This is a genomic window from Blastocatellia bacterium (assembly GCA_035275065.1).
Lineage (GTDB): Bacteria > Acidobacteriota > Blastocatellia > UBA7656 > UBA7656 > DATENM01.
Window position 1 is genome coordinate 1 of record DATENM010000081.1, and the last position, 57,376, is coordinate 57,376.

Consider the following 57,376-nt stretch of genomic DNA (forward strand, 5'->3'; position numbering starts at 1 on the left):
GCGATTATTGCTACTGCGAGAAAGTTCTTGGGAATCATCTATCGGACGCTGAAGAACGATTGGGTGTTCGAGGACTTCCCCAACTTTGTCCTCGCCGAGGGCTGAATGTTCAACCTTGGAGTAGACAAATCATCATAGGAGTAACAGCATGTCAGTTTTCAAAAGAGGTAAGGTCTACTGGTTCCATTTCATTTGGAACGGTGAACACATCCAGAAGTCAACCAAGCAGACCAACAAGAGAGTAGCTGAACAAATTGAGTCTGCATACAAGACCAAGCTGGCAAAGGGTGAAGTAGGGATAAACGAGCCAAAGCCTTCGCCTTCATTCAATGAGGCGATGAAGAATTTTTTGAAATGGTCTGAGCAAGAGCATAAGGCTCACCCTAATACTTATCACCGCTATGTTGTCAGCAGTAATGCTCTCTTGAAGTTTTTCAAAGATAAGAAGCTCGACAAGATCGCACCAGAGGATGTAGAGAGCTATAAGACTTGGAGAGCAAGCCAGAAAAGTCCAAAAACCAAGCGGGTACTCAGGCCAGCAACAACAAACCGCGAGCTTGCTTGCTTGAAAGCTCTGTTCAATTTTTACATCAAAGGCGATTTGCTGCTCAAGAATCCTGTTAGCAGGGTGAAATTCTTTAACGAAGATAACGAGCAGATGCGGTCTCTCAGCTTTGATGAGCAGCAAAAATACTTGGCTGAAGCCTCGCAACCGTTGCGAGATGCCGCTATTCTGATGCTTGAAACTGGAATGCGGCCAGAAGAGGTTTACCGCATCAGGGTAGAGACTATTAACGTTGACGGCGCATTTATCTTCAATCCCTATGGCAAGACAAAAGCGGCAAAGCGGAGAATCCCTTTGAATAAGACGGCTCTGGAAGTCGTCACACGGCGAATGGATGCCATTGATAGCCCTTACCTTTTCCCTTCCCCTGATGACCCGTCAAAGCCTGTCGTAAAGCTCAACAATGCCCATTACGGCGCGTTGAAGCGTAGCAAGCTAAAACCTTTTCGGCTGTACGATCTTCGCCACACCTGGGCGACGCGGGCGGCAATGTCAGGAATTGATCTTGTTACCCTCGCGGCGATGCTTGGGCATTCGAGAATCCAGATGGTTTTGCGCTACGCACATCCGACAGAACAGCATCAGGCGGAAGCGGCACGCCGCCTTGAAGAGTTCAATGCAGCTAGGGCAATAGCAGAGGTTGAGCAACAGTCAGCCGCTACACTTATCAATTAGGAGATGCCAGATGGTTTGGAGTCGCTACAATTCCCGCTACAGTGGCTTTTTGAGGTTTTCAGGATTAACCGTAAATAGTTAAAAAGAAAGAGGCGGCGATCGGAATCGAACCGATGGATAAAGGTTTTGCAGACCTCTGCCTTACCACTTGGCTACGCCGCCTGAGGGATTCAAACGATAAGGCGAAGGCATTTCTCAAATCTTTCCGCTTCGAGATCGCGCCTTCGCCTTAAAACTTCTGGAGCGGGAGACGGGATTTGAACCCGCGACTTCGACCTTGGCAAGGTCGCACTCTACCGCTGAGTTACTCCCGCTCAGGAATTGTTATATTAGCCAGCCCGCCGCGATTCTGTCAACTACAGCCTGCCAGGTTATGACGCCGATACTGGCAATTCTTTCTTCATCACCAAGGCGTCTTCCGTAGGAAAGCGATAGTAATCGCGGCGCCGCGCCAGAAAGTTAAATCCGAGCTTGCGGTAGAGCGCCTGCGCGGCTTCGTTCGAAGCCCTCACCTCAAGCAACACAAAGGCGATGCCACGCCGCTGCCCTTCCTCAATCGCCGTCTGCATCAGTTGGGCGCCGATGCTGCGCTGCCGGAATTCCGGGTGCGTCGCAATATTATTGACGTGCATCTCGTCTTCGACCGTCCAGCCGGCGAAAAAACCGACCACGCCGGGGCCGAGACCCAGATTGCGTGCCACCAACATGATTGAATTCGGGTTTTTCTGAATCTCGCGCTTGTAGGCGTCATAGCCCCAACGGTTCAGCCCGGTCTTCTCTTCAAGGGCGACGACTTCGTCGAGATCCGTTACCTGCATCCATTCGATGATAAAGGGCAGCCCCCGCGCCGCCGCCTCCTCGCCTTGTCTTTCGCTGACCGACAATGCCTCATCCCCCTTTGTGCGTCGAAGCCGCCATGCAACCTGATTAATCAGCCCGGCGGTTGCGGGCGATCTTCGAGCCGAGCAATCCGAGCGACCGTTTCACTTCAGCCTCAGCCGGTCGCACGTAAAGCGCTTCGACTGTCGCCGCCGTCTCGACCCTTCCTTGTTGCCACTTCAAATAAGCCAACCGCGCTACCGCTTCAGCAACATTCTGATGCGTCTGAGGGGCGCGCCAGCCGCCGCGCTGCTCATTCGCCGCTTCGACAAACCGCGCGCCGGCGATGTTGCGGATGACTTCACGGCTCGCCTCTGCCGCGTCACCGACGAAGACCACATCCGACAAGTCAGCGACCGCCGCGATGGCCCCGGTTGATGTTGACACAACGGGCTCTGACCGAGCAACCGGCAGGCCGCCTTCGTCAAAGGTAAAGAGTTGCCAATACACTTCGCCCTTGTAGGCGCCGACCATCGCGCAGACCATCGCCGCGCCGTGCGCCGCCATCGCCGCTGCTTCGAGCGAAGTCACGCCCGCCACGGGCTTGTCGGTGGCCGACGCCAGGCCCTTGACCGCCGCAAGGCCGACACGCAAGCCCGTAAAGCCGCCCGGTCCGACACAGACGCCGAAAAGCTCTATGGCTTCAACGCCGAGCCCTGCGCCTTCGAGCAACCCGCCGATGTCGAGCCACAACCGCTCAGAGCGCCGCTCGTCGCCATCAACCGCCAGCGATTCAACGATCCGGTCGCCGCGCGCCAGGGCAATGCTCGTGCGCCGCGCAGAGGTGTCGAGCGCGAGGATATTAGGCCGGGTGTGATTTGTGACGGGATCGTTCAACTCGGCAACTTCTCTTGATTCGACGCTCGTCAATTCGTTGCCTGCTGCGGCAACGAATGACTATCGCTCGAAAGCTTGTTTGACCACCTAGACGCCGATTATATAAGCTGAACATGGCGCGCACAACCTGAATGGCTGAGCGAGCGCCGGCCCAAGACCTGCGCGGGCCAAAGGCAGAAAACTGAAAGCGATGGACAACTATCTCGGCATCTTGACTGGCGGCGGCGATTGTCCCGGCCTCAACGCCGTGATCCGCGCCGTCGTGCGGCGCGCTCAGGTTGACCGCATTCCTGTTCTCGGCGTCTATTCCGGCTGGCAGGGCTTGATGGATGGCAATGTAGCGCCGCTTACCAAGCACTCGGTCGCCGGCATCCAGTATCGCGGCGGCACGATCCTCGGCACTTCGCGGGTCAATCCGCTGGCCAGCAGCGACGCGTTAAAGAAGATTTATGACAACTGGGGACGCTTTGGGCTGGGTCGGTTGATCGTCGTCGGCGGCAACGGCACGCTCTCTGGCGCTATGCGGATGTGGCGCGACCACGGCTACCCAATTGTCGGCGTCCCGAAAACGATTGACAACGACATTCCCGGCACCGATTACACCTTCGGCTTTGACACCGCGGTCTCGATTGCCACGGAAGCCATTGACCGCTTGCACACCACCGCAGAGGCGCTGCACCGCGTCATGGTTGTCGAAGTGATGGGCCGGCATTCGGGCTGGATAGCGGCCTACGCGGGGCTGGCCGGCGCTGCCGACTTGATCCTCGTCCCGGAGATTCCGTTTCGCATGTCGGAAATCTGCGACATGCTCACCAAGCGCAAGCAGATGGGTCGCCCATTTTCAATTGTCGTCGTCGCCGAAGACGCCAAGCCGCACCCGGAGGAAGATTTCCTGACCGCCGACGAGCGCGCCCGCGTCTTTCACGAGAGCCGTCTCGGCGGCATCGGCCATCTGGTTGCCGCGCAGATCGAAGAGCTTACACGGCTCGAAGCGCGCGTAAGTGTTCTGGGTTACATTCAGCGCGGCGGCGCGCCGTCCGCCTATGATCGCGTGCTGGCCACACGCCTCGGCGTCTATGCCGTCGAGATGGTCATGCGCGAGGAGTTCGGATCAATGGCCGCGGTACACGGCACAAAGATGGTCAGCGTGCCGCTCGAAGAGATCGCCGACAAGTATCGGCCCCTTGATGAAGATATTTATAAAACGGCGCGAACCTTTTTCGGATGATTCTTATTCGTCCGGCGATTCATTGCCAGTGAGTCAGCAATTCGCTTCCCCATCGTTTCGCAATCACACTGACAAATGATGGAGCGAGAGTCTATGGAACACGCATCACCGATGCTCAAGCAGTACCAGGAGATCAAGCGGGCCAACCCCGGCACTCTGCTCTTCTTCCGCCTGGGCGATTTTTACGAACTATTTTATGACGACGCGGTGATCGGCTCGAAGGAATTAGAGATCACCCTGACGGCGCGCAACCGCGAGCGCGGCAATCCCATACCGATGTGCGGCGTGCCCTATCACGCCGCCAGCGGCCACATCGCCAAGCTGGTGCGCAAAGGTTACCGCGTCGCCATCTGCGAACAGACCGAAGACCCGAAGAAGGCAACCAAGCTGGTCAAGCGCGAAGTCGTGCGCATCATTACTCCCGGCACGGCCATTGACGCGCAACTGCTCGATGCCCGCGACAACACCTATCTCGCCGCCGTCTTCGGCACCGGCACGGGCATGAGCGCCGCCTTCCTCGACCTTTCAACCGGCGAGTTCGTGGTCACGCAATTCACCGGCGAAGGCGCGTGGAATCGCATTCTCGAACAGCTTGACAGTTTCGCGCCGCGTGAGATTCTCTTCCCGAAATCGCTTGAGCCGTTGTTCAAGAACGAAGCCCGGCGCGAAGCCGCAAGTCATGTCATCAGCGATGAAAAGGAGGCCGGGGCGGCGCGATTCGTGGTTGCCGGCGAGCAGCCTTCGCTGAACGCGCTCGATGAATGGGACTTCGCGCATGACCGCGCCGCCGAGTTGATTTGCAATCATTTTGAGGTGAGCTCGCTCGACGGCTTCGGGCTCTCGGGACGCGACCTCGCCGTCACCGCCGCCGGCGCGGTGCTGCATTACGTCCGCGAAACTCAGAAGGACGACGCCGCGCACATCACCGGCCTGTCCTACTTCGAGCCCGCCGAATATCTGATGCTCGACGCGCCGACGGTTCGCAACCTCGAACTGGTCGAAGCCCTCGACGGCTCGCGCCAGCGGACGCTGCTCGGCGTTCTCGACGAATCGGTCACCGGCATGGGCTCGCGCCTGTTGAAGCAATGGCTGTTGCGGCCTTCGATGAAGCTCGGCGAGCTGACGGCGCGGCTCAATGCGGTCGAAGAGCTGAAGAGCGCGGTGATCCTGCGCGACCGTTTGCGGCAAGAGTTGAAACAGGTCGCGGACCTCGAACGCCTGATGGCGCGCATCTCGTTGGGCCGCGCCACGCCGCGTGATCTGGTGGCGCTCAAAAACTCAGCCGACGCCATTCCCGGCATTAAAGAGCTGCTCGGCGACGCGACGGCATCGTTGTTAGAGGTTCTTTCTGAAAACCTCGACGAGCTGGCAGACCTGCGCGACCTGATCGGCGCAAGCATCAGCGACGAACCACCGGTCAACATCAATGACGGCGGCACGATTCGCGCCGGCTATAACCCGCAGCTCGACGAGCTGCGCGAAGTCGCCACGTCGAGCAAGAGCATCATCGCGCGCATCGAATCGCGCGAGCGGGCGCGCACCGGCATCGCTTCGTTGAAGGTCCGCTTCAACAACGTCTTCGGCTACTTCATTGAAATCAGCAAGGCGAACCTCAAGAACGTGCCGACGGATTACGAGCGCCGGCAGACGATTGCCAACGCCGAGCGCTTCACGACGCCGGAGCTGAAAGAGTACGAAGCAAAAGTCCTCGGCGCCGAAGAGCGCATTGCCGAAATCGAGCAGGAGCTGTTCGGCGCCATTCGCCAGGCGGTGGCGATTGAAACCCGCCGCGTGCAAGGCGTTGCGCAAGGCTTAGCGACGCTCGATGTCTTGTGCGCGCTCGGCGAAGTCGCGGCGCGGCGCAACTACTGCCGGCCACAGCTTTCTGAAAGTGATGAGCTTTACATTCGCGGCGGTCGCCATCCGGTGATTGAATCCAGCGGCGAGCGCTTCATCCCGAACGATGTTTACCTGAACAACTCAACCGACCGGTTGTTGATCATCACCGGGCCGAACATGGGCGGCAAATCGGTCTTCCTGAGGCAGACGGCGTTGATCGCGCTGATGGCGCAGATCGGCTCGTTCGTGCCTGCCGACGAAGCGCGCGTCGCTCTGCTCGACCGCATCTTCACGCGCGTCGGCGCGTCGGATAGCCTGGCGCGCGGGCGCTCGACGTTCATGGTAGAGATGACCGAAACGGCGAACATCCTGAACACCGCGACGCCGCGCAGCCTGGTGCTGCTTGATGAAGTCGGACGCGGCACCTCGACCTTCGATGGCTTGTCGCTGGCGTGGGCCATCGCCGAATACCTGCACGACAACCCGCAGCACACCGCCAAGACGTTGTTTGCGACGCACTATCACGAGATGACCGAGTTGGCGAAGCTGCTGCCGGGCGTGCGCAACTATCAAATGGCGGTCAAGGAGTCCGAGGGCACGATTGTTTTCCTGCGGCGGGTTGTCGAAGGCAGCGCCTCGAAATCTTATGGCATCGAGGTCGGCAAGCTCGCCGGGTTGCCGCGTGTGGTTACGGATCGCGCCAGAGAGATACTCTCTAATCTCGAAGCCAACGAGCTGGACGTGATGGGCAAGCCAAAGTTCGCGCGTCACCTGCCGTCACGCAAGCGCGCGCCACAGGCGTCGCTGTTCGAGGCGGCCAACGACGCGGTCATTGACGAGTTGCGCAATCTCGACACCGAATCGCTCACCGCTGAAGAAGCAACGGACGCGCTGCGGCGATTGAAGACGCGCTTACTTTGAATCGCGGCGCGGCCAGCGCGGCGATTGCGCCGAATGAAGGGTCAGGCGGCTGCGGATTCAACCGCCTGTAAATTGCGCCCGTATGGTGGACACCCGGCTTGAACCCTCCTTCGCCTTCATTCGAGCGCCCCAACCTCCTTTCCTTAATACTCGGGAAAAAGGGAAGAGGAGTATGGTTGCGGATTTACACTTACAAATTTCCATCTTTGCGACAGATCATTCTCGTTGTAATCCATCAAAGCAATCGCACCATTTTGGGAGGGCTCTCCGCCCACGACACCGAGCACTTGTGAAGGGTCGGCTGACAGTCGAATCAGGTAGGAGTCTGTATCACTGGCATAGACCAGCTCCCAGCCGGTTGTGCTGCGCCCGACGTTGTCTGCCCATTGCGAGGTCATATTCGGCGATCCATCGGGCAGCTTCAAGGATTGCAGGACAGCCCGGTGAAGTGTGAAGTTATACTGCTCGCTCCCCCCCCATACGACAAGCTGGATTCCATGAGCCGGTGTGTTATATCTCAGATACCAGTTTTTGGTGAACGAAGGATTGGGGTCCGATATGTTCAAGCAGGCGTAGCCAACGGCGTTGAATGGGGATGGCGCAAGGTTGATGTCGTTCCAACACAAGACCAGCGCATACTGGTTGCCGTCTGCACCGGACTTCATGTTGACAATATGGTAGATCGGTGTGTCGTCATACGTCGTGTAAGGATAACCGATCTGCAAACCATTGGTGTTTTGGATCTGACAACCTTTGATCTGCTTTTCGAAGTCGGCGAGGCTGCTTGATGAATTGATCGCTCGAACCAGAGAGGTCAGATAACTGTGGGCTCCTTGAACGCCCTGAAAGAAATCGACATTGATCCAATTCGGCGGCCTCCCGTTGGACGCCCACGCCCGCAGCGTATCCTCCACCAGCAGGTCGCCGACCGTCCAGATATTCAGGGCCTGCGACGATTCTTCATTCACGCCTAGCGGCGAATAGAAAAAATGGTTGAACTTGAAGAGCTTAACGTCCAGATCGATGGTGTAGAGATCGACGCAGGCGGGGCGGATCGTCATGGCGCTGTCCTGGATCAGATTGTCATAAGGGTTCGCACGCATAATCGGAGCCGAGGGTAATATCCACGGATGCGCTAACGAGCCGTCATCATTTTTGACCTTGGGAAACCCGTTCGCCATGATGACGATGATCCGCACGCCGGCCTCGAGCATCTCTTGAAGCGTGGGCCAAAGCCCGTCTTCGAGGTCACTCAACTCCGGCATGCCGTTCACGCCGGGCAGATAGATTCCCGCGGGCGCCGACGGCGTCCCGCCGAGCGAAGCCGCATATTGATCAGCCAAGAATCCTTCGAAGTGCTCGTCGCTGAAGGGAGAACCTGAACTGTCGCCTTCGTCATAGATCGTCAGAATCGCGGTGGGGTCTTGATAGAGAAAGCTCTTGACCAGATCGAGGTAGGTACTAAAGTCTTTCAGCGCGATGGTGTGTTGCAGGATGACCGTCTCGCTACCCGAGGAGGGCAGACCGGTGCTGATGCGCGCCGTGCGTATCCCACCGGCAAGTTGTTGACCGATATCCAGCGTCTGGTCTTCCCACATGGGCGAGCCCGGAAGATTTCTATAAGGCCCATAGGCCGTCTTCTTGTCCGTATGCGAGTCATGCGCCATGGCAAAGGTGATTTCGTTATACGCCTTGCTGAGATCGATCTCCATGCGCACGAACGGCGCCCAAAGTTGATAGTCGCCGATGTTCGGATCGTGCAGGTAGACATTGACACCATTGCCGTCCAGCACCTTGACATTGACACCATTGCCGTCCACCGCCTTGGTGCTGGATTTCAGAGTTAGTTTTCGAAAACCGCCGCCGAAATCTTCAAGCAGCCACTTTTGCGTATCCTGGTTCTGCGTGTCCTGGTTCAGCCACGCACTAAAGCAGAGAACCGAATCCTTCCAACTCAGAGCCAGCATATCCGAGGTGAACCGCTTGTAACATATCCGGTAAGCGCTGTCACCCATATGTTCAAAATAAAAAAACTGTTGATCGGGGTCATCCATCTGCCCCATTGCCAGGCTGTTGTCATCCTGACGAGTCACCATTTTTTCGGTGGCTTTCTGAGCGAGATAGCCCTGAAATGCCACCGACCATTTCTGACTGTCATTGTTTGGATCATAGGCAGATAAGCTAACGGGGTCGCTGCCGTTCGCCGTCAAGAGATCGCCGGATTGCAGATGGATGATCTGCTGGTAACCGCCGCCGGCATCGTCAAACTTCCATTGTTGATCCTCGCCATTGTTCGGGGTATGCATATAGACCCTGGGGCTGTTCCCACCCAGTACCATCCCTGAATTCATGTGCACCAGGCGGCAATAATCATTGTTGGAATCGTCGATCCAAAACACCAGACCGTCTGAGTCGAAGGAATCAGTTAAGCCCACCTGACTTTGCGAACCTACCGGAGTCAGCCATTGGCTGTCGCTTTTGCAAACGATGTATCCCGCCATGTTTTTCACAGAACGCTCCTTTTAGACGTGTTTGGGGTCACGCCTGACGGCCAATTTTGTCTATATTGAAAGTTGTTTAGCCTTACAACCTTATAGCCTGGGGAATAATATATTACTTAATCCATATTTCAAAATGAATTTCCGGTCAGATGGCTTTTCAATGGAGACGATGATTTTCCTGATTGAGAAAATAATATCCCCAATTATGATGGCGACGTTCTTAAACGAGAGTGTCTTATTTCCAACTGAGAAGCTAGCCGGCTGATTTGAGATGGCGGCATGGCTAACAAGTGGGGCTGTTCTTGATTGAGAACGCGCCATTCACATTTGAGATCAGGCTATCTTTCAACCGGCTAATCTCCGCCATCCCTTCGTGACGCATCGGGTTTCATTTTTAATCGCGCCTCAAGCAAATTTCCTACGGACAATCAGCTTTCAGTTCATCCCGGCCACATCTATAATCTCTGTCGAAAGGCGAAGGATGGAAACGCTCGACGAGCTGCTCGAACGCGCTGAACATTCGCACGGTCATATGTGCGCAGGGCAAGTGCTGGGCGTGCGCATGGCGCTGCTCGGCTGTCGCGCCGTTGGCATCATCGAGCCGCGCGGCAAAGACCGCAAGGCCCTGCTCGTCTTTGTCGAGATTGACCGCTGCGCCGCCGACGCCATCAACACGGTGACCGGCTGCCGGCTCGGCAAGCGGACGTTGAAGTTTTATGATTACGGCAAGCTGGCGGCGACATTTCTGAACACGCAGACCAATGAAGCCGTGCGCGTGGTGGCGCTTGACGAAGCGCGCGACGCCGCCGACCGCTGCTTCCCTGAAATCGCCAGCAAGTATGACCGCCAGTTGCGCGCCTACAAGCTGCTGCCCGACGAAGACCTTTTCAAAGTCGAGCGCGTTCAGGTAAGCGTCGCCAAAGAAGACCAGCCGGGCCGCCCCGTGTCACGCGTCCGTTGCGACCGCTGCGGCGAAGGCATCAACGACCGCCGCGAGATCATCAGCGAAGGCCGCACGCTCTGCCGCGCCTGCGCCGGCGAGGCCTATTACACGAAGCTATAAAGGCCAGCGCCGGATTCCCTTGAAGATAACCCGAGGCTAACGAAAGTAGATGTCCACGTAATCCGCCGCCTCATCGCACGGATTATTCATCTGCTGAAGCCGCCAGTAGCGGCGATTGCCGGTGACGCGAAAGACCATCTCGCCGCTGCGCTTGCATGGCTCGCCTTTGTTGATGTGGCTGACACGCGTGATGATGTCGCCTTCGAACGTGAACTCCTTGGCGGCAAGGCGTGTGATGCGGCCTTCCATCGTCACATAATCATCATTGCCGCGCCCGCGCTGTTCGCCTTTGATAAATAGCGCGCCGTTCTTCTCGGTCACAATCGCTTTGCCAAAGTAATCCCAGCTAATCCATTGCAGCGAGAAGCGGTGCGCGCCTAACAGCATGCCTTTCGCTGCCGTGTCGCTGACGACCGTCTTGGCGCCGGCCGTCTTAGAGGTCTGCGCCGCCGCTGTCGCGACAATGCTCAGAGTGATAATCAAAAAGAGAGTGAGTTTTCGCATCTTCTATCCTTACGCCTCATCCGATGATCGAGATCATGCCGAGGGCCGGCAGCGCCAGCCGTTCATCGCCGGTGATGACTGCGCCGGCATGCGCGGCTTCAGGCTTGACGCCTTTCGTGAACAGTCGCCACGCGAGGTCCTCATCGAGTGAGAGGCTGGCGGCGGGCTTCGCGTCGGCATCGAGATAGAGTTGCCACGCGCCGCCTTCTCTCAGCAGGTGCCAGCGATTGCCCGCCGCGCCGGTGATCTCTAAGGTGATTAGCGTGCCCTCGTCGGCCTGCGCGTCGCGATAGGCGCGGGGCAAGGCGCGCACAAAGGCGTCGAGCACAGGGGCCAGATAGCGCGGCTCTTTCAGGCCGGGCCGCCCGGTCGCATCGCGAATCTGCTGTTGATGATGCCAGCGCTCGGTGTATTCGCGCGCCAGATCGAGCCACACCGGCGCAGGCTCAGGCCCGGCCCAGTCGACCGGGTCGCCAAGCGCGTCCGGGTCGAGCGCGGCAAAATATCGATTCGTCTGCTCGCCGGCGAAACGTAATAGATCACACAAAAGCGGCGGGCTCAGCCGGCGCATCACTTTTACCCATGTGTCGTTGAGGTCATTGATCAGCGACACCAGATCATCCCAGGCGATGAAAGGACTGCCCGAATACGCATGGGCGTCGCGCTTGCGTGAGAGAATGCTGAACTCGCCGCCCAGCAGGTGCGCGGCGATGTCTTTCACCGTCCAGCCGGCGCACACCGTCGGGTTCTGCCAGTCGGCGGGCGATAAACTGGTGAGCAGGTCGAGCAGCGCGTCGAGCGTTTCCGGGAACAGGTGCGTGACCTGAATGGCCTTCGGCTTCTTCACAAGCGTGGCTTCCCTTCTGACGAGAATGCTTATCGCGCCACGGCGCGTTCGCGGCGCAGCTTAAAGGATTTCGGGTAGTAAATCCAGCCCATGCCTTCGGGGCGCGCGCCGATCAGGTAGAGCCATTGCAGCAGAACCCAGAGCATCAGCACGTAAGCGGTGCGCCAGCCGCCCCAGCGCCGCGACGAAGTGATGGCCGGGCTCTCGATCACCGCCGTCTTGCCGGCGCGTTCGAGCTTACGGCAGAAGTCATAGTCTTCCATGATTGGTGCGCTAAGGAAACCGCCGAGCCGCTCAAACACCTCGCGCCGCGCGAAGATCGCCGAGTCGCCATAATAGATGCCGAACCGCCGCCGCCAATTGTAGAGGCGCGTGAAGCTGCGGCTCCACAGGTCACGGCCTTCGAAGCTGATTGCGAAGTTGCCGCCAACGACCTCTTGATCGCTGATCGCCCTTTCGATTCGGCTAAGGGCATCGGCGGGAAGCCGCGTGTCGGCGTGCAGGAATAGCAGGGTGTCCCCTCGCGCAGCGCGCGCCCCGGCGTTCATCTGCGGGCCGCGCCCGCGCGCGCTTTCGATGAACTCGCCTTGTGAGAATTGTTGGAGTGCGGTGCGAGCGATGTCGCGGGTGCGGTCATGGCTGCCGCCGTCAACAACAATCACTTCGGGATTGCCTTCCAGGCGGCGCAAGGCAGCGAGCGTGCCGGCCAGCAACGCTTCTTCGTTAAGCACGGGAATGATGATCGAGACGGTCTGCAATCTAGGCCCTCTCAGGTTTGCGGTAACGACGCACGAGATAGATGCCTATGATAGCAGCCGCGAGGCCAATCGTGTTAGTGACGACGAAAACCCACGAGTTGATCGTTAGACTGTAGACTGCGAAACACAAAGATGCGAGCGCCTGCCCGTAATACAACCACGGGTTCACGCCTTTCAGCCGGTGGTCTTTCCAGTTCGTGCGCACCTGCGCGAACATTGTCGTTAGCAGAATCAAAGCCGCCAGCCACCCGAGCCATTGCAAGGTCGTTCCCTCCTCGTCGTACGGGCCTCATGCCGCCCGCCTTTCGCCACTCTGCGCGCCTTGACGCGCCACCTCTGTAATCACCGATGTAATCAGGCGCTCGACGCCGCGGGTCGCCGTCAGATAGAAGACGGCGCGGCCACCCGGTTGCAACCCCTCGACGAGCTGGCCAAGTCCGCCCGTGCCATTAATCGCGCCGGCCAGCACCGCTTCGCGCTCGCTATCGCCGAGCGTCCCGCCCGTCAGTCGCCCACGACGATGTTCGGCGTCGGTGACTTGAAAGTGGTATTCGCTGTTCGCGGTTTCGATTAACAGTTGGTCTTTCGACTGAATCTCTGAAAACTTGATCGCCATGATTCACCCTCCTTGTGCTGGCGCCGCGCGTGCTACTGGCTTCCACGCGCCTCGGCCACTGACCGCTTCACTATGCGCATGATCAGTCCGACCAGCAGGATCACGTAAAACAGTAAGAAGACTGAAAAGAGAATAAAGTGACCGAAGTACATTACGCTGAAACGCGCCATCGCCATAACCCGCCCCCCTCGTTGTTTGTTCGCCCATCCTGCAAAGTGCAACAGAGATGCCAGAGCCCGCCAGATAGGGCAAAGGCCTGAAAAAGCTCGATTTTTCGACATTTTTATCGGCAGCGGCCAGACTCTGCCGCTGAGCGGTTGTATCGCGGCATTACAGAAGCCGAGTGATTGCCTTTGATCCGTACGCTTGACTTCGGCGGGGTCAGCCCATAGAATTCACACGAGCAACCGGGATCAGGGAAACACAATTATCTTTAATTTGTAGCTTCTCACACCAAAGCCCCAATGTGCGAAGGGCGCTACGGCTGCGCCATAAGCGTCCTAAGGTGTAAGTAGACATGGCGACCAGAGACATCCTCCGCGCGCAGAGCTTTGAGGAGGCGTTTGCCGCCGGCAAAGTTTCACTCGAAGAGAGCCGTTTCGAGGAGGCCACCAATTATTTCCGCGCCGCTCTGAAACGTGGCGGCTGGTCGGGCGAAGACGAAGCGCGCGCGCGCTGCGCGCTCGCCGATTCGCTCGAAAAGCGCGGATTGTATACCGAACAGCTCGACGCCGTCGCCAAGTACGAACGCTCGCAGGAGATCGAGCGCCTGCCCGAGCGCACGCGCATGGAGGTGCTGATCCGGCTGGGCTGGGGCTACTCGTTCAACAATGATCTGCCGCGCGCCATCGCGCTGTTCAATCAGGCCATTCATATCGCCCGCCAGCTCGAAGACCCCGCCGGCATGGGCGCATGTTACTTCGGGCTGGGCCGCGCCTATCGCAACATCTCCGAGATTCGCATTGCTCGTGACCATTACACCTCGGCGCTCGAACATTTCCGGCGCACAGGCGACTGGCGGCGACTGGCCGAGTCCTATATCAACATCGGGTACATGCATGCGTACGAGGGCGACTTCCGCAATGCCCTGCACCTGCTCAAGCAGGCGCTAACGATCATCGGCACAAACGAAGAGCAAGACCTTCTGGGCCGCGCCCATATGTACCTGGCGATCACTTATGACAATCTCGGCTCGACGCCAAAGGCTTTACAATATTTCGAAAAAGCGATTGAGCATTTTCGCGCCTCCGGCAACCAGATCAGTTTAGCGATCAACCAGAACAACTATGCCGACAAGCTCATCTGGCTGGGCCGATGGGATGAAGCCCAGGCGCTGCTCGAAGAGGCGCTGGCCACCTTTGCCGCGGTCAATCAGAAGCCGCAATATGCGGGCGTGCTCGACACGCTGGCCTATTTGCACCTCTTGCAAGGCAAGCTGGACGAAGCCGATGAGCTGACCCGCCGCTCGATGGAGGTGATTCAAACCTCAAAGAACACGCTCTGGGTCGAGATTAGCACGCGCCTGACCATGGGCCGCAGCTTGATGTTCAAGAGGCGCTACCAGGAGGCCAAAGAAGTCCTTGAGTTGGGTGCCGAAGTTTGCCAGCGTAGTAACTCGACTCGCTTCTACGCGGATGTTCATCTGCTGCTGGCCGATGCCTTGCTGACGCTCGGCGAAAACGAGCAGGCCGCCTTACAGGTTGATCGGGTGCGAGAATTCCTTTGCGACTCGCCGTCGCTGATGGCCTGGGGGCTGATGATGCGCATGACGGCCAAGGTGCAGGCGGCCTGCGGCCACATCGCCGCCGCCATTCAGTCGCTCGGCCAGAGCACCTCGGTCTACGAGCTGCGCGGCAGTGTGTATGATATCGCGGTCAACCGCGTCGTTCTGGCGCGACTGTACGAACAGCAGGGGCGGCTGGAGGCGGCAATCAACGAAGCGCGGGAGGCGCACGCGACCTTCGTTCGCCTCGGCGCTGCCGCTGACGAAGCCGTGACGAGCGCCTACCTGCAAGCGCTCGAACAAAGCGCCGAGCCGTCAGACGATCTTGAAGTCGGGCGTGAGATGGCGGCGCTCAGTTTTCCGGTCGCCGGCCTGCGCTTTGAATGGAAGGGCAGTGCCCGTAGCGCCACGCTTGATCTGGCATCCGGGCTCGACGGCTTCGTCGCCCACCGGCTGGTGCAGGCCAGCCATGCGCGCGAGCTGTTGCTGCACGAGATCGTCGCCATCGTCCGCGAGCAATCGCGCAGCCGCGCCGCGGTGATCGCCGAGATTGTCGCCGACGACTTCAGCCTGAAGAATCGTTTGACCTTGAAGCCGGCGGCAGCCGTCGGGCTTAGCGACGGTGAGCTGGCTGAAGAACTTGAGTTGATGGCACAGCTCAGGACCGAAGATTATGCGGGCCACTTCGTTTATCGCCTCGGCGGCAATCAGCAGACGAGATACCTGCTGCGCATCGTCTGGCCGACCGCCGAGCGCTTTACCAACCACACCGTCACGCTTGCGCCGTTGCTGCAATTGGCTGAACAGGGACTGGAAGCCATCGCCCTGCGCAGCAAGAACCGGCGCCCGCAGGTCTTCAATCCGTCGCGCTTGCTGGCGCAGGTCGAACTGCCCGGCTTTGTCTGTAACAGCCGCGCCATGAGCCTGGTGCTTGAACAGATTCACAAGATTCGCTCATCGGACGTCACGGTGCTGATCACAGGCGAATCGGGCACCGGCAAAGAATTGATCGCCCGAGCCGTGCATGCCGGCTCGTCGCGCCGCGCCAATCGCTTTCTGCCATTCAACTGCTCCGCCGCTCCCAAGGAGATGATCGAGAGCCAGTTGTTCGGCTACCGCAAGGGCGCGTTTACCGGTGCGCTCGCCGCCAACGAAGGCGTCATCCGCGCCGCCGAGCGCGGCACGCTCTTTCTGGACGAGATCGGCGACCTGCCGCTCGAACTCCAGCCCAAGCTGCTGCGCTTCCTACAGGAAGGCGAAATCCACCCGCTTGGCGATAGCGCGCCGCAAAAGGTGGACGTGCGGGTAGTCGCCGCCACCAACTCGAACCTTGAGCGTGCCGTCGCCGAAGGCCGCTTCCGCGAAGACCTTTTCCACCGCCTGAATGTCATTCGCATACAGGTGCCGGGCCTGCGCCAGCGCCGCGAAGAGATCCCGGCGCTGGTCAATTACTACCTCGACCTTTATCAAAAAGAGGCAGCCAAGTCAGAGATCAAGCTCGCTGAAGAAACCCTGGACTTGCTCGTCGTCTATGACTGGCCGGGCAACGTGCGCCAGCTCTGCAACGAAGTCCGTCGCATCATTGCTTATAACGACTCGGCATCGGTCGTCGGGCCGGAGGGGTTGTCGGTGGAGATCGCCAAGGCGGGCCGCGAGTCGGCCGCGCCGACACCCGCGCCCGCACGCAGAGCAAGCGAAGCCACGATCAGCGCCCCCGAAGGCGTGACGCTCGGCGAAGCCGTCGAAGAGCTAGAGCGGCAGATGATCGCCGAGGCGCTGCGCCGCTCGGCAGGCAACATCGCCCGCGCCGCCAAAGACCTCGGCCTGTCGCGCAAGGGGCTCTACCTGAAGATGGATCGCCTCGATTTCAAAATCTGACTCCCCTGCCCGCCACTTGGTTCCAACCCTTAACCGACCCCCACACGTGTGTAGCCGCTTCACAGGTGTGTAGCTGCTTCACACTCTCGCTAAACCGTTGATAGCTCAGGCGCAAATCTGTTACTCGCGGCAAGTGTGAAGCAGCTACACACTCTGCCCGAAGAATCCCTTTCCGGGCTTTTCGGCTAAGTGATTGATTCTATTTGTCAGTGATTCCCGTTGCGCAGCGGCCATTTCCTGGCACGGCCATTGCAATAGAGAAGAGCGCAACGAGCGGAAGTAATCGCAAGAATCAAAACTAAAGGAGAACGAATATGAACGAGGGTATTTTGTTGACGAACGGATTTCTTCTCACTGGTGGGTGTACGTTTGCTGACGGTTTTCTTCTCACTGGTGGGTGTACGTTTGCTGACGGTTTCCTGATCGGAGAATAAGGCTCGACGAAGCTGTAATCCACGAAACCGGTTCTAACTGCCCAGGGGTCGCCGCTTTCAACGAGGGGCGGTGACTCGTTAACACGAAGATCATTGAGAGGCGCTCTTCCCCTGTTTTACCGCGCCGCCTGTTGACCGGGCTTGGCGCGGGGCGCCAGAAGGAGTAAGCAATGTTAAGGGATGTACGACAGCGAGATGCTGGGGTGATCTTTGACGAGCTGGGCGTCGAAGAGGTAGTCGCTCCGGTATCATGATTTCTGCGGGGCCGGCGTGCTTCAGGGTTTCAGCGAGGCACGCCGGCCCTGTTTCTCTCTCGGGCCGCTGTCCCTACAAGCGCCCGATTTGTGTTCCAGCCCACTCTACTTTTCTCATGTAATCCATGCGCGTGTGAGCTAAGATACCAACGTCAACCCTGTGCTTGACATCCCTGATCGGCCAGAGCCCTGGCCCGCGCCGGCAGCCCGACGACAGTCGCCCAGCATCCTCCAGGCATGTTGAACCCAATCAGACACGGCGACTCAGGGCTTGGCACCTTCATAGTTACTATTGAAAAAGTCTGGCTGCGCCTTTACCCTTTGGGTAAGCCAAGGGTTCACAGTCCGCGCCGCCGCGTATTTCAAGATGAGAGCGACAAACGTTATGCAAAGAGCACAGTCCCGATCCCTCGCCGCAGCGCCGAGTCGAAGGAGGGGCAGGTCGGCTTGAAAATGATCAGGCTCGAACAGATCCGCCGGTTGTCGCTGCTCCAGCCGCTCACGGTGCGCAACTTCCGCTTCCTCTTCCTCGGCCATTGCGGCTCGATTCTCGGCGACCAGTTCTACATCATCGCCCTGCCGTGGCTGGTCTACAGCCTCACTGGCTCCAGCCTGATGCTCGGCACAGTGCTGCTGGTGGCGGGGGCCGTGCGCTCGACCTTCCTGTTAATGGGCGGGGCGCTGTCGGATCGCTTCTCGCCGCGCGTGCTGATGTTGACGGCCTATGGCATCGGCGCGCTGGTGACGAGCTTGACGGCATTGGCGGTTCATCTCAACCTCACCGAGCGCTGGCACCTGTTCCTGCTGGGGGGTTGCTTCGGGCTGGTCGAAGCGACTTTCTATCCGGCCTACCAGTCGGTGACGCCGCTGATCATCAGCCGCAAGCGCCTGGTCGCCGGCAATTCGCTGCTACGCAGCGCCGTGCGCTTGATGGGCATCATTGGCCCGGCGCTGGCCGGCATCGTTATCGGCAAGGATGGTTTCACGGTTGCCTTCGCCTTCGACGCCGCATCGTTCGTCTTCGCCTTTATGATGATCGGCATGATTCGCATCGCACCACACGCCGAAACCAGCGAGTTCGGAGCGATGCCCGCCAGCGCCGCGCCGCGCCAACCCTTGCTGCGCAGCATCGGCGAAGGCTTTCGCTATGCGCGGCGCCACCGCGCCCTGCGTAGCTTGTTTGCCTATATGATCGGCTTCGAGTTCGCCGCCGCCGGCGCCAGCTATGTTGGGATGCCGGCGTTTGCGCGACTGCATTTCGGCGAGGAAGCCGGCGCGCGGGCACTCGGCGCGATGGCCTCGTCGCTGGCCGCTGGTCTGCTGATCGGCATGGTGCTGGCCGGCTCGATGAAGGCCTTTAAGCGCGAAGACCGGGTGACGACGCTGATGACCGTATTGATGGCATGTTCGCTGACTTCGCTGGCCGTCGCTTCGACACTGGTGCCGGCCTGCATCTCGCTATTCGCTTTTGGCGTCGCCGGCGGCGCGGTCAGCATCATCATCCAGGCGCGCATGCAAATGTCTTCAGACAAGCGCATGCTCGGTCGCGTGATGAGCATTCTCATGCTCGGCAGTTCGCTGGCCGAGATGGCCGGCTTTGCGCTCGCCGGGATGCTCGCGGATATGAACCTGCGCCTGGTCTTTCTGGGTAGCGGCGTGGTGATGGCGATCACCTTGCTCGCCTGGGTGAGTACTCGCCGGCGCGCCCCTGAAGAAGTCAATGCCGAAGCATGACTGCCGCCTCTGACTGTCCCTTTGCGAGGGTCGCCACTTCAGGTTGACAGAGATCACCCTCCTAAGCGATAAAACGATTTTGCAATTCACGAATGCAAATCGCCGGTTGCCTGTTGGCCTCCGTTCATCAACCGGCGTCTGAACGAATCGGCAAGCAAACTAATAAACAAGGGTTGGGTGAAGGACATGGAAAACCTTTGGCAGGATCTTCGTTATGGCTTGCGGAGCCTGGGCCGTCAGCCCGGCTTCACCGTCATCGCCATCATTGCGCTAGCGCTCGGCACCGGCGCCAACACCGCCATCTTCAGCGCCGTCAACGCCATCTTGCTGCGCCCGCTTATCTACGCCGCGCCCGAGCAACTCGTCATGGTCTGGGGCACCAATAGCCGCAGTAACGTGACGAAAGACGCCCTGTCGGTGCCGGACCTGATGGACTACCGCGAGCAGACGACGACGCTTGAGCAGGTCGCCGCCTACTCGCAAGCCGACTTCGATCTCACCCGCGGCGGCGAGCCGGTGCACATCCAGGGGGCGTTAGTCACGGCCAACTACTTCACGACGCTCGGCGTCCAGGCGCGCGTCGGGCGCACCTTCAGCGCCGGCGAAGACCAGTCGAGCGCGCCGCGCGTCGTCGTCCTCAGCGACGCGCTGTGGCGAAGACAGTTCGGTGGCGACCTCGGCATCCTCGACCAGCCCATTCCGTTCAACAACGCCAGCTTCACTGTCGTCGGCATCATGCCGAAAGAGTTCCAGCCGATCAATCCCGGCGATGAGCTGTGGGCGCCGATAGCGCTCGATGGCGGCGACATCCTGCGCACGCCGCCGTTCGGCCCGCCGTCGATCATGAAGATGCGCAGACTGCGCTTCGTCCCGGCCTTTGCGCGGCTCAAGCCCGGGGCGACGGTGGCGCAGGCGCAGAGCGAGCTGAGCGGCATCGCCCAGCACAACGAAACGCTCTACCCGAACGAGAACGGCGGCATCGGCGTCAACCTCATTTCGATGCAGGAAGAGGTGGTCGGCAAGATCGGCAAGGCGCTGATCTTGTTGCTGCTGGCGGTCGGTGCGGTGCTGTTGATCGCCTGCGTCAACGTCGCCAATCTCTTGCTGGCCCGCGCCGCCGCACGGCAGAAAGAGATCGCCATACGGACGGCGCTCGGCGCATCGCGGGGGCGCGTTGTCCGCCAGTTATTGACCGAAAGCGTTCTGCTGGGACTGGCGGGCGGTGTGGTCGGCCTGGGGCTGGCGTTCGCCGGCCTCAAGCTGCTGTTGTCGCTCAACCCGCCGAACATCCCGCGCCTGGCCGAGATCAACATTGACCTGCGCGTGCTCGGTTTCACGCTCGCCGTCTCTTTGTTGACCGGCTTGATCTTTGGCCTGGTGCCGGCCCTGCAAGCGTCGAAACCGAATCTCAACGAAACCTTAAAGGAAGGTGCTCGCGGCTCGTCGGCGGGTGGCAACCGCCAGCGCTTGCGCCGCGGTTTGATCGTCGTCGAGATGGTGCTGACGACCATGCTGTTGATCGTCACCGGCTTGATGATTAAGAGCTTCGCGTCGCTGCAAAAGGTTGATCCCGGATTCAACGCCGCAAACGTGTTGACCATGTGGATAGACCTGCCGCTCACCCGTTACGCTGAAGACAAGCAGATCATCGGTTTTTTCAATCAGGCGTTCACGCGCTTGCAATCACTGCCCGGCGTCGAATCGGCGAGCGGCATCAGCAGCCTGCCGCTGACGACGACCTCGATTGCTCGCCTGCGATTTACGGTGGACGGACGCCCGCCAGAATCGGCCAACGAGCGGCTGACGGCGAACTTTCGGGCGATCCAATTCAGTTACTTTAAGACGCTGGGAATCGCCTTGCGCAGCGGCAGAACATTCACCGAAGCCGACGGCGAGCAGTCGCCGCCGGTCGCCATCATCAACGAATCTTTCAAGCGCAGCTTCTGGCCAGACGAAGACGCCATCGGCAAGCACATCACCATGCCGAGCGCCGGCAACGTCTCGCGCGAGATCGTTGGCGTCGTCAGCGACGTTAAGCACGCGGCGCTCGATGCCGATTCCGGCTGGGAGCTGTATCTGCCTTATCAGCAGAAACCCTTGAACGTCATGAACCTGGTGCTGCGCACGGCCGGCGACCCGGCCCGCCTGACCGCGAGCGCGCGGCAAGCGATTCTCGATGTTGATCCCGGCCAGCCCATTTATGACGTGAAGACGATGGACGAAGTGGTTAGCGATTCGCTGTCGCAACCGCGGCTTTACAGCGTGTTGCTCGGAGTCTTTGCGGCGGTGGCGCTCATACTCGCCGCCGTCGGCATCTATGGCGTGATGAGCAGCACCGTCAGCCAGCGCCGCCACGAGATCGGCATTCGCATGGCGCTCGGCGCGCAGCGCGGCGACATCTTGAAGATGATTGTCGGGCAGGGCATGAGCATGGCGCTGATCGGCGTAGCGGTCGGGGTCATCGCCGCCCTGTTGTTGAGTTACAGCGCCGCCTGGTTTGTCTCGGATCTGTTGTTTCAGGTTGGAGCGCGTGACCTGACGATCTTTGTCGTCGCCCCGCTTGTATTGGCCTTCCTGGCCTTTCTATCAATCTACGTCCCGGCGCACCGCGCCACGAAGGTAGACCCGATGGTCGCCTTACGCTACGAATAAGAAGTGACAGGTGACGAGTGAATGTGGGCTTTCCTTTCTTGTCACTCGTCACCTGTCACTCTATGCAGCGATGACCGACTTCGGCACGTAGCCGCGCACATCTATCGGCCAGATGGCTGTAAAGGTCGAGCCTTCGCCCGGCGCGCTCAGCACTTTGATCCTGCCGCCGAGCAATTCCACGAGCCGCCTGCTGATGGGTAATCCAAGACCTGTGCCGCCGCCATGGTGCGGGTTTGAAATGTTCACCTGCTGGAACTCTTCGAAGATGAGCGGGATCTGCTCCTCAGTGATTCCGATACCGGTGTCAGTCACTTCGACGCGCCACATCTCTTCGACATCTCTCGCCGCGCGGATCACCACCGCGCCGCCCGGCGGCGTGAATTTGATCGCATTGGAAGCGAAGTTCGTCACCACCTGCGCGACCTTGGTGGGGTCGCTTAAAATCTTCGGCAGATCGCCGGCGACATCGCAGCGCAGCTCGACGCCTTTGTCACTGGCGGTCTGCCTGAGGCCGGCGGCGATGGCGTCGATCAGCTCGGCGGCGTCGAACTCTTGCAGCTTGATCTGCATGCGCCGCGCTTGCAGCCGCGACAGGTCGAGCAGGTCGTTGACCAGGCGGATCAACATCTGCGTAGACTTCTCGATACGCCCGACGGTCTCGCGCTGGCGCGGCCCGAGCGGCTCGCTCTGGTCGCGGCTTAAAAGCATCAACAGCCCGGTCAGCGCGTTGAGCGGCGTGCGGACTTCGTGGGCGATGGTCGAGATGAAGCGCGATTTCATCTCGTCCACATGGCGCAGCTTTTCGTTTGCCTCTTGCAGGTCGTGATTGGCCCGCTCCAGCTCGTGACGGCTGCGCGTCAGCTCGGCCAGCACCCGCACCAGCTCGCTATTCTGCGCCTGTAGCTCTTCGACCATGCTGGTTTCGCTGGCCGAAAAGAAGCGCTTGCGAATCTCATCTATGGGGCGCATCGCCCGCTGAAAATCGTCGAACCACTTGACGGTTTCGATGCGCGTGCCTTTGCCCGAGGCTGAATGAACCCGGAACTCGTCCATCAAGCGCTGCGAGCCGGCGAGGCCCTTGCCGAGGCCGGTCTTGGATTGAAAACTGCCCGAAAGAATCTGCTCAACGTCATCAATGCCCGGCCCGTTGTCTTCGCAGATCATCTCCATGCCGCGCCGCTCGCCATGCTCGACCAGCGACACGCTGATGCTGCCGGTCTGCGCGTATTCGTAGATGTTGCGCGTCAGCTCGGAAGCGACCGTCGCCAGTTTGATCTGCGTGACGTTATCAAACCCCAGCTCGCGCGCCGTCAAGCGGACACGGTCGCGGACGCGCGGCAGGTCGCTCTCGCGGCGGATGAAGATCGTGCCGATCAATTCGCGCCGCGTTGCACCGGAAGTGCTATCGAATATCTCTGCCGTCACGATTGCAGCCTCCCACAGAGGATCGTCGCGTCGTCGTTGGGGCGCGAAAAATCGCGCATCACCGTCGCGCAAAACAGTTGCGGGTGCAGCCCGAACAGGCCCGGATAGTTGTCCGGCTCCCAGCGCTCGGAAATGCCGTCGGTTGCCATGATCAAGGTCGCCACTTTCGGCATATGCTCTTTAAAGACTTTCACGCGATCCAGCCGCGAGCCGAGCGTGCCGTTGAGCGAGATGAAGCGCAGCCGCTCGCGCCCACCGATCACACGGATGTCGGTGTTGCCGACGCCTGCATACTCAATCGTTCCCGCCGCGCGGTCAATCGCCGCCAATCCCATGACCGCGCCGCGCATCTGGCGTAGGGCTTCGTGCGCTTCCCAGATGATGGCTTCGACGGACCGTTCCAGGTTTCTGTCAATCGCCGTGATGGCGGCGCGCGCCGATTCGCAGGCGGCTTCGCCATGCCCCAGACCATCGATCACCGCCACCAGCAAGCGATTGTCTATCGAGCGCACCACATACGCGTCGCCGTTATCGATGTGGCCTTCGAGGGGCCGCGTCATCGTCCCCCAGATGCCCTGAGCCGCTTGCGGCGCCTGGTCTTCACGATTGACCCGCTTGCGAAAAACAATCGCCGTACCGTGCGTCGTCCGCCCATACATCGGCAGCCGGCGGGTGACACTGTCGAGCGCCGAGTAGATGTAAAACTCATCGCTCATGCGCTTGATCGCGCCGAGCCCCGCGCCCAGCGAGCCGGTCGTCGAATAGCCGTCGCTGATTGCCGTGGCGGTGTCTTCGATGCCCGGCCCTTTGTCGAGGTAGATGATTTCGATGCCGCGCGGCTCAAGGCGCTGGTCGGCGGCGGCGAAATAGATGCGCCCGGTGCCGCGCGCGAACTTCAGCGCGTTCGAGCCTAGCTCTTTGACGACTAATTCAATCTCGGCGAGTTGCAGCTCGCTTAAGCCAATTTCGGCGGCGAGGCGGTTGATGTGGCGACGCGCCAGCCCGACCTGGGCTTCGTGGGTCAGCGGTATCGAATCGAATTGCTTCATCGTGCTAAAGCCATTTGGTAATCGTGACGACGGTGCCACGGCCCACGTCCGATGTGATCTCGAACTCGTCAACCAGACGGCGCGCGCCCGGCAAGCCTTTGCCTAATCCGCGCCCGCTGGTATAGCCGTCTTTCATGGCAAGCTCGATGTCCGGGATGCCCTGCCCCTCGTCTTCAAAGCGCAGGCGCAGGCCGCGCCGGCCTTCGCGGTTGACCGTCGCGATGTTGGCAAAACCGCGCCCGGCATAATGGACGATGTTGCGGCCCAGCTCGCTTGCGGCGGTCACCAGCCTGACCTGGTCGGTATGGCCGAAGCCAAGCGCCGCGGCGCGCTCGCGCACCGCGCGTCGCAGGGTCACCAGGTCATCGCTTGTGGCGACCGCAATGCGCTCAGCCGGCGGCGGCATTTTCCTTCGTGCCGTAGAGGTGCCGCCGCTGCTTGTCGCGCATGCGCTCCTTCAGTATGCGCATGCCATCGTCCACGTCGAGCGCCGTCGAAACGCCTTTCAGTTCAAGCCCCAGCTCGACCAGGGTGATGGCGACCGCCGGCTGCATGCCGACGACAACCGTTTCGGCGTCCATGATCGAAGCCATCGCCGCGACATCGCTCAGCATGCGCCCGGTGAACGAATCAACCATCTCCAGCAGCGAGATATCGATCAACAGGGCGTGCGCGCCTGTGCGTTCGATCTGTTCCAGGGCGCGCTGCTGCATCTCGATAACCGTGCGGTCATCGATGTCGGATTGGATGGAGACGATCAGCACGTCGCCGACTTTAAGAATGGGCACCTTGAACGCGTTCATCGCTATCCCCCTTTTCCGTGCCCGTCTCGGCATCGGCAGTCGAGTTGATGGCGATGACCCGCTGCCGTGTCAGCTCGAACGCCAGCCGTATGCCATCGCTCAACTGGTTGCGCGTGATGATTCCGGAAAGGTCTATGCCGAGGTGAACAATCGTCTGCGCGATGGCCGGGCCGACGCCGGTGATGATGCAGGTCGAGCCGAGCAGGCGCACGGCGGTGACGGTTTTAATCAGATAATTAGCGACCTGCGTGTCCACGGTCGGCACGCCGGTGATGTCGAGAATGGCAATCTCGGCGCGCGACTTGACGATGCGCTCAAGCAGCCGCTCCATCATCAACTGCGTGCGGCGGCTGTCGAGCGTGCCAATCAGCGGCAGACAGATGATGCGATCCCAGATTTGCACGACTGGCGTCGATAGCTCCAGCATATCCTGTTGCTGCTGACGGATGACGCGCTCGCGGTTCTTGATCGTCGAAACGAAGATGAATGAGCCGAGCTTGTCGAGCGCCCTCGATATCTTGCTGACCTCGCTCAACAGCAGCTCCGGGTCGGCCTTGTACTCATCGCTCAGGAAAGGCAGCAAGGTTTCTTTCAGGCTGAAAACATAAAACGCCGTTTCGGATGGGCTGAAAGCCTGAGCGGCGCGCGCTTCCGAGATTTCCAGCAGCAGTCGGCGAATGGCGTTGAACTCTTTGCCGCGCATCTCTTCGACGTTCGAGTTGGCGATGGCGGTGATGAAGGCGCGCAGAAAAGTCTGTGAATCGCTGCGCAGTTCTTCGCCGCTAATCAACGTCTCGCGGAAGTCCGACGATTGCACGCGGTTTTCGACCCAGGCTTCGAGTATTTCGTTCTCGCGTTCGGTGAGCAACTGGATGGTGCGCGGGTCTGGTGTGTTAGCGGAGGTTTGATGGTCAGATGGCAAAGTAGCAACCTCTTCAAATTGAGGATCACGATTCTTTCGCGCTTCGTTCGCGCATCTCGGCGACTCGGCTGCGGCGCCCATAAAGATTAAAACACGACGACGCGCGTCGTGCAAAGCGCGCCTCTATTCGCTCGCCTGCGCGCGGCGCAAGCGATCACCGCACATCGGCTTTTTTCAATACAGGCAGCCTGATCGTCGTAGCGAATCCGAGCCCGCGGACCTGTGAGGGATAAACCCCATGCGCCGCCAATGGCTTGCAAGTAACCGCGATTACGGCCAATCTCCGGCGCGCGCGGTTTTGGCACGGCCCTTGTACAAAAGAATCTTGCGCGGCTGTGGCGCGCTGACTTGTAGAGCAACGCGCCATAAACGCGCAAAAACCAAATGGGAGGAATGTTATGAACCGGGATGAAATGGAAGGCAAATGGGATCAGACCAAGGGCAAGGTGAAAGAAAACGTCGGTCGCGCTCTCGATGACCGCGACATGGAACAGCGCGGTCTCGAAGACCAGACCAAGGGCAATGTGCAGGAAGGCTTCGGCAAAGTCCGCCGCAACGTCGGTGAAGCCATCGAAGACCTCGGCGACAAGATCAGCGATTGATCAAGCCGTCGCGACTGTTGACCGGGCGTGGCGATTGAATGTCAATCGCCACGCCCGACTTTTTTGTCTACAAAGTACCCTCACCTGAGGAACTATTCATTCACGGGGGATAAACCGCCAAGACGCCAAGAGCGCCAAGCCAATGCCAAAGACAAGTGACTTTCTCTTGGTGTGCTTGGCGTCTTGGCGGTTTATCCCTTGTCTCTGAGTCGGGAATGAATAGACCCTGAGCAACTCAATAATGGCCTACAATCGTTCTCCGGTGTTAACATGAGCACTGCTCATGCAACTCATCCGCAAAGTTAACCCGAAGCGATGGGCCGAGCGAATTCGCCTGAATGCGCGGCGCGTCGCCGAACATCGCTCGGCTCCCGCGGTCGTCTTTCTGCTTGAGCTGATCGCCTGCGCCCTCGTGCCGCTGCCCAATGCGCTGATCATGGTGGCGATGGTCACGGCGGCGCCGCGCAAGTGGCTGCGCTTTGCCGCGAGCGCCGCTGCCGGCAGCCTCGTCGCCGGTTTGTTGCTCTACGCCGTCAGCCGCTTACTATTCGAGTCCTGGGGTCAGCGACTGCTCGCCTTTTATGGCGCAACCGGGCGTTGGCAAGAAGTCGTCGCATGGGTACAGAGCGGCTGGGGGTTGGGAATCGTCTTTATCGCCGCGATGACCACCGGCTTCTTTCGTCTGACCAGCCTCGCCGCCGGCTTTACGGCAATCAACCCGCTGGCCTTCGCCGTCGTCCTGGCCGCAAGCCGCGGCGTGCGCTGGACGGCTGAGTGCGCGGCCATCAAATTCGTCGGCGACCGCCTGCGTCTGTGGCCGAGGCAGTACATCAGGTATGCCGCCTTCGGCGCCGGCCTGCTCGCCTTCGCGGTCATCCTCGTCTTTGTCTTCGCCGCCTGAGCGCCATTCTTGCCGCGCCAGTGCCGGGCTCAGAATCCCCGCGAACTCAGGTTGCCAAGCCGCGCCGCTTGCCTGCATAATCATCTGTCACACAGACTTTCCTGGAGATTTACATGGCAGAAAAAGATAAAGTAATTAAGAGCGGACAGTTGACCCTGCCGCGCATCCTGTTTTTGGTCGGCGTCGGCATTGTCGTCGCCGGTATGGTGGCCGTTGGCGGCAAGTTTCTAATCGTCGGCTACTGGGTGTTGACCCTGGCCATCTGTGCCTTGCTGTATCTCATCTCGATTGACTACGGCGTTCATATGGAGAAGGTTGACCTGACCGCCCAGCCGGCGTCGCCCGCCGCGATTGAAGCCATGCCCGCGGGCGAGACGACGCGCGCTGCCGCAACCGCAGAGCCACGCACCAAGCGGCGCACCAGTCGCCCGGTGAAACGCAGAAGATAAATCAGGAGGCAGGAAGCAGGAAGCAGGTGGCAGTCTTTGATTGGAAATTCGAGATGAGTTGAGAATGACGATTTGTGTACTGCCTCCTGCTTCCTGCTTCCTGCTTACTTTCCTATGGTCAAACCTGCCGCCCTCGGGTTACGCACTCTCATCAACCATCCCGGCTTGCTGTGGCTCGATCTCGACGATCCAATGAGCCACTCGCTCGACGAGCTTGCGGCGCAGTATGGCTTTCACGAACTGGCCGTCGAGGATTGCCGCAATCGGCAACAACTGGCGAAGGTTGATTACTACGACGGCTATTCATTCTACATCATCAACTCGACGCACTACTCGCAGGAGCCCTGCGAGGTGCGGCTGCGCGAGATTGATGCCTTCCTGGGGCCGGACTATATCGTCACCGTGCATGATGGCGAGAGCCTGTCGGTCAAAGAGATCGAGCGCCGGCTGGCGGCCAACGGCACGCGCTACGAACGGCCCGACCAGGTGCTGCACGGCATCATTGATGTCGTCGTTGACCGCTTCCTGCCGACGCTCGAATCAATCGGCGACACTATCGATGTGGTCGAAGACGAGCTGTTGATCCACCCCGATGTCAAGCTGCTGGAAATGATCTTCAATCTCAAGCGCGGCATGCTGCAATTTCGCCGCGCGGTTGGCGCTCAGCGCGAATTACTGAACGTCATCGTCCGCGACGAGACGCCGTTGATTCGGCCTGAGATGCGCATCTACTTCCGCGATGTCTACGACCATGCGGTGCGCGCCCTCGATCTGGTCGAAACCTATCGCGACCTGATGAGCGGCACGCTCGACATCTACCTGACGCAGATGGCCAACCGCACCAACGACATCGTCAAGGGCCTGACCATCCTGGCAACGATTATGCTGCCGCTCACGCTGGTGACGGGCTACTTCGGCATGAACTTCGAGTCCATGCCGCTGCTCAAGAACCCGAGCGGCGTCTGGTATACGACTATCGGCATGGCAGTCATTGCCATCATCATGCTCGGCTATTTCAAACTGAAGAAGTGGCTCTGACCGCGCTGAGTCTATACCGTTGAGTGGGGCCGACCTCTATGTCCGCGGAATGCTCAACGGAATGACGATCAGAATGAAGGCAAACACCGCGATGCCCCCGATGAGGCCCCATCGCGGGTGCCAGCGCTTGCCGGTGAATGGGTTCGGGCCGCCATAATTGAAGCGCACCTTCTTGACATCCTTGTAAGCGAAGGTGACCAGTTGTTTCAAATCCACCTCGACCACTTGAAACGTGTCGTTATCGATGCTGGCAATCTCGCCGTAGCGTTCCTTATTGTCTTTGAGGATGATGGTGATTTTGCTGGCGATGCCGTGGTTCTCGATATCGCGTTTGATGCGCGCGGCCTGCTGCGCTTCCTTCGCCGTCTGAGGCGTGGCCGGCTGGTTATTCGTTTGGCCGGGCGGCGCTTGATCAGGGGTTCCGCCCGGCGTCGCAATCGGCTTTTCGGCGGGCGATTGCGCCAATCCGGGCTTAACACAAACGAAGCAGAAGTAGAGGGCGCAGACGAGCGCCATTGACAGAATCCGTTTCAACATAGCGAGCCTCCTGAAGCATATTTATTCCGCCATTCAGGTGGCAACGGACGTGCCAGCGCCCTACTCGACAAGCAATCAGAGACAAGCGACTGGCGCGCAACGGTTTAGCTTTTCGGGGCACGGCGAATGGCGTGCCGGAGAGCGCAGCAATCCGCCGACAGTTGGCGCAGATTCTTGGCCGCGAGAACCAAATAGCGAGGTTGCCGCTGCTTGACAACCCCGGTCTCGCGAGTAGACTAAAGACGGTTTTCAAATAGCTTCAATTTGAAAGCCGCCACCCACGAGATTTGCTATGCGAGTAATCGATACCAACCAGATCACCGCGCCGCCGACCGCCGTCGCCGTCAACGAACTGACCCTTGGCGAAGTCGCCGAGATCATCAACCAGCTCAAAGCGGTGCCGAGGCTTGAAGACGTCGAGGCCTGGTTCTCTGCACTGTTGCTGCGCCAGCGTGATTACGATGCTTACCGTCTCTTCAGCCAGCGCAAGTACGCGCGCAACCTGATCGCCCGCAGCCCGTATGCGGAAATGCTGATGCTCTGCTGGCGCTCGGGCCAGCGCACACCGATTCACGATCACGGCGGCTCGATTGGCGTCGTCATGGTCGCCGAAGGCTGCCTGACCGAGACCATGTACGAGCGCACGGCGGAAGGCCGCGTTCGGCCATACAACACACACCGCTGGAGCCCGGGCGCGATTACCGGCGCTGACGTGCCGGACATTCATTGCTTGATGAATCTGCAACCGAAGGGTCGCGACCTGGTGACGCTGCATTGTTACGCGCCGCCGCTTTCGGTGCTCAATACCTTCAGCCCGCACAGCCTGCGCACGCGCCGCTGGCGCGAAGGCTATTTCAGCGGCGGCGCGGGCATCTGAAGCCGCCGGCCGCCGGTGCCGGTCATTCGCTCAAGGAGCAATCGGTTATGCATGACACAACCCCATTCGCTCGCCGTCGCGTCGTGGCGCTGCTCGTCGGCGCGCTGCTCGTCTTCAACGCCGCCGTCGCTCAGGCACAATCTGGCCGCCGCATTCCCAAACGCCCGACGACCTCGGACCCGATGCCGCAGAAAGAGAGTGAGCCGCCCGTCGTTCAATCCGATGAGAAGAAGAACGATAAGCCGGCGCTTACGATCCTGCTGGCCAAGCACATGGACGCCTTCGTCTCCGGCTCGGACATCTATTTGAATATCGTGATGGACGGGTTTATGTCGCGCGTCGAGAAATATAGAAACATCAGGGTCGAGCCGGCGGGCCGCGACATGAACCGCAAGGAGGCGTATGATGCGGCGAAAGCGGCGCCCGACCGCTACGTCATCTGGTTTCAACTGGTGCCCGATTCAGGCTACACAAGCCAGCAGTCGACCTACAACTCGCAAGCCTATGCCGCCTACCTGTACATCGATTACGTCGTCTTTACGCCGGGCACAGGCAAGACAAAAACATCCGGGCACGTCTACCAGCGAACCAGGGGCGCCGGTCCTGTGAACATGCCGTTGCCGGGACGCACGTCTGCCGAGTACAGCTTGCGCAACGCCGGCATGGAACTGGCAGATCAGGTACTAGGCTCGCTCGACCTCAATTCGCCGACGACCACACCGACGACGCATTGAGCAACGCGAGACCAGAATGAGATATGGCTTTCTGATTGACCACCGCAAGTGCATCGGCTGCCATGCCTGCACGGTCGCCTGCAAGTCTGAACACCAAGTCCCTGTCGGCGCCTTCCGCACCTGGGTGAAGTACATCGAAAAGGGCCAGTACCCCGATACACGGCGCTACTTCTCTGTGATGCGCTGCAACCACTGTGACGACGCGCCGTGCATCACCATCTGCCCGGTGACGGCGCTCTTTCGTCGCGCGAACGGCATCGTGGACTTCGACGGCGACCGCTGCATCGGTTGCAAATCCTGCATGCAGGCCTGCCCTTACGACGCGCTCTACATCAACCCGAACACCAACACCGCCGAGAAATGTAACTACTGCGCGCACCGCGTCGAAGCCCAGCTGGAGCCCGCCTGCGTCATTGTCTGCCCTGTGCAAGCCATCGTCTCTGGGGACATGGACGATCCGACCGCAAAGATTTCACGGCTGATTTCGTCCGAACAGACATTGGTGCGCAAGCCCGAAGCCGGCACGAAACCGAAGCTGCATTACATCGAAGCCGATCAGTCATCGCTGGTGCCGACCGACCAGTCGCATACGGATGGCTACCTGTGGTCTGAAATTCAGATGGACCCGCTGATGCGGAACGAACAGGCGATGGCCGAGATGGACGCAAAGGCGCGAACGACGTATGACATCGCGCATGATCGTCCGTGGGGTTGGAAGGTTTCGGCCTATCTCTGGACGAAATCGATTGCCGCCGGCGCGTTCCTGCTCGCGGCCATCGCGCTCGGGTTTGGCTTCGTCCGCTCGCACTGGGTCTTTGAGGCGGCTGCGCCGCAACTGGCGCTACTCTTCCTGGCGGCGACCGTGGCGCTGCTGGTGCTGGATTTGAAGCGGCCCGAACGGTTCCTGCGCATCTTGTTGATGCCGCAGTGGCGCTCGTGGCTGGTGATCGGCGGTTACATTCTACTGGCCTATGGCGGCGTCATTATGCTCTGGCTGGCGTCGCAAACCTTCGGCTGGTTTTTGCTCGAAGGGCCGGCGATGACGGGTGGCGGTTTGTTAGCGGTGGGTTCAGCCGTCTACTCGGCGTTTCTCTTCAAGCAGGCGCGCGGGCGGGTCTTCTGGCACAGCCAACTGACGCCTGTGCATCTGCTGGTGCAAGCCTTCGTTGCCGGCGCGGCCATGCTACTGCTGGTGCTGGCCGTCGAGTCAATGATCTCGGGCCGGCGGCCTATGGATGATGCGTGGCAGTTTCTCTACTACGAGTTGATGGGCGCGCTGGTCGCCAACGGCGTGCTGATGGCCAGCGAGTTGTTCATGCCGGAAGAGCATGTCGAGCGGCGGCGGGCGGCGCGGCTAATCACGCGCGGCTACTTCAGCAAGCTATTCTGGAGCGGCTCGGTCATCCTGGGCGTCGCGTTGCCTTTGATTCTACTGGCAAGCGGCGTGGCGCAGTTCCCTCCCCTGGCCATCGCCGTGTCGTTGCTGTCGCTGGCCGGCCTCTACATCTGGGAGTACATCTGGGTGCAAGCAGGTCAGGCTATACCGCTCAGTTGAGATGAGTTTGATGTCGTGCGGTTAAGCCACAGGTTAGACAGCGGCACTGGCGCGGCTATCTTCGCTCCCACCGGCTACCATCCGCATAGACGACCTTCGTGATAATCACTTCCTCTATCCACGCTTTGCCGTCTTTTTGCTGCGCCTTCGCGTTGACGATCTGCGGCGGGCTGGCATCCGTGTAAGCGGTTACCTGTTTATCCTTGCCGTGCGCGATTCGCGCGTCAGTGTTAAAGCGATGCGCGACCAGTGGCTTTTGCGTCGCCGGATCACTGAAGACGTAAGTCCATTCAAGGCTGACGATCTCTCTAGCGCCGCGGTTCTTAAACCGAAACTTATACTCATAGTTTTTGGTGGTCGGGTCGGGCCGATCAAGCGGCGTGACTTGATAGCGCCTTTCGTCCCGCAGCCGGTTGATCTCATTATAGTTGGGCTTATCTTTTCGACTCTCTTCCGAGATTTGCGCGTCTATGCGCGCGTTTCTCATAGCCTGAATCCTCTGCCCGGTCAGGTTTTCGTTATGCACTAACTTACGCCAACCGGATTTCAGCACCTCGACCTCCGGCTCACTCTGGGCGAACGAAGAGATCGGCAACAGGGTCGCGAACAACAGTGCGAGTGTCAGCTTCTTCATCAGTTTCTCCTTCTCAGAGGGAATCGCAATGGCGAAAATATATACCGATTATCAGTGCGTATGCAAAGGCTCACTGGTGATGTCCACGAGGCGTTGGTCTGGTGAGCGAATCAAAGTATAATGAGCGTGTCGAAAGGTTTGCATATGCCTGAGCGAAAAGACGCGATTGCCAATCCCGACCCGAATTCCCCAACAACTCAATCCAAAGCTTCCGCCGCAAAGCTCTCCAGCTTTCCGCCCTTTGAAAAGTGGGACGACTGGATGGAATACGACGCGCGCAGCTGGCCGCGCAAAGTCGAGCGGCGCTATTCGCTGGTGCCGACCGTCTGCTTCAACTGTGAAGCCGCCTGCGGCCTGCTCGCTTACGTAGACAAAGAGTCGGGCGAGATTCGCAAGCTCGAAGGCAACCCGCAGCACCCGGGGTCGCGCGGGCGCAACTGCGCCAAAGGGCCGGCGACGATCAATCAACTCACAGACCCTGAGCGCATCCTCTTCCCGCTCAAACGCAAGGGGGCGCGCGGCGAAGGCCACTGGGAGCGCACGACCTGGGACGAGGTGCTGGACACCTTTGCGGCCAAGATTCGCCAGGCGCTCATCGAAAACCGCCGCGACGAGGTAATGTACCACGTCGGGCGGCCCGGCCACGACGGCTACATCGAGCGCGTCTTGCAAGCCTGGGGCGTGGACGGCCACAACTCGCACACCAACATCTGTTCGGCGTCGGCGCGCGTCGGCTATGCGCTGTGGCAAGGCGCCGACCGGCCTTCGCCCGATTACGCCAACGCCAAATTTATCCTGCTGATCAGCTCGCACCTTGAGACCGGCCATTACTTCAACCCGCACGCCCAGCGCATCATCGAAGGCAAGATGAGCGGCGCGAAGATCGCCGTCGTTGATCCGCGATTGTCGAACACCGCTTCGATGGCGACCTACTGGCTGTCGCCTTATCCCGGCACCGAAGCCGCGATGCTGCTGGCCATCGCCAACCTGCTGCTTCAAGCTGGCACCTTCAACCATGACTTCGTTCGCCGCTGGGTCAACTGGGAAGAGTTCATGCGCGAAGAGCGCCCCCAGTCGCCTTGCACGTTCGAGGCTTTCATCGAGGCGTTGAAAGAAATCTACGCCGAGTTCACCCCGGAATTCGCCGCCGACGAATGCGGCATCGAAGCCGATAAGATCATCGCCGTAGCTAACGAAATCGCCCAGGCGGGCTCGGCCTTCGCATCGCACATTTGGCGCGCGGCGGCGGCGGGCAATCTCGGCGGCTGGGCGGCGGCTCGCGCCTTGATGTTCATTAACGTCTTGACCGGCAGCATCGGCGCAGAGGGCGGCGTATCGCCGAACGTCTGGAACAAGTTTGTCGCCGCGTCTTTTTCGAAGCCCGCGCCGCAAAAGGTCTGGAGCGAAATCCTCTTCCCGCGCGAATACCCGTTGGCGCATCACGAGATGAGCTTCCTGCTGCCGCACTTTCTGAAAGAGGGGCGCGGCAAGCTCGCCGCCTACTTCACACGCGTCTACAACCCCGTGTGGACGAACCCCGATGGCTTCACATGGGTCGAAGTGCTGCGCGACGAGAGCAAAGTCGAATTGCACGCGGCGCTGACGCCTGTGTGGAGCGAGACCGCCTGGTTTGCCGATTACATCTTGCCGATGGGCATGGGCGCCGAGCGCCACGACCTGATGAGCCAGGAGACACACGCCGGCCAGTGGGTGTCGTTTCGCCAGCCGGTGCAGCGCGTCTTGAAGGAGCGCGCCGGCGAGAAGGTCAACTTCACCTATGAAGCGAATCCCGGCGAGGTCTGGGAAGAGGACGAATTCTGGATCGAGCTGTCGTGGCGGATAGACCCGACGGGCGAGCTAGGCGTGCGCCGACATTTCGAGTCGCCTTACCGTCCAGGCGAAAAGATCACCATCAACGAATACTATCAATGGATATTTGAAAACAGCGTGCCGGGCTTGCCCGAAAAGGCTCGCGGCGAAGGGCTCAAGCCGCTCGATTATATGCGGCGGCACGGCGCATTTACCGTCAAATCGAACGTCTACAAGCAGCATGAAAGCCGGCTCACGGAGACCGAGCTTGAGGGCACGCAGGTTGACGAGCGCACGCAACAGATCATTAAGCCGCAGGGCGCGGGCCAGCAGGTGGCCGGCGTGATGGTTGACGGCGAACCGCTGCGCGGCTTCAACACGCCATCACGCAAGCTTGAGTTTTATTCAAAGACGATGGCCGATTGGCGCTGGCCTGAGTACAAGCTGCCGGCTTACGTGCGCAGCCATGTCTACTGGCGGCAGATGAGCCAGCAAGCGAGCGAGTACATACTTGTGCCGACCTTCCGCCTGCCGACGCTGATTCACACGCGCAGCGGCAACGCCAAGTGGCTCTATGAAATCTCGCACACCAACCCGCTGTGGATGAACCCCGAAGACGCGCAGCGCATGGGTTTTGCCAACGGCGAGCTGGCGCGTGTCAGCACCGAGATCGGTTATTTCGTCATTCGCGTCTGGGTGACCGAAGGCATACGGCCAGGGGTGGTCGCCTGTTCGCACCACCTGGGGCGCTGGCGCTTGAAGCGAGACGAAGGCACAGACCGCTGGGCCTCGGCGCTCGTGGACATTGAAGAGCTAGGCGAAGGGCGCTGGCGCTTGCGGCAAATCGAGGGCGTCAAACCGTTTGCGAGCGCCGATGCCGATTCCGAGCGCATCTTCTGGAAGGAGGGCGGCGTGCATCAGAACCTGAGCTTCGCGGTGCATCCCGACCCGGTGAGCGGCATGCATTGCTGGCATCAAAAAGTGAAGATCGAGAAGGCGCAGCCAGACGACCGCTATGGCGATGTCATCGTTGACACGAAACGTTCGCACGAGATTTATCATGAATGGTTGAAGCAAGCGCGGCCCGCGCCCGGCCCCGATGGCCTGCGCCGCCCGCTGTGGTTTGCGCGCCCGGCCCGCCCGGACAGCGAGACCTATAAGATCAAGGAGAAGTGACAATTGCAGGTCAAAGCAACTTGTCACTCGTCACTTGTCGCTTGTCACGCCGTTCACAATTGGTTAACGTTAAGGGAGACTAATGAGAATTGTCGTCATCGGATTTGGGAGGGTCGGGTCTCGGACCGTTGCGGCGCTTGCTGAGCGCCAGCACGAGATCACGGTCATTGATAAGGAAGCCAGCCGGCTGGGGCGCGCTTCTCACCTCGAAGGCATCGATCTGGTGCAGGGCAACGGCATAGACGTTGACGTTCAGCGTGAAGCCGGCATGGGCGACGCCGATCTGCTGCTGGCGGTGACCCGCGATGACAATGTTAACCTGATGGCGGCACAGGTGGCGCGGACTCATTTCCATGTGCCGCGCGCTATCGCCCGCGTCTACGAACCTTCACACGCCGAAGCCACACAGGAAGACCCACAACTGATTGTCGTTTGCCCGACCTTGCTGGCGGCGCGCGTCATCGTCGAGCAAGTGGATCAGGCGGCCAAGCAGCCGCCGGTGAGCCACATCCCCGCCGAACCGCCAAAGGCGGCGCAGCGGGCACGCTATAACGCGACGGACGAATCACGCTACATCCTGATTGCCGGCGGCGGCAAAGTTGGCGTCAACCTGGCGCGCGAGCTCTACGAGAGCGGCCACGAAGTTGCCGTCATCGAAGTCGACAGCGCCCGCGCCGCGGCGCTGTCGAACAAGCTGGAATGCCCGGTCTTCATCGGCGACAGCTCGACACATGACGTGCTCGAAGAGGCCACCGCCAATCGCGCCCGCGTCTTCGTCGCCGCCACCGGCAGCGATCAAGACAACCTCATCGCCTGCCAGGTGGCCAAAAAAGTCTTCGGCGTACCCAAGACCATCGCCCGCGCATCCAACCCCAAGAACGAAGAGGTCATGGCGCGGCTCGGCGTTGACTCGACGGTCAGCTCGACAGCCATCATCCAGCAGGTCATCGAGCGCGAGTTGCCGACGGTGCGCATTAAGACATTGTTGAGCTTGCAGGAGGGGGCTTATCAGATACTCGAATACCCTGTGGACATCAATTCCCCGGCGGCGAACCGTCAGCTCAGAGAGGTTGTCCTGCCGCCGGAGAGCAACCTGATTGCTATCCTGCGCGGCACCCTGACGGTCGTGCCGCGCGGCGAGACCAGGCTCCAGGAAGGGGACGTGATCGTCGCCCTAGTAAAATCGGAGCAGGAAGCCCAGTTGCGCACCGCTTTGCTCGGTGCTTAGAATTTATCAGTGGGGATTTAGCGAACAAATGGATATGAGTAAAAAAGTTCTAGTGGTCGAAGATCACCACGATACGTCGTTTATGCTCTGCCGTCTGCTGAAGATGGAAGGCTATGAAGTCGAGCATGCGATTGACGGCGTCGTCGGCTACAGCACGGCGACCGCCGAGCATCCCGATTTGATCATCACCGACATTCAGATGCCGCGCATGAACGGCATCGAGATGATCCGCCGCATCCGCGAAGCCTCGGATATGCAGGAGACGCCCATCATCGTGATGAGCGCCTACGGCAAGCGGGTTATCGATGACGCGCTCGAAGCCGGCGCCGATGATTTTGTCGAAAAGCCTATCGATTTCGACAAGTTTCTCTCGGCAATCAAAGCGAAACTGCCCACCGTTTAACGCCCGGCGGCAGGCGCTTCGGAAAACCGCTCTGCCGGACGTGTGGCGTAGCCGGATGCCCGCCTGCCTCAGAGACTCCCTGGCCCCCTCCTGAGCATCTCGCATTTACAGCCGTTTTCGATAGCGTTTGCCATGTAGCGCAATCTGTTAGATTGCGCGAGTCAAGGCGCAATCTAACAGATTGCGCTACACCCCGGCGATGCCTTTACTGCGCGTCTGCCGGGCCGTAAATGATGGCGGATTCGTCTACGGTCGGGTGGAAAGAATCAGGGCGGTCAATCTCCGGGTCGAAGGCGCAGGTGCGATTGCGGCCGCTCAGCTTGGCGCGGTAGAGCGCCTGGTCGGCTTTCTGCACCAGCTCAAGCGCGGTCTGCCCGTCGTCGGGGAACGCCGCGACGCCCAGGCTGATGGTGACGTTCATGGTTTGCAGCTTGTCGGTTGCCGACGCCTCGAACGCGTGCGCTTCGACCGTCGTGCGAATGCGCTCGGCGATCTCTAATCCTTTGTCGCGCGGGCCGACGACATAAGCCAGGTACTCTTCGCCACCGTAACGCGCCGCGCGGTCGGCGCTCCCGACAACGTCGCGGATGATGTGGCCGCAGTCGCGGATGGTGTGGCTACCGACCAGGTGGCCGCGCCCATCGTTGACGCGCTTGAAAAAATCGAGGTCCATCATCAACACGCTGATGCGCTGCGGATTGGGGCTGCGCGATTCCTGGTTGATGCGGCGGTCAAGCTCGGCAAACAGGCTGCGGCGCGAGCGCAGGCCAGTCAGTTCGTCGCGCTGCGTCATCTGATGCAGCTTCTCCTGGAACTCGGCCTCGAATTCGTCGAGCATGGCGAACTTCATCATGTGGCCGCCCACCTTGATCTTGTCTCCGTCTTCGAGGAGTTGCTGGCCGGTGATCTTCGTGCCATTCAAATACGTGCCGTTGGTCGAGCCGAGATCGTTGACGTAGTATTCGGCAATGGCGCCTTCGACTTCCTGGCGGAGTATTTCGGCGTGCAGACGTGAGGCGATCTCGTCGCGGATGACGAAGTCCGCCTGCGAGCCGCGCCCAATGACGAGTGGCGATTTATCGAGCGGAACGGTCTGACCGATGGCGTGCCCTTGCAAGACGACCAGCACCGGATGCTTCAGTTTTGGGCGCGCCGTCACCTCGCGCACGTTCAGTTTGATTGTCTTTTCAGCGTCGCTCACAGCTTGCACCTTCAGAGCGCTCACTATAACAACAACCGCCGAAGGCGCGCAATCGCCGCGGCGGGCGGCCCACAGGCCGCGCCCGAGCCCGCCCGGTGCTGGAAGACAGCTTACTTGACCATACATGCAGCGGTCACTAGAATTCTTTAAGTGGTTCCGGGTCGGCAAGAATCAATCTTCCGAGGCGATCAGGCAGGCCGCATGAATGAAGCATCCCAGGAATCCGGCGCGATGAGGGTGGCGTAGATGAGAGTGGAATCAGTATGAACAAGCGCAGTGAAACAACCCAGAACGACGGCAACCCCTGCACGGGTGTCGAGCTTATCGCCGAAGCGAAGCTGCCGACCGATTACGGCGAGTTCCGCATCCTCGGGTTCAAGAGTCTTGTCAGCGGCGAAGAATTCCCCGTCCTTGTCAAAGGCGAGCTGAGCGCCGACCGCCCAAGCCCTGTGCGCATCCATTCACAGTGTTTGACGGGCGATGTCTTTCACTCCTTAAAATGTGATTGCGGTCGCCAGCTCGACCATGCAATGCGGCTGATTCAGGCCGAAGACCACGGCGTCATCGTCTATCAGATGCAAGAAGGGCGCGGCATCGGCATCACCAACAAGATTCGCGCTTATGCCTTGCAAGACGCCGGGCAGGATACCGTCGAAGCTAACCTGTCGCTCGGGTTTGAGGCCGACCTGCGCTCTTACGAGTGCTGCGCCGAGATTTTAAAGCAGCTCGGGCTGCGCCAGATTCGCTTGATGTCAAACAACCCGGATAAGATCGCCGCGCTTGAGCGCGCCGGTTTGCAAATCATTGAGCGCCTGAAGATCGAAATCGAGCCGCACGAAGTTACGCGCCATTACCTGAAGACCAAAAAAGAAAAGATGGGCCACCTGCTCGAAAAGGTAGACGGCATCCCTCGCTCATCATGTAAGGCCATTGCCGAGTCGTGAATCGGCCATCGGTTCCCCTTGAGGTTGATTCGCGCCATTCAGGACTCAGCCGCTATCTGCATCGCTTCATCACTTGTGAGCGCCACACACGCGCCGCTCGCCGGCGCAAGCAGCAAAAGAAAATCGTCCGCGCGCTTTATCCTCAGCGGGCCGGCGCTTTCGCCGCCCGGTGCCGCGCGCAAAGCCGACCGCGCCGGCTCCGTAATCAAAATCTCATCGCCCCATTGCAAGACCCAACGCCCGTCGCCTTCATTAGCGATCACCGTTCGCACCCTGCCGCGCTCGACTTGCACCGCCGCACGCCGCTCAAGCTCGTCCCGGAGGATCAGTGCATACTTGCGCGCCTCTCTGACGTTGAGCGTCGCCCGCTGGTCAAAGTCACGAATGGCCATGCCTTCTCTGGTCTGCTCAACGGTTAGTTCATAGCCCGGCGCTTGCTCTGCAAATGTCGTCACGCTCCCTGATTCGGCGAAACGCTCAAGCGCATCTACGAGTTTGAAAGCCGAATGCAGATGAACAGTAACGCCTTTGATCGGCCACGTGGGCGGCCTTGCGTGTGAAACGGTCTGGCCGCCAGGCGCGAGCAGCCCGGCGCGGCGTTCCAGCTCGGCAAGGTGATCCGCACCCAGCAACACCCATCGGCCCGTCCGCTGATCGCTCAGCAATAAGCGGCCAGCGCCGGTCGAAACTTTCAGCCATTCGGGCAGCGTCGCATCACTGGCGGAGGGATTCACTCCCTGGTTGTAAACGCGCAGCAAAGCCGCGACCGTGTCGGCTTCGAGCCACAGTTCGGATTGCGGGTGAGAAAGTAAGAGCGATTCATTGACATTCGCAATAACGATCTCGTCGGCCATTCGCGCGATCTCATAGTGTTCTGATCGAAACCCGATGGTCGCCGCGTAATGACGCGCCTCCGGTTGGCCAAGCGCCGCCTCGTGCGCCTGGAAGCGCAAAGCCATTTCAGCGCCCGAGCGCTGAATCAAACCGTTGCCGCCCTGCTTGACGACGCGCGAGTTGAACGCGCCATCGTTCAAGTATGCGGCCAGTGCGTCCGCCAGATAGGGTGCGAAAGCGAGGCTGCAACGGATCGCAAGTATGTTGAGCATCATCGCCTTTCTTAGTCTGCGGGAATCGCGCCACCTTGCCGACTACAATCAAGTATAGCCCGGCAGACAACCGATGCATATTGCAACCCGCGAAAGTTTTCGATAGAACTGAGTTATGTCGAGAAAGGGATCGCAACCCCTGGGGCCGATCAAAGCGGCGCTCGAAGGTATGGTGCTCGAATCCGACGGCCCCGAGATCAAGAAAGGGCTATGGGAAGTCGGCGTCTACCTGGGCACTGACGATTTCATCTATTACATCGTCGCCGAAATGAAAGGCAGCGCGATCAGTTACTCGATCATCAGCAAACGCCGCATCGGCGAATACCTGCGATGGGTAGACGGATTATTCCGGCCCGGTCAAGTGCCGAGCGAATCGGCAGGCATCCACTTCCGCGCCGCCCGCAAGCTCCGTGAACTGATCTGATGCCATCAATAGACTACCGGCCAATGACAAACGCGGGAGAGGGGTGGTATAGTCATTATATGCTCTACAGAAAGCCCCGTGTCGGCGCAGAAATCGAATCCTACTGCGGCAGCTGCAAGGAAGAACGCACGCACATTATCGCCGCAATGGACAGTGACATCGTCAAGCGCGTCACCTGTTCGATGTGCGGCGGCACCCATAACTTCAAGCGCAAAGCGACGGCTGCTGCCTCTAGCGACGCGCCCAAAACGAAACGCGCCACGGGCTCTAGCCGCTCGAAAGCGAACCAGGCGTTTTCCATCGACCCGTCACGCCCACAGAAAGCCTACGACATGAACCACAACTATTCGGCAGGCGACGTGATCAGTCACCCGAAGTTTGGGCCCGGCCTGGTCGAAACCAGCTTGCCGCCGAATAAGATCGAGGTGCGCTTTCAGGAAGGCAAAAAGATGCTACTGCACAATATGAAGAACTTTCGCGGCTGAGTCTTGGGCTTGAGCTTTTGGGCCTGAGCGTCTGGCGGCGCCCGAAAAACAGAAGGCCGGAGCGAACTCGTCTACTCCGGGCCTTTGTTGCTGTGCAGGTGATTTTCTTGCTGAACTACGTACCGCTCGGCGTCGCGCCAGGGCCGCCGCTACCCTTTAAAGAAATCCGCGTTCTTCCTGATGAACTGCTGCCATTTGGCCGGCACCTCGGCTTCGATAAAGATCGCCGACACCGGGCAGGCCGGCTCGCAGGCGGCGCAATCGATGCAGGTGACCGGGTCAATGTACATCTGCGGCTCATCCGGCCCGCCTTGAATGCAATCAACCGGGCAAACATCGACGCACGCCAGTTCCTTAGTGCCGATGCAGGGTTCACAAATCACATACGTCAAACTTGCCGCTCCGCGTTTACTTGTTGGTGTACCAGTCGGCGTTGATCTTCACGAAGTGCCGCCACTGTTCGGGCAAATCGTCTTCGGTGAAGATGGCTTGCACGGGACAGGCGGGCTCGCAGGCGCCACAGTCAATGCATTCATCCGGGTGAATGTAGAGCAGTTCTGCTGCTTCAAACTCCGGCTCATCCTTCCGAGGATGAATACAATCGACAGGGCAAACGTCCACGCATGCCGTGTCCTTCGTCCCTATACAGGGTTCCGCAATAATATAAGTCATCTAAGCGTAAGCCTCCTTTTCGAGAGTTTCAGCCAAGAAAATGATGCAACCTGTCAGCGCTATAAATTTGGCCGATTTGATAGCCGGAGTCAAGCACGAACGCATTGCCGGCAAGCCGCTTATATCAAAGAAATTTCACATTGATTTCAAGTGCTGCGGCGACAGCGAGGCAGGCGGCAGCCAGTCCATTCCCCCGTGCAGCAAATCCGTGTCATGGCCGGTCGCAAAGCTTCTGCGGCCCGCGGCAGTTAGGGCTCACCGGTCTCCGGTTCGAACGTGATGTGCGGAATCATGGTCGCCTTTTCCTTCAAAGTGACTCGTCCCGCCATGGTCTTCGGCTCAGGCTTCTTCGGCGTGAAGGCGAGCGTGCTGTCAACCAGTTCCTGATTCGGCCTGTAGCCCAACCCGAACTCCGGCAACTCCTCTCGCTTCATCAGGCGGTCAATCCCCCAGATCGTCTCTTCGCGGCTGAAGGCGGAGATTTCGGTCTCGCGGCTCATGATGATCGCCTCTTCGGGACAGGCGTCAACGCAGAAGCCGCAGAAGACGCAGCGCAGCATGTCAATCTCGAAGCGCGCCGGCGCTTTTTCGATCAGCGGGTCGGCGACTTCCTTTGGCTCGATGTAAATGCAATCCGCGGGACATGCGGTCGCGCACATATAGCAAGCCACGCAGCGTGGGCTGCCGTCTTCGCGCGCCGTCAGAATGTGGGCGCCGCGATAACGGTCGGAATAGGTGCGGCGCTCTTCGGGGTAGCTGATCGTCGCGCTGACCTTGCCCGTCAAATTGTCCTTCATACGCGTCAGCGTCAGCCCCATGCCGACCAGCGGGCCGAGGATGTCTTTGACAATCGAGCTTCCCTTCTCTGAAAGGTCTGAGACATTGATTACTTTTGCTTCTTTTTTCATAAGCGTGCGAGATTCTAAAGCGAACGATTAACGCTCAACCGCTTGCGTTGCCGTTACGGTTCGGCTAGCTCCTGAACGCCTCGACGCGCTCAGACATGGTGGCAAACACATCGTCTGCCGTCATCCAGCGCGACTCGGCGCCGCTCGTGTGCAACAGCATGGCGAAGACTTCCCACACCGGCAAGATGTCGCCGCCCGGCTCGATGGCTTTGGCCGCCGCCTGCACGCGGCCTTGATAATTCGTGTAGCTGCCGCCCTCTTCAGACCACGCCGCGACCGGTAAGACGACGCTGGCTTGCTGCTGCCAGTCGGCGCGGTGCGCCGCCAGCACGACCGAGTATTCCAGCGAGCGCACCAGCTCGGCAATCTTCGCCTCGGCCTCGGCGTCGCTTTCACGCGGCACCAGCGGCTTGAAGTAAAGCACCACGCCGGCCTTCACGCGACCATCGCGCGCCGCGCGAATTGCGCCGTCAATACCGCCAAGCTCGGCGCTCGCAAGATCGAGCTTCAACGCGCCCATCGTGTTCGGGTGCTTGTCGTGGTGGCGCAAAACGTCGTCTTCTTTTTCAGTAACGCGCTGGTCTTCCGAGTCTGTGCGAAAATCGAATAAGCTCGCGCCGATCTGCTCGCCCAGGTAGTGTTTGAACAGGTAGAGCGCTTCGTTGGTCGCCGACGGCGAAGCGAACCCGAGGACGGCGTTGGCGCCCGCCGCGCCGGCAATCTCTTTGAGGCGCGTGTCAATCGAGCGCGCCGCGTCACTCCACGTCGCTTCCCTGTGCGCCCCGGTGCCATCTTTAACCAGCGGATACAGGAGGCGCTCGCCCTGCTCTAGCTCGTGAAAGCTGTAGCGGCCTTCGTCGCAAAGCCAGCTCTGATTGACTTCGACGTTGCGCCGCGCCTGCAAGCGAAAGATGGTGCCGTCGCGTTGATCGATGCGCATGTTGCATCCCGTCGAGCAGCCGCCGCAGACCGAATCGGTCGAATGCAGGAACCAGACGCGCGCCTTGAAGCGGAAATCGTGATCCGTCAGCGCGCCGACCGGGCAGATTTCCGCGACGTTGCCGGCGTAGGGGTTCTCGATCTTCTGATTGCCGATGGTGCCGATGCGGACGTGGTCGCCGCGCCCGAAGAATTGGAGCTCGCCGGTCTTGGTCACATTCTCGAAGAAGCGAACGCAGCGCGAGCACTCGACACAACGCTCCTGGTCGAGCATCACCGGGCCGAGGTCAACCGCTTTCGACTTGCGCACCTTGAGCGACTGCGCGATCTCGCTGGTGTGCAGGCCGTAGACCATGTAGTAATCCTGCAAGCGGCACTCGCCCGCCTGGTCGCACACGGGACAATCAACCGGGTGGTTGATGAGCAAGAATTCCAACACGCCGCGCACCGCCGTCTTGACGCGCTCGTTGGCCGCACGCACCACCATGCCTTCGCTCACGACGGTCGTGCAGGCGGGCGTGAGCTTTGGCATCTTCTCGACCTCGACCAGACACATGCGGCAGTTGCCATCAATCGGCAGGTCGGGGTGGTAACAGTAATGCGGGATTTCGACCCCGTGATCCTGGGCAGCCTGAATGATCGTCTGTCCCGGCTGCGCCTCGACTTCTTGATCGTTAAGAATGAACTTTGGCATCGCTCAATTTTCCAAAAACCGAGATGATAATCTCGCCTACGTTTAGCTCTGCTCGTAAGCCTTACCGAAGCTTTCGATGTGGAAGCGAATGGCTGATTGTACATCAGTTAACGCCTCGTCATACGTGTCGCCCTCGCCGACCACAACGCCCTTCAGCCCTAGTGGATAAGCCACGTAGCCATCGACATGCTTTTCAATAATGATCTTGACTTGCCTCATTGTTACACTCATCCAATTATCGCCCGCATAACGCTTCAAACTCGTCGCGGTACTTGGTCACGAAGCTGCGGATCGGCATCACGTCGGCGTCCGCCAGCGGGCAGATCGTTTTGCCTTCCATATTGTCCATGATCTTCATCAACAGATCGAGGTCGGACTTTCTGCCCTTGCCGGCGACGAGGTTGTGCAAGAGCTTCGCCGCCCAGCCCGTGCCTTCGCGGCACGGCGTACACTGGCCGCACGATTCGTGCGCGTAAAAGTCTGCGATCACCGTCAGCACTTCGGGCATGCTCACGGTGTCGTCAAAGACGATGAACCCGCCGGAACCAAGCATCGTGCCGGCCTTCGCCAGCGACTCGTAATCGAGCAACACGCCCTCGCACTCGGCGGCGGTAAGCACCGGCACGCTTGAGCCGCCGGGAATCACCGCTTTCAGCTTGCGGCCATTGGGGATGCCGCCGCATTCGTTGTAGATGAAATCGAGCAGCGGATAGCCGAGGTCTACTTCATAGACGCCAGGCTTGTTAATGTGGCCTGACGCAGAAAAGAGCTTCGTGCCCTTGCTCTTCTCCGTGCCCATAGCCGCGTACGCCGCAGCGCCGTTATTGATGATCCACGGCAGCGCCGCCAGCGTCTCGACGTTGTTGACCACGGTTGGCGAAGCGAGAAAGCCGCTCACCGCCGGGAACGGCGGCTTGATGCGCGGATAGCCGCGATAGCCTTCAAGCGACTCGATCAGCGAAGTCTCTTCGCCGCAGATATAAGCGCCCTGTCCGAGATGCAGGTGCATGTCGAGCGCGTAATCCTTGCCCATCACCGACGGGCCGAGCAAGCCGGCGGCGTAGGCTTCACTGAGCGCACGGTTGAGCGGCTTGACCAGAAAGCCGAACTCGCCGCGCATGTAGATGTAAGAGAGATGACAGTCGAGCGCGTAGGCGGCAATCGCCATGCCTTCGATCATGGCGTGCGGGTTACGCTCAAGCAGCAGGCGATCCTTGAAGGTGCCCGGCTCGCTCTCGTCAGCGTTGCAGAGCAGGTAAGTCGGCTTGCCGGTGTTGCGCGGCACAAAGCTCCACTTCATGCCGGTCGGGAAGCCCGCGCCGCCGCGCCCGCGCAGGCCGCTCGCTTTCACTTCATCAATCAGGGCGGTCGGCTCCATCTGCAAGGCTTTCTCAAGCGCCTTGTAGCCGCCGTGCTTGCGGTAAACTTCGAGCGTCTCGTAGCCCGGCGTGTTAATGTGCTCTAGCAGTGTCTGTATACCCATCGCGCTTTTTCTCTCGTCAATCTCGAACGACCGGACGCGGCCCGCTCCGCCAGCCTCTCCCGCGCCGGCGAATTACTGGCTCGCGGCTTCCCTGCGTAATTGCTCGATGACTTCGCCCATCTTTTCCGGCGTCAGGTTTTCGATGTAACGATCTCCGACCTGCATCGCCACTGCCGTGCCGCATGACGCCAGGCATTCGGTGAAGTCCCAACTAAACAAACCGTCCGGCGTGACCTCTTGCGCTTCGACGCCAAGAATCCGCTTCGCCTCGGCCATGCACCCGGTTGCGCCTTTCAGCCAGCAGCTGACGTTGCGGCAAATTTCCAGGTGGTACTTGCCGACAGGTTTCTGGCGCAGCAGGACATAAAAGGACGATACGCTTTTCATGTCTGCCGGCGGGTAATCCATCAGGCCGCCGATGTAGTCGGCGACTTCTTCGGATATCCAGCCGAACTCGCGCTGCGCTAGCGTCAGCACAGGGATCACCGCCGCCCGCTTGGCCGGATAGCGGCGGATGATGTCATTGTACTCACGCATCGCCTCTTCGCTGAATTGAACCATCAGTCAAGCTCTCCTGATGTAGCGCAAGCTGTTAGCTTGCGCACAACCGTTCACAAGTCTCCAGCAGCGCAAGCTAACAGCTTGCGCTACATTCTACCGGTCAAGCTCGCCGGCGACGATGTTATAACTGCCGAGCGTGGCGACGGCGTCGGCGATCAGATGACCTTCGATCATCTTCGGATAGGCAGAAAATAGCGGGAAGCAGGGGCCGCGCGCATGAATGCGCCACGGGCGCATCGAGCCGTCGCTGACGATGTAAAACCCAAGCTCGCCGTTGCCGGCTTCCGAGTAGCCGTAGACTTCGCCCGGCGGCACCTGAATGCCGTGCATCTGCAATTTGAAGTGGTTCATCAGGTCTTCGATGTTCGTATAGACGCCCTTCTTCGGCGGCAGCGTGATGCGGCGGTCGTCAACCTGAACCGGGCCTTCAGGAAGGTTTTCAAGCGCCTGCTCGACGATGCGGGCGCTCTGGCGCATCTCTTCAAAGCGCACCAGGAAGCGGTCGTACATATCGCCGGTGTTGCCGATGGGGATTTCAAAGTCGAAGTCTTCGTAGCTCGAATACGGGTGGTTCTGGCGGATGTCGTAAGGCACGCCCGCGGCGCGCAGCATCGGCCCGGTGAAGCCCCAGTCAATCGCCTCCTTGCCGCTGATGGGCGTGATGCCGACGGCGCGATCCTTAAAGATGATATTCCCCATATTCAACTTGACCAGATCGTTGATGTATCCGGGGATGCGCTTAAGCACTTCGCGGCAGCGCGGGATGAAGTCCTTCGGCAAATCCGACGCCAGACCGCCGACGCGCACATAGCTGACCATCATGCGCACGCCCGCCGTCATTTCCAGCAAGTCGTAAATCTCTTCGCGCAGCTCCAGCGCATACCAGAAATTGGTCAGCGCGCCGAGGTCAACCAGGTTCGTGCTGATGCAGACCATGTGATCCATGATGCGCGACAGCTCGCCGAGGAGGACGCGAATGTATTCGACGCGCTTCGGCACCTGGATGCCAAGCAATTTTTCGACGGCGCACGCGTAGCCGACGTTGTTGAGGAACGACGAGCAGTAGTTCAGCCGGTCTGTGTACGGGATGACCTGATTCCACTGGTGCGTTTCGGCCATCTTCTCAAAGCAGCGGTGCAGGTAACCGATCTCGACGTCGGACTCGATGATCATTTCACCGTCCATCCGCGCGACGATGCGCAGGGTGCCGTGCGTCGCCGGATGCGACGGGCCGACGTTGATGATGGTCGGCTCTGGCGCTAGGCGATCAATCTCGTGGCCTTCCCATTGCGTCTTGTATTCGATAGGCAGCTTGTAATCGCGCGACAGCGGCGTGCGCCCGCCCGGATCGTGATCCTTGCGCAGGGCGTAGCCCTCGAACTCCTCGTGACAGAGGATGCGGCGCAGGTCCGGGTGGTAGCGAAAGTTGATCCCGAACATGTCATAGGTTTCGCGCTCCCACCAGTTCGCCGTCTTCCAGATCATGCTGACGGTGTCGACTTCGGGCCGGTCTTCGGGCACAGGCACCTTCAGGCGGATGCGGTGGCCGTGGTCTATCGAGTACATGTGATAGACGACGTTGAAGCGCTCGTCGCGCGTCTTGTCGGGGTAGCCGAGGTTGTCGAGCCCCGTGACCGTCGACAGCAAGTCGAACCTGGTCGTCGGATCTTCCTTGAGCGACCGGCAAATGTCTTGCAGGCGGTCGGGCCGCACGGTGACGGCAAGGTCGCCGCGAAAATCGTTGACGTCGAGAATCTCTTCCTTGAAGCGTTCTTCGAGCAGCGCCACGGTCGGGTTGCGTGGGGCGACCGGCTCGCGGCTGATCTGCACCAGGCGGGTCGCTTCGCGCGCCTGCTGTTCGGCGATCAGCAAGGGCTTGGGCGCGCTCTCGGTGATCTCCTTGCGCATCCGCAGGCGCAGTTCTTCGCGCGCGTACGGGTCGTTAATCCGCTCGGTCTTGACGACCTCCTGGATCATCAGCACGGCTTGCAGCACGGCTTCAGGGGTCGGCGGGCAGCCCGGGATGTAAACGTCTACGGGAAGAAATTCGTCAATCCCCTGGACGACGTGATAGGCGCGATAGAAGCCGCCCGAAGTGGCGCAGGCGCCCATGGAAACGACCCACTTGGGGTCGGGCATCTGATCGTAAATTTTCTTGAGCACCGGCACCATCTTGTCGGTGATCGTGCCCATAACCAGAAGCATGTCGGATTGGCGCGGCGAGAAACGCACGACTTCGGCGCCGAAGCGCGCGATATCGTAGTGCGCCGAAACGACCGACATGAATTCGATGGCGCAGCAGGCCGTCCCAAAAGGCATGGGCCAGAGCGATCCGCCGCGCGCCCAGTTGACGACACTGCTTACGGTAGTGGTCAGGAAATTGTCGCCAGACTTGGAATCAACAGCCATTCTCTATCCTCTTTCTTAAGCGTCCGTCGCGCCGGCGGGCGACGGTTTACAGCGACATTGGCAATAATGATTTGAGCGTCAATCAAAATCTTATCGCCCGCATCAGTGAGAGTCAAACAACGGCTATTTGGAGACCTGCAAGCAGCCCACGCGGCGTGACGCAATGACCATGATGACAGGCGGGTTTCTGCGCCGGCACGTAAACAGTGAATCTACCGTCTGCCCGCCGGCTTGTCAACGAAGCGATCCGAATGTCAGTATGGACGAAACGACGAGCAATCGAGGTGCTTATGGGAAAGAGTCTCATTGACCATTACCGCCGCTGGTTCGATTACGAGATGGACGCCCACGCGAAAGTCCTGGCGTCACTTGCGGCCTGCCCGGAGGATCGGCGCGCGACACCGGAGTACGGCAAAGCCATTGACCTGTTCGCGCACATGATGTTGGCGCGGCGGCTCTGGCTCTACCGCTTCGGCCTGCTCGCGGAAGGCCCGGCCGAATTCTTTCCGCAAAACGTCGCGCTCGCTACCGTCCAGGCGATGGCCGAAGAAACCCACGCCGCCTGGACGGCTTACTTCGAGCGGCTGGACGAAACCGAGCTGGCGCGAATCTTTGAATACCGCGCGCTTGACGGGCCGCGCTTTCGCAACCGCGTCGAAGACATCCTGACGCAGCTATTCGGCCACTCATGGTATCATCGCGGCCAGATCGCCATGCTGCTGCGGCTAGCGGGCGCCGAGCCGGCGGCGACCGATTTCGTCTTCTGGAGCCGCGAGTTCATCGGCGAATGAATGCCGTCGCCTTTGATCTATCGCGGCTCAATCTCCCAACACCGTAATCACCACTTCACGATTGCGCGGGCCATTGCATTCGACAAACAGCAGCCGCTGCCATGTGCCTAGCACCAGCTCGCCGCCGCGCACAGGCACGGTCAGGCCGGCCCCGACAATCGAGCTGATCATATGATCGGGCGCATGCGACGGGTCGTGTGCGTGGCGAAAGCGTATGGCCGGAATGATCTTCTCCAGCACCTCCATCAAGTCTTCGTCCGTGCCTTCGATAGCTTCGCCCGTGGTGATGCAGGCGGTGGTGTGCGTGACAAAGACATTGCACAGGCCATCGCGCGCGCCGCTCTGCGATAGAAACTGCTGAACGCGGTCGGTGATATCGATCACCTGCTTGTCGCGCTTCGTCGCAATCCTGACGGTCGTGGTCGGCATGTTGATTCCCTTTTCATTCTTCTGCCTTTGGCCCCGGCTTTTCGCCCGGCGCGCGCTGCACCTTGTCGCGCGGGTTCGCCTGATAGTAGGTGCGGCCCTGCAAGGCTTCGGGCAAACAGGCCATCTCGTCGGCGCGGCCCGCTTCGTTATCATGCGCGTACTGGTAGCCGCTGCCGTAGCCGATCTCCTTCATCAAAGAGGTCGGCGCGTTACGCAGGTGCATCGGCACAGGCTGTTGCTCAGTCTCAAGCGCGTCCTTCGCCGCCGCCATGTAGGCCGTCAGCACCGAGTTCGATTTCGGCGCGAGCGCCAGATGGAGCGTCGCCTGCGTCAACGCCAGCCGCGCTTCGGGCATCCCGACGAAGTGTGTCGCTTGCATCGCCGCCACCGCGGTGACCAGCGCCCGCGGGTCTGCGAGCCCGACGTCCTCGGACGCATGGATCACCAGCCGGCGGGCGATAAACAACGGGTCTTCGCCGGCTTCGAGCATGCGCGCCAGCCAGTAGACCGCCGCATCGGCGTCCGAGTTGCGGATCGATTTAATGAAAGCCGAGATGAAGTTGAAATGCTCCTCGCCGCCCTTGTCATAACGCAGAGAGGCGCGCTGCATGGCCTCGCTCAGCACCTCTTTGGTTATCACGCGCGCGCCGATGGCATCGGGTTCGGCTACCGACACGGCCAGCTCCAGGGTGTTCAAAGCGACCCGCGCATCACCTGAAGCGTAAGCGGCGATGGCGCGCAAAACCTCGTCGGTCGCGTCAACGCGCTCTTCGCCGAGGCCGCGCTCGGCGTCTTCGATGGCGCGCGTCAGGATGACGACGATATGCTCTGCCGAAAGCGATTCGAGCGTGAAAACGCGCGACCGCGACAGCAATGCCGAGTTGACTTCAAAGGACGGGTTCTCGGTGGTCGCGCCGATCAGGATGATGGTGCCGCTTTCGACAAACGGCAAGAAAGCGTCCTGCTGTGCCTTATTAAAGCGATGGATTTCGTCAATGAAGACGACGGTGCGGCGGCCCGTCTGGCGGCGGAACTCGTCGGAGGATTTCATCATCTCGCGGACTTCGCGGATGCCAGAGGTCACGGCGCTGAATGTCACGAAGCGCGCCGCGGTATGATCGGCGATCAGCGCCGCGAGCGTCGTCTTGCCGGTGCCCGGCGGCCCCCAGAAAATCAATGATTGCAGGCGGTCATCTTCGACCATGCGGCGCAGGGCGCGGCCCGGCCCGATAATCTTTTCCTGTCCAACGAACTCTTCGAGAGTGCGCGGACGCATGCGGTCGGCCAGCGGGCGCGACCGCAGATCGGCTTCAACTTCAGCCACAGGGTTCTCCTCCTCGTTCAATTCCTCAAAGAGACTCGGCTCGCGTCCGCCACCGGTTTTTTTGAGACTCGGCATAATTTGCTCCCTTGAGAAGTGTAAACGCGCAATCACACAACCGACAATGCGGGGGCGTGATCTGCCGTTGACTTGCAGCGTCAGAACGCCGCTAAAGTGACGGGCGGTCGGCTTGCCGCTTTTGCTCGCGGGCAGTTAAGATGGCTTCGTTGACAATGAATCCTCTGCTTTGTTACCGTAAATATTTACCTCAATAGCGCTTGCGGCCTCTGTGCGTTGCTGGACCGTGTGGGAGTCATCTTTGTGAGAAGCATGAGATACCTCGCCGTATTGATCATCTTCGCTTTATTCAGTACGGCGTGCGTCAAGAAAGTCAAAATCAATGAGCTGCTGCCGGTCAACGCGCCGGTGTCGCTGGATGAGCTGGTCGGGCGGGTCAACGCGTATAGCGAAATCACAACGCTTGCCGTACAGGTCCAAAACGTCGTCGTGCGCAATTACTTCACCGGCAAGAAGACCGAGGCCGAGCAGTTCCCGGCAGCGGCGGGATTGTTGCGCTTCCGGCGGCCCGACGACACGCGGATGCGCGTGACCTTTATCGGCAAGAAGATCGCCGATATGGTGAGCGACGGCAAACAGTTCCGGCTGGCTATCTATTACCCCGACGATAAGCGGCGCTTCATTCACGGCAGCAACCTCAAGGACATTGATCGCATGAACGCGCAGGACGTGCAGCAGAGCAAAGACTCACAGATCAGCCGTGCCGGCGGCCTGATCAACATGCGGCCGCAGCACATCACCGACTCGTTTCTGATTAAGCCCATTTCGACGGACGAGCGCCACGACGTCTTCCGCGAAGAGGTCCATGCGAGCGAGCCCGACACGCGGCCAGGCCGTTCGGGGCGCATGGTTGAGAAGACCTATTACGTGGTTTATGTGATTGAGCGTGGCGACCACGGGCAGGCGAAGCTGCGCCGCAAGTTCTGGTTCGACCGGACGCTGCCGGACACGCCGCTCACTCGCCAGCAGGTCTTCGAGAATGGCGAAGGGCGTCTGGCCAGCGACGTGAAGTATTCGGACTGGTTCAAGCTGCCCAACAGCGAACGCCAGTGGCCGGGGCTGATCACGATTGACCGGCGCAACGACGGCTATCGGCTCGAGCTCGAACTGGCCAAGGATTCGATTGAAACCAACATCGATCTGCCGCCGACGACCTTCCAGCTCGAAAACGACGAGCACCTCGAAGAACTCGACCTGGACGCCCCGCGCAAAGACCTGAGGCCGAAGAACGCCGACGGCGGCGAGCCGGCGAGTAAGCCGCCGAAATCACAGAACGCCAACCACCGCTGAATCGCTATGGATAGCCTGATCGTCGCCAACATCCGCCAGCGACCGTTGCGCACCGCCATCAGCGTCACCGGCGTCGCGCTCGGCGTCATCCTCGTTGTACTCTTTGTCGGCCTGGCGCGCGGCATGATGCGTGATTCGACCGACCGGCAGTCGAACGTAGATGCCGAAGTCCGATTCTTCCCCGGCGGCGACCTGTCGCTGTCGGCCAACCCTTTGCGCCTGCCCTCGCGGTACGCCGACGCCATTATGAAAGGCGTGCAGCCAACCGCCGAAGACCCCGACCTGAAACCGAAGCCGCCCATCGCCGGCGTCGCCGTCGCCACTCCGGTCGGCGAGTGGGTGCAGTCGGGCGTCGGCGCCATCGGCTTCGAATTGATTGACGGCATCGATTACGCCGGCTTCACGAAAGCGACTCAACTGCACATCGTTGAGGGGCGCGGGCTGGGCGACGGGCGCGACACCGGCGTCAACGAAGCCATCGTTGACGGCTACTACGCCGAGCATAATCTCGATGCCGACGGCCAGCCGGTGCGAGTCGGCAGTCGCATCAAGACGCTCGGCCATGAATTCACCGTCGTCGGCGTCTACGCGCCGTCGCTGCTGGCGCGCATCAAGATTCCGCTACGCACCATGCAGCAGTTGTTTGGCGGCGCTGAGAACTGCTCGTTCCTGATGGTCAAGTGCGAGCGCCCGGAACTTGCCGAACAGGTGAAAGCCGACATTCAGCAGACCTATCCCGGCAATCACGTTTTGTTGACCAGCGAGATTCCGTCACTCTATGGCCAGAGCTTTCGCGCCGTCGAGATTTTCCTCAACGTCGTCATCGGCCTAGCGCTGGTGATTTCGACGCTGGTGATCCTGCTCGGCATGTACACGACGATCATCGAGCGGACGCGCGAGATCGGTATCCTTAAGAGTCTCGGCGCTTCAAAGGCGTTCATCATTCTGGCGATTGAAAAAGAGGCGGCGTTGATCAGCGGGCTCGGCATCGTCGTCGGCTTTCTGGTCGCCATCGCCGGCAAGTTTTTAATTCAGCGAAACACGCGCTTGATGATTGATCTGCCGCCGCAGTGGCTATTGATCGCCGCGTTGATCGGCCTGGCCGGCGGTGTCATCGGCGCTCTCTACCCGGCGGTGCGCGCCGCCAACCTTGACCCGGTCGAGGCGATCAGCTATGAGTAGTGACGAGTGATGAGTGACCATCGGCCATTTCATCACTCATCACTCATCACTCATCACTCGATATGAAACCAGTTTTAGAAACCATTGACCTGAAGATGATCTACCACGTCGGCAAGGTGGACGTGCCGGCCTTGCGCGGCGTCAATATGCAGATACGCGAAGGCGAATACGTCGCCATCATGGGGCCGTCGGGCTGCGGCAAATCAACCTTCCTGCACATCGTCGGCGGCATGCTACAGCCGACTTCGGGGCGTGTCATTATCGGCGGCGAAGACCTTACCGAAATGAGCGACGCGGCGCGCACAGACGTTCGCCGTCGCAAGATCGGCTTCGTCTTCCAGCGCTTCAACCTCTTCCCGACGCTTTCAGCCGAAGGTAATCTCAAGCTCGCCGAGCGCATCCACGACAAGGAACGCAATGGCCAGGGCGACGCGGCGCGGCGGCGCGAAGTCTTGCGCTTGCTGCGGCTCGAAGACAAGATGCACCACAAGCCGCTTGAGCTGTCGGGCGGCGAGCAGCAGCGCGTCGCGATTGCGCGCGCCATCATCACGCGCCCGGCTATCTTGCTGGCCGACGAGCCGACCGGTAACCTGGACACAGAGAATTCGCAGGTCGTTTTGGATATGCTGCGCAACCTCAATAAAGAATTCGGCCAGACGATTGTGATGATCACCCATAACCCTGAGGCTGCCCGGCTGACGGATCGGATTATCGAGATGCGCGACGGCCAGGTAGTTTCGGCCAGTGTCCGGACCGAAGGAGGTGAGCGATGAAGATACTGTTCACCACTTTAAAGAAGACGCTCTTCTGGTCTTACGAGCGCGGCAGCTGGCAGTACGACCTGATGTGCGTGCTGATTCTTGCCTTCGTCTTCCTCGCGCCAAACAGCCTGATTCATCCCGCCGCCGCCGCGCCCGTGGTGATCCCCGCCGAAGAACTCGGCGCCGTCGAACCGAGCCGCGTCGAGCCGGCGATCCGCGATTATTTAAAGGCCACCGGCCACGATATTCAACACCCGCGCATCGAAATAGTGACCGACCGAGAGTCCGGCAAAGTCACCTACATCGTTCAAGAAAAGTAGAACAGGACCGACGGGCGCTGCTCATCGCGTTAGAAAACTGAAGGAGTCATAAGGATGAAGCGAATCAAGACCGCCATAGTCGCGGCGTTTATTGTCGCCGCCACACTGCCGAACGCCAAGGCTGCGCCCGACGGCCAGTTGGATCAAATCCTCAACAACATGCAGAAGGCCGCCGCGGAGATCAAGACGATCTATGCGAAGATGGAGCAGGTGAAGCGCGACCGCGAAGTCGGCGGCACCGAAAAATATAGCGGCGAAATCTTTTTCAAGCACGTCGGCAAGAACAACGACAAAGTCTTCCTCAAATATTCCTTGCCCCGAGGCCAGAAGATATGGGTCGTCGGCGATAAGATCATCCTCTATCAAGAAGCGACCGGCACGGCTTACATCTCTTCGCGGAGAGCGCAGGCGGCAAAGAACGGCGAGTACAATTTCATTGCCACCCCCTATACTTCGGTGCCCGACCTGAAGCGCCAGTACAACATCGTTCACGTCGGCGACGAAGGCGGCCTGGCCAAGCTGGAGTTGACGCCGAAAGGCAAATCGTCTTTGCAAAAGCTGACGCTGTGGGTGGATCAGGGGAACTGGCTGCCGACAAAATATCAGGTCGCCGAAGCGAACAACAACGTGACGACCTTCACGTTGACCAACTTGAAAACCAATGGGGCGATCTCGGATCGCCTGTTCAGTGCCGACTACCCATCCGGCACAAAGACCGTGAACCGCTAGGGCCGCGTCTAGCCCAGGCTTCATGCTATAGTCACGACTATGGCAGCGATACCGAAAGACGCAGGCTCAATCATCCTTCTTAAAGACCCGCTTGACCCGCAACTGCTGTGGGTCAAGCGGAGCGCCCGCCTCGCCTTCATGGGCGGCTTTCATGCCTTTCCCGGCGGCCAGCTCGACAAAGAAGATTTGGAAACGCCGGTCGCCGGCTGCACGGGCGACGAGGCGTGGATGCGCGCGTGTGCGGCGCGCGAAGTCTTTGAAGAGATCGGCGTGCTGCTGGCAGAGGGCGCAAAGCGATTGACCGTCGCACAGATTGCCGACGCCCGGCGTCAACTGGCGGCTGGCGAAAAGACATTTCTGCAAATCCTTCGCGAGCATGATCTCGCGTTGAGCGGCGACGCGATGACAGCAGCGGGCCGCTGGGTAACCCCGCCGTTTGCGCCGCGCCGCTTTGACACATGGTTTTTTCTGGCGTGGCTTCCCGACAATCAAGAAGCCCTGGTTGACGCGGGCGAGCTTGAGACCGCTGAATGGGTTCGCCCCGCCGAAGCTCTCGACCGCTGGCAGCGCGGCGAGATCATTATGGCGCCGCCGACCTT

Annotated in this window: 55 protein-coding genes and 2 tRNA genes (1 of these 57 cut by a window edge); 28 read left to right on the top strand and 29 right to left on the bottom strand. The window is 59.9% G+C overall.

The window, feature by feature from the left end:
• Positions 1-105: IS110 family transposase (locus tag VJ464_18210; protein HKQ07069.1), on the top strand; the 105-nt coding region annotated here is incomplete at its 5' end.
• Positions 106-148: 43 nt separating this feature from the next.
• A complete protein-coding gene (locus VJ464_18215) occupies positions 149-1,240 on the top strand; it encodes a site-specific integrase (protein HKQ07070.1) in 1,092 nt (363 codons plus the stop codon).
• Between the two features lie 90 nt (positions 1,241-1,330).
• Here VJ464_18215 and VJ464_18220 read toward each other — a convergent pair.
• The 4 genes from VJ464_18220 to tsaB form a co-directional block, all read right to left on the bottom strand.
• Positions 1,331-1,402, bottom strand: a tRNA-Cys gene (locus VJ464_18220).
• A gap of 77 nt (positions 1,403-1,479) precedes the next feature.
• Positions 1,480-1,554 (bottom strand) — tRNA-Gly (locus VJ464_18225).
• Between the two features lie 57 nt (positions 1,555-1,611).
• Positions 1,612-2,124: a ribosomal protein S18-alanine N-acetyltransferase gene (gene rimI, locus VJ464_18230; GenBank protein ID HKQ07071.1), complete on the bottom strand. Its 513-nt coding sequence runs from the start codon at positions 2,122-2,124 to the stop codon at positions 1,612-1,614.
• 43 nt (positions 2,125-2,167) lie between these two features.
• The gene (tsaB, locus tag VJ464_18235) at positions 2,168-2,989 is read right to left on the bottom strand and encodes a tRNA (adenosine(37)-N6)-threonylcarbamoyltransferase complex dimerization subunit type 1 TsaB (GenBank protein HKQ07072.1); all 822 of its coding nucleotides are present in this window, start codon (positions 2,987-2,989) and stop codon (positions 2,168-2,170) included.
• A gap of 157 nt (positions 2,990-3,146) precedes the next feature.
• Here tsaB and VJ464_18240 point away from each other — a divergent pair, with 157 nt between their 5' ends.
• Positions 3,147-4,184, top strand: a complete 1,038-nt coding sequence (locus tag VJ464_18240) for an ATP-dependent 6-phosphofructokinase (GenBank protein HKQ07073.1) — start codon at positions 3,147-3,149, stop codon at positions 4,182-4,184.
• Positions 4,185-4,277: 93 nt separating this feature from the next.
• A complete protein-coding gene (mutS, locus tag VJ464_18245; protein ID HKQ07074.1) occupies positions 4,278-6,944 on the top strand; it encodes a DNA mismatch repair protein MutS in 2,667 nt (888 codons plus the stop codon).
• A 143-nt stretch (positions 6,945-7,087) separates the two neighbouring features.
• On the opposite strand, the gene VJ464_18250 is transcribed toward mutS, so the two are convergent.
• Complete coding sequence (locus VJ464_18250; GenBank protein HKQ07075.1) at positions 7,088-9,454, bottom strand: hypothetical protein; 2,367 nt, start codon at positions 9,452-9,454, stop codon at positions 7,088-7,090.
• Between the two features lie 472 nt (positions 9,455-9,926).
• Between VJ464_18250 and VJ464_18255 the strand changes: the two genes are divergently transcribed.
• A complete protein-coding gene (locus VJ464_18255; GenBank protein HKQ07076.1) occupies positions 9,927-10,508 on the top strand; it encodes an FmdE family protein in 582 nt (193 codons plus the stop codon).
• A gap of 36 nt (positions 10,509-10,544) precedes the next feature.
• On the opposite strand, the gene VJ464_18260 is transcribed toward VJ464_18255, so the two are convergent.
• Genes VJ464_18260 through VJ464_18280 form a run of 5 tightly spaced genes read right to left on the bottom strand, consistent with a single transcriptional unit; the run spans position 10,545 to position 13,233 of the window.
• Positions 10,545-11,012: a hypothetical protein gene (locus tag VJ464_18260; GenBank protein ID HKQ07077.1), complete on the bottom strand. Its 468-nt coding sequence runs from the start codon at positions 11,010-11,012 to the stop codon at positions 10,545-10,547.
• A 16-nt stretch (positions 11,013-11,028) separates the two neighbouring features.
• Positions 11,029-11,859: a maleylpyruvate isomerase family mycothiol-dependent enzyme gene (locus VJ464_18265; protein HKQ07078.1), complete on the bottom strand. Its 831-nt coding sequence runs from the start codon at positions 11,857-11,859 to the stop codon at positions 11,029-11,031.
• Between the two features lie 29 nt (positions 11,860-11,888).
• The gene (locus VJ464_18270) at positions 11,889-12,617 is read right to left on the bottom strand and encodes a TIGR04283 family arsenosugar biosynthesis glycosyltransferase (protein ID HKQ07079.1); all 729 of its coding nucleotides are present in this window, start codon (positions 12,615-12,617) and stop codon (positions 11,889-11,891) included.
• A gap of 1 nt (position 12,618) precedes the next feature.
• Complete coding sequence (locus VJ464_18275; GenBank protein HKQ07080.1) at positions 12,619-12,879, bottom strand: hypothetical protein; 261 nt, start codon at positions 12,877-12,879, stop codon at positions 12,619-12,621.
• 27 nt (positions 12,880-12,906) lie between these two features.
• Positions 12,907-13,233, bottom strand: a complete 327-nt coding sequence (locus tag VJ464_18280; GenBank protein ID HKQ07081.1) for a hypothetical protein — start codon at positions 13,231-13,233, stop codon at positions 12,907-12,909.
• A gap of 517 nt (positions 13,234-13,750) precedes the next feature.
• Between VJ464_18280 and VJ464_18285 the strand changes: the two genes are divergently transcribed.
• From VJ464_18285 to VJ464_18295, 3 genes are all read left to right on the top strand, one after another.
• Entirely contained in the window at positions 13,751-16,834 is a 3,084-nt protein-coding gene (locus VJ464_18285) for a sigma 54-interacting transcriptional regulator (GenBank protein HKQ07082.1), read from the top strand.
• A 1,141-nt stretch (positions 16,835-17,975) separates the two neighbouring features.
• Positions 17,976-19,256, top strand: coding sequence for an MFS transporter (locus VJ464_18290; GenBank protein HKQ07083.1), 1,281 nt, complete (start codon positions 17,976-17,978; stop codon positions 19,254-19,256).
• Positions 19,257-19,442: 186 nt separating this feature from the next.
• On the top strand, positions 19,443-21,908 hold the full coding sequence (locus tag VJ464_18295) for an ABC transporter permease (GenBank protein ID HKQ07084.1): 2,466 nt from the start codon (positions 19,443-19,445) through the stop codon (positions 21,906-21,908).
• A gap of 60 nt (positions 21,909-21,968) precedes the next feature.
• Here the strand turns inward: VJ464_18295 and VJ464_18300 are convergent, their stop codons facing one another.
• Genes VJ464_18300 through VJ464_18320 form a run of 5 tightly spaced genes read right to left on the bottom strand, consistent with a single transcriptional unit; the run spans position 21,969 to position 26,107 of the window.
• Positions 21,969-23,333 carry an ATP-binding protein gene (locus VJ464_18300; protein ID HKQ07085.1) on the bottom strand — a complete coding sequence of 455 codons (1,365 nt, stop codon included), beginning with the start codon at positions 23,331-23,333 and terminating at the stop codon, positions 21,969-21,971.
• On the bottom strand, positions 23,330-24,382 hold the full coding sequence (locus VJ464_18305) for an ATP-binding protein (protein HKQ07086.1): 1,053 nt from the start codon (positions 24,380-24,382) through the stop codon (positions 23,330-23,332). Before VJ464_18305 ends, VJ464_18300 begins: the two co-directional genes overlap by 4 nt.
• Positions 24,383-24,386: 4 nt before the next feature.
• Positions 24,387-24,788 (bottom strand): ATP-binding protein, encoded by a 402-nt coding sequence (locus tag VJ464_18310; GenBank protein HKQ07087.1) that lies wholly within the window; start codon positions 24,786-24,788, stop codon positions 24,387-24,389.
• Positions 24,772-25,185, bottom strand: coding sequence for an STAS domain-containing protein (locus VJ464_18315; protein ID HKQ07088.1), 414 nt, complete (start codon positions 25,183-25,185; stop codon positions 24,772-24,774). The genes VJ464_18310 and VJ464_18315 overlap by 17 nt, the downstream gene beginning before the upstream one ends.
• Positions 25,157-26,107 carry an STAS domain-containing protein gene (locus VJ464_18320; GenBank protein HKQ07089.1) on the bottom strand — a complete coding sequence of 317 codons (951 nt, stop codon included), beginning with the start codon at positions 26,105-26,107 and terminating at the stop codon, positions 25,157-25,159. Before VJ464_18320 ends, VJ464_18315 begins: the two co-directional genes overlap by 29 nt.
• Before the next feature lie 398 nt (positions 26,108-26,505).
• On the opposite strand from VJ464_18320, the gene VJ464_18325 reads away from it, so the two are divergent.
• The 4 genes from VJ464_18325 to corA all read left to right on the top strand — a co-directional run bounded on the left by VJ464_18325 (position 26,506) and on the right by corA (position 29,097).
• Positions 26,506-26,709 (top strand): CsbD family protein, encoded by a 204-nt coding sequence (locus VJ464_18325; protein ID HKQ07090.1) that lies wholly within the window; start codon positions 26,506-26,508, stop codon positions 26,707-26,709.
• Between the two features lie 283 nt (positions 26,710-26,992).
• Positions 26,993-27,610 (top strand): hypothetical protein, encoded by a 618-nt coding sequence (locus VJ464_18330; protein HKQ07091.1) that lies wholly within the window; start codon positions 26,993-26,995, stop codon positions 27,608-27,610.
• Between the two features lie 113 nt (positions 27,611-27,723).
• Positions 27,724-28,059 (top strand): hypothetical protein, encoded by a 336-nt coding sequence (locus tag VJ464_18335; GenBank protein HKQ07092.1) that lies wholly within the window; start codon positions 27,724-27,726, stop codon positions 28,057-28,059.
• Positions 28,060-28,173: 114 nt separating this feature from the next.
• A complete protein-coding gene (gene corA, locus VJ464_18340; GenBank protein HKQ07093.1) occupies positions 28,174-29,097 on the top strand; it encodes a magnesium/cobalt transporter CorA in 924 nt (307 codons plus the stop codon).
• A 36-nt stretch (positions 29,098-29,133) separates the two neighbouring features.
• Here corA and VJ464_18345 read toward each other — a convergent pair whose 3' ends face one another.
• A complete protein-coding gene (locus VJ464_18345) occupies positions 29,134-29,634 on the bottom strand; it encodes a hypothetical protein (protein ID HKQ07094.1) in 501 nt (166 codons plus the stop codon).
• Between the two features lie 292 nt (positions 29,635-29,926).
• Between VJ464_18345 and VJ464_18350 the strand changes: the two genes are divergently transcribed.
• From VJ464_18350 to nrfD, 3 genes are read left to right on the top strand one after another with little or no spacing between them, the layout of a single operon-like run.
• Positions 29,927-30,511 (top strand): cysteine dioxygenase family protein, encoded by a 585-nt coding sequence (locus VJ464_18350; GenBank protein HKQ07095.1) that lies wholly within the window; start codon positions 29,927-29,929, stop codon positions 30,509-30,511.
• A 47-nt stretch (positions 30,512-30,558) separates the two neighbouring features.
• Positions 30,559-31,245 (top strand): hypothetical protein, encoded by a 687-nt coding sequence (locus tag VJ464_18355; protein ID HKQ07096.1) that lies wholly within the window; start codon positions 30,559-30,561, stop codon positions 31,243-31,245.
• 16 nt (positions 31,246-31,261) lie between these two features.
• Positions 31,262-32,800 (top strand): NrfD/PsrC family molybdoenzyme membrane anchor subunit, encoded by a 1,539-nt coding sequence (gene nrfD, locus VJ464_18360; GenBank protein HKQ07097.1) that lies wholly within the window; start codon positions 31,262-31,264, stop codon positions 32,798-32,800.
• A gap of 55 nt (positions 32,801-32,855) precedes the next feature.
• On the opposite strand, the gene VJ464_18365 is transcribed toward nrfD, so the two are convergent.
• Positions 32,856-33,434 carry a hypothetical protein gene (locus VJ464_18365; protein ID HKQ07098.1) on the bottom strand — a complete coding sequence of 193 codons (579 nt, stop codon included), beginning with the start codon at positions 33,432-33,434 and terminating at the stop codon, positions 32,856-32,858.
• A gap of 144 nt (positions 33,435-33,578) precedes the next feature.
• On the opposite strand from VJ464_18365, the gene VJ464_18370 reads away from it, so the two are divergent.
• The 3 genes from VJ464_18370 (at position 33,579) to VJ464_18380 (ending at position 38,050) form a co-directional block, all read left to right on the top strand.
• On the top strand, positions 33,579-36,419 hold the full coding sequence (locus tag VJ464_18370) for a molybdopterin-dependent oxidoreductase (GenBank protein ID HKQ07099.1): 2,841 nt from the start codon (positions 33,579-33,581) through the stop codon (positions 36,417-36,419).
• 82 nt (positions 36,420-36,501) lie between these two features.
• Complete coding sequence (locus tag VJ464_18375; protein ID HKQ07100.1) at positions 36,502-37,647, top strand: NAD-binding protein; 1,146 nt, start codon at positions 36,502-36,504, stop codon at positions 37,645-37,647.
• Between the two features lie 34 nt (positions 37,648-37,681).
• Entirely contained in the window at positions 37,682-38,050 is a 369-nt protein-coding gene (locus VJ464_18380) for a response regulator (GenBank protein HKQ07101.1), read from the top strand.
• A gap of 205 nt (positions 38,051-38,255) precedes the next feature.
• On the opposite strand, the gene VJ464_18385 is transcribed toward VJ464_18380, so the two are convergent.
• On the bottom strand, positions 38,256-39,251 hold the full coding sequence (locus VJ464_18385; GenBank protein ID HKQ07102.1) for a GGDEF domain-containing protein: 996 nt from the start codon (positions 39,249-39,251) through the stop codon (positions 38,256-38,258).
• Between the two features lie 263 nt (positions 39,252-39,514).
• Between VJ464_18385 and ribA the strand changes: the two genes are divergently transcribed.
• Positions 39,515-40,195: a GTP cyclohydrolase II gene (gene ribA, locus VJ464_18390; protein HKQ07103.1), complete on the top strand. Its 681-nt coding sequence runs from the start codon at positions 39,515-39,517 to the stop codon at positions 40,193-40,195.
• A 38-nt stretch (positions 40,196-40,233) separates the two neighbouring features.
• On the opposite strand, the gene VJ464_18395 is transcribed toward ribA, so the two are convergent.
• Positions 40,234-41,304 carry a hypothetical protein gene (locus tag VJ464_18395; protein ID HKQ07104.1) on the bottom strand — a complete coding sequence of 357 codons (1,071 nt, stop codon included), beginning with the start codon at positions 41,302-41,304 and terminating at the stop codon, positions 40,234-40,236.
• Between the two features lie 112 nt (positions 41,305-41,416).
• On the opposite strand from VJ464_18395, the gene VJ464_18400 reads away from it, so the two are divergent.
• Positions 41,417-41,725 carry a hypothetical protein gene (locus VJ464_18400; GenBank protein ID HKQ07105.1) on the top strand — a complete coding sequence of 103 codons (309 nt, stop codon included), beginning with the start codon at positions 41,417-41,419 and terminating at the stop codon, positions 41,723-41,725.
• Between the two features lie 59 nt (positions 41,726-41,784).
• Positions 41,785-42,210, top strand: coding sequence for a hypothetical protein (locus VJ464_18405; protein HKQ07106.1), 426 nt, complete (start codon positions 41,785-41,787; stop codon positions 42,208-42,210).
• A 149-nt stretch (positions 42,211-42,359) separates the two neighbouring features.
• Here VJ464_18405 and VJ464_18410 read toward each other — a convergent pair whose 3' ends face one another.
• The 8 genes from VJ464_18410 to nuoD form a co-directional block, all read right to left on the bottom strand.
• Positions 42,360-42,602 carry a ferredoxin family protein gene (locus tag VJ464_18410; protein HKQ07107.1) on the bottom strand — a complete coding sequence of 81 codons (243 nt, stop codon included), beginning with the start codon at positions 42,600-42,602 and terminating at the stop codon, positions 42,360-42,362.
• A 16-nt stretch (positions 42,603-42,618) separates the two neighbouring features.
• Positions 42,619-42,882: a ferredoxin family protein gene (locus VJ464_18415; protein HKQ07108.1), complete on the bottom strand. Its 264-nt coding sequence runs from the start codon at positions 42,880-42,882 to the stop codon at positions 42,619-42,621.
• Positions 42,883-43,130: 248 nt separating this feature from the next.
• A complete protein-coding gene (locus VJ464_18420; GenBank protein HKQ07109.1) occupies positions 43,131-43,790 on the bottom strand; it encodes an NADH-quinone oxidoreductase subunit I in 660 nt (219 codons plus the stop codon).
• 64 nt (positions 43,791-43,854) lie between these two features.
• Entirely contained in the window at positions 43,855-45,423 is a 1,569-nt protein-coding gene (locus VJ464_18425; protein HKQ07110.1) for a 2Fe-2S iron-sulfur cluster-binding protein, read from the bottom strand.
• Between the two features lie 42 nt (positions 45,424-45,465).
• Positions 45,466-45,642: a type II toxin-antitoxin system HicB family antitoxin gene (locus VJ464_18430; GenBank protein HKQ07111.1), complete on the bottom strand. Its 177-nt coding sequence runs from the start codon at positions 45,640-45,642 to the stop codon at positions 45,466-45,468.
• 16 nt (positions 45,643-45,658) lie between these two features.
• Positions 45,659-46,906, bottom strand: coding sequence for an NADH-quinone oxidoreductase subunit NuoF (nuoF, locus tag VJ464_18435; GenBank protein ID HKQ07112.1), 1,248 nt, complete (start codon positions 46,904-46,906; stop codon positions 45,659-45,661).
• Between the two features lie 72 nt (positions 46,907-46,978).
• Complete coding sequence (locus tag VJ464_18440; GenBank protein HKQ07113.1) at positions 46,979-47,467, bottom strand: NAD(P)H-dependent oxidoreductase subunit E; 489 nt, start codon at positions 47,465-47,467, stop codon at positions 46,979-46,981.
• Between the two features lie 93 nt (positions 47,468-47,560).
• On the bottom strand, positions 47,561-49,876 hold the full coding sequence (gene nuoD / locus VJ464_18445; protein ID HKQ07114.1) for an NADH dehydrogenase (quinone) subunit D: 2,316 nt from the start codon (positions 49,874-49,876) through the stop codon (positions 47,561-47,563).
• 290 nt (positions 49,877-50,166) lie between these two features.
• Between nuoD and VJ464_18450 the strand changes: the two genes are divergently transcribed.
• Positions 50,167-50,667, top strand: coding sequence for a DinB family protein (locus tag VJ464_18450; GenBank protein HKQ07115.1), 501 nt, complete (start codon positions 50,167-50,169; stop codon positions 50,665-50,667).
• 27 nt (positions 50,668-50,694) lie between these two features.
• Here VJ464_18450 and VJ464_18455 read toward each other — a convergent pair whose 3' ends face one another.
• Complete coding sequence (locus tag VJ464_18455; protein ID HKQ07116.1) at positions 50,695-51,096, bottom strand: secondary thiamine-phosphate synthase enzyme YjbQ; 402 nt, start codon at positions 51,094-51,096, stop codon at positions 50,695-50,697.
• 13 nt (positions 51,097-51,109) lie between these two features.
• Complete coding sequence (locus VJ464_18460; GenBank protein HKQ07117.1) at positions 51,110-52,372, bottom strand: replication-associated recombination protein A; 1,263 nt, start codon at positions 52,370-52,372, stop codon at positions 51,110-51,112.
• A 366-nt stretch (positions 52,373-52,738) separates the two neighbouring features.
• On the opposite strand from VJ464_18460, the gene VJ464_18465 reads away from it, so the two are divergent.
• From VJ464_18465 to VJ464_18490, 6 genes are all read left to right on the top strand, one after another.
• Complete coding sequence (locus VJ464_18465; GenBank protein HKQ07118.1) at positions 52,739-53,785, top strand: hypothetical protein; 1,047 nt, start codon at positions 52,739-52,741, stop codon at positions 53,783-53,785.
• A gap of 6 nt (positions 53,786-53,791) precedes the next feature.
• A complete protein-coding gene (locus VJ464_18470; GenBank protein HKQ07119.1) occupies positions 53,792-54,967 on the top strand; it encodes an ABC transporter permease in 1,176 nt (391 codons plus the stop codon).
• A gap of 62 nt (positions 54,968-55,029) precedes the next feature.
• Positions 55,030-55,740: an ABC transporter ATP-binding protein gene (locus tag VJ464_18475; protein ID HKQ07120.1), complete on the top strand. Its 711-nt coding sequence runs from the start codon at positions 55,030-55,032 to the stop codon at positions 55,738-55,740.
• Entirely contained in the window at positions 55,737-56,048 is a 312-nt protein-coding gene (locus VJ464_18480; protein HKQ07121.1) for a hypothetical protein, read from the top strand. Before VJ464_18475 ends, VJ464_18480 begins: the two co-directional genes overlap by 4 nt.
• Positions 56,049-56,102: 54 nt before the next feature.
• Complete coding sequence (locus tag VJ464_18485; GenBank protein HKQ07122.1) at positions 56,103-56,777, top strand: outer membrane lipoprotein carrier protein LolA; 675 nt, start codon at positions 56,103-56,105, stop codon at positions 56,775-56,777.
• A gap of 39 nt (positions 56,778-56,816) precedes the next feature.
• Positions 56,817-57,376, top strand: the start of a protein-coding gene (locus VJ464_18490; GenBank protein ID HKQ07123.1) for an MBL fold metallo-hydrolase. Its footprint extends 931 nt past the window's final position; 560 of the gene's 1,491 nt are visible here — the first part of the coding sequence; the start codon lies at positions 56,817-56,819; its stop codon lies beyond the right edge, outside the window.

Excerpts from the sequence above, each read along its gene's own strand:
- nuoD (HKQ07114.1), bottom strand. The coding sequence starts at position 49,876 with ATGGCTGTTGATTCCAAGTCTGGCGACAATTTCCTGACCACTACCGTA.
- VJ464_18370 (HKQ07099.1), top strand. The coding sequence starts at position 33,579 with ATGCCTGAGCGAAAAGACGCGATTGCCAATCCCGACCCGAATTCCCCA.
- VJ464_18240 (HKQ07073.1), top strand. The coding sequence starts at position 3,147 with ATGGACAACTATCTCGGCATCTTGACTGGCGGCGGCGATTGTCCCGGC.
- VJ464_18310 (HKQ07087.1), bottom strand. The coding sequence starts at position 24,788 with ATGCCGCCGCCGGCTGAGCGCATTGCGGTCGCCACAAGCGATGACCTG.
- VJ464_18335 (HKQ07092.1), top strand. The coding sequence starts at position 27,724 with ATGGCAGAAAAAGATAAAGTAATTAAGAGCGGACAGTTGACCCTGCCG.
- nuoF (HKQ07112.1), bottom strand. The coding sequence starts at position 46,906 with ATGGGTATACAGACACTGCTAGAGCACATTAACACGCCGGGCTACGAG.
- VJ464_18380 (HKQ07101.1), top strand. The coding sequence starts at position 37,682 with ATGAGTAAAAAAGTTCTAGTGGTCGAAGATCACCACGATACGTCGTTT.
- VJ464_18400 (HKQ07105.1), top strand. The coding sequence starts at position 41,417 with ATGTCGAGAAAGGGATCGCAACCCCTGGGGCCGATCAAAGCGGCGCTC.
- VJ464_18355 (HKQ07096.1), top strand. The coding sequence starts at position 30,559 with ATGCATGACACAACCCCATTCGCTCGCCGTCGCGTCGTGGCGCTGCTC.
- VJ464_18315 (HKQ07088.1), bottom strand. The coding sequence starts at position 25,185 with ATGAACGCGTTCAAGGTGCCCATTCTTAAAGTCGGCGACGTGCTGATC.
- mutS (HKQ07074.1), top strand. The coding sequence starts at position 4,278 with ATGGAACACGCATCACCGATGCTCAAGCAGTACCAGGAGATCAAGCGG.
- VJ464_18325 (HKQ07090.1), top strand. The coding sequence starts at position 26,506 with ATGAACCGGGATGAAATGGAAGGCAAATGGGATCAGACCAAGGGCAAG.
- corA (HKQ07093.1), top strand. The coding sequence starts at position 28,174 with ATGGTCAAACCTGCCGCCCTCGGGTTACGCACTCTCATCAACCATCCC.
- VJ464_18260 (HKQ07077.1), bottom strand. The coding sequence starts at position 11,012 with ATGCGAAAACTCACTCTCTTTTTGATTATCACTCTGAGCATTGTCGCG.
- VJ464_18440 (HKQ07113.1), bottom strand. The coding sequence starts at position 47,467 with ATGGTTCAATTCAGCGAAGAGGCGATGCGTGAGTACAATGACATCATC.
- VJ464_18430 (HKQ07111.1), bottom strand. The coding sequence starts at position 45,642 with ATGAGGCAAGTCAAGATCATTATTGAAAAGCATGTCGATGGCTACGTG.
- VJ464_18460 (HKQ07117.1), bottom strand. The coding sequence starts at position 52,372 with ATGCGTCCGCGCACTCTCGAAGAGTTCGTTGGACAGGAAAAGATTATC.
- VJ464_18420 (HKQ07109.1), bottom strand. The coding sequence starts at position 43,790 with ATGAAAAAAGAAGCAAAAGTAATCAATGTCTCAGACCTTTCAGAGAAG.
- VJ464_18415 (HKQ07108.1), bottom strand. The coding sequence starts at position 42,882 with ATGACTTATATTATTGCGGAACCCTGTATAGGGACGAAGGACACGGCA.
- VJ464_18425 (HKQ07110.1), bottom strand. The coding sequence starts at position 45,423 with ATGCCAAAGTTCATTCTTAACGATCAAGAAGTCGAGGCGCAGCCGGGA.
- ribA (HKQ07103.1), top strand. The coding sequence starts at position 39,515 with ATGAACAAGCGCAGTGAAACAACCCAGAACGACGGCAACCCCTGCACG.
- VJ464_18345 (HKQ07094.1), bottom strand. The coding sequence starts at position 29,634 with ATGTTGAAACGGATTCTGTCAATGGCGCTCGTCTGCGCCCTCTACTTC.
- VJ464_18255 (HKQ07076.1), top strand. The coding sequence starts at position 9,927 with ATGGAAACGCTCGACGAGCTGCTCGAACGCGCTGAACATTCGCACGGT.
- VJ464_18450 (HKQ07115.1), top strand. The coding sequence starts at position 50,167 with ATGGGAAAGAGTCTCATTGACCATTACCGCCGCTGGTTCGATTACGAG.
- VJ464_18295 (HKQ07084.1), top strand. The coding sequence starts at position 19,443 with ATGGAAAACCTTTGGCAGGATCTTCGTTATGGCTTGCGGAGCCTGGGC.
- VJ464_18215 (HKQ07070.1), top strand. The coding sequence starts at position 149 with ATGTCAGTTTTCAAAAGAGGTAAGGTCTACTGGTTCCATTTCATTTGG.
- nrfD (HKQ07097.1), top strand. The coding sequence starts at position 31,262 with ATGAGATATGGCTTTCTGATTGACCACCGCAAGTGCATCGGCTGCCAT.
- VJ464_18475 (HKQ07120.1), top strand. The coding sequence starts at position 55,030 with ATGAAACCAGTTTTAGAAACCATTGACCTGAAGATGATCTACCACGTC.
- VJ464_18375 (HKQ07100.1), top strand. The coding sequence starts at position 36,502 with ATGAGAATTGTCGTCATCGGATTTGGGAGGGTCGGGTCTCGGACCGTT.
- VJ464_18305 (HKQ07086.1), bottom strand. The coding sequence starts at position 24,382 with ATGAAGCAATTCGATTCGATACCGCTGACCCACGAAGCCCAGGTCGGG.
- VJ464_18285 (HKQ07082.1), top strand. The coding sequence starts at position 13,751 with ATGGCGACCAGAGACATCCTCCGCGCGCAGAGCTTTGAGGAGGCGTTT.
- VJ464_18470 (HKQ07119.1), top strand. The coding sequence starts at position 53,792 with ATGGATAGCCTGATCGTCGCCAACATCCGCCAGCGACCGTTGCGCACC.
- VJ464_18485 (HKQ07122.1), top strand. The coding sequence starts at position 56,103 with ATGAAGCGAATCAAGACCGCCATAGTCGCGGCGTTTATTGTCGCCGCC.
- VJ464_18365 (HKQ07098.1), bottom strand. The coding sequence starts at position 33,434 with ATGAAGAAGCTGACACTCGCACTGTTGTTCGCGACCCTGTTGCCGATC.
- VJ464_18330 (HKQ07091.1), top strand. The coding sequence starts at position 26,993 with ATGCAACTCATCCGCAAAGTTAACCCGAAGCGATGGGCCGAGCGAATT.
- VJ464_18290 (HKQ07083.1), top strand. The coding sequence starts at position 17,976 with ATGATCAGGCTCGAACAGATCCGCCGGTTGTCGCTGCTCCAGCCGCTC.
- VJ464_18395 (HKQ07104.1), bottom strand. The coding sequence starts at position 41,304 with ATGATGCTCAACATACTTGCGATCCGTTGCAGCCTCGCTTTCGCACCC.
- VJ464_18350 (HKQ07095.1), top strand. The coding sequence starts at position 29,927 with ATGCGAGTAATCGATACCAACCAGATCACCGCGCCGCCGACCGCCGTC.
- VJ464_18280 (HKQ07081.1), bottom strand. The coding sequence starts at position 13,233 with ATGGCGATCAAGTTTTCAGAGATTCAGTCGAAAGACCAACTGTTAATC.
- VJ464_18405 (HKQ07106.1), top strand. The coding sequence starts at position 41,785 with ATGCTCTACAGAAAGCCCCGTGTCGGCGCAGAAATCGAATCCTACTGC.
- VJ464_18480 (HKQ07121.1), top strand. The coding sequence starts at position 55,737 with ATGAAGATACTGTTCACCACTTTAAAGAAGACGCTCTTCTGGTCTTAC.
- VJ464_18455 (HKQ07116.1), bottom strand. The coding sequence starts at position 51,096 with ATGCCGACCACGACCGTCAGGATTGCGACGAAGCGCGACAAGCAGGTG.